The sequence below is a fragment of the Ramlibacter ginsenosidimutans genome (assembly GCF_016654015.1).
GTDB classification, from domain to species: domain Bacteria; phylum Pseudomonadota; class Gammaproteobacteria; order Burkholderiales; family Burkholderiaceae_C; genus Ramlibacter; species Ramlibacter ginsenosidimutans.
Genome location: NZ_JAEPWM010000007.1, coordinates 1 through 56536, shown reverse-complemented (window position 1 = coordinate 56536; position 56536 = coordinate 1). Strand labels below are relative to the sequence as shown.

General features: G+C 68.9%; 52 protein-coding genes (1 of these 52 cut by a window edge). 23 read left to right on the top strand and 29 right to left on the bottom strand.

Annotation, left to right across the window (positions count from 1 at the left end):
- From JJB11_RS16560 to JJB11_RS16535, 6 genes are all read right to left on the bottom strand, one after another.
- Window positions 1–427: the start of a response regulator gene (locus tag JJB11_RS16560; protein ID WP_201173744.1), read on the bottom strand. 1643 nt of this gene lie to the left of the window's left edge; the window shows 427 of its 2070 coding nt (coding positions 1–427); its start codon is at window positions 425–427; its stop codon lies beyond the left edge, outside the window.
- Between the two features lie 61 nt (window positions 428–488).
- The gene (locus JJB11_RS16555) at window positions 489–6815 is read right to left on the bottom strand and encodes a HAMP domain-containing protein (RefSeq protein ID WP_201174300.1); all 6327 of its coding nucleotides are present in this window, start codon (window positions 6813–6815) and stop codon (window positions 489–491) included.
- Between the two features lie 559 nt (window positions 6816–7374).
- Window positions 7375–8502, bottom strand: coding sequence for a branched-chain amino acid ABC transporter substrate-binding protein (locus tag JJB11_RS16550; RefSeq protein WP_201173740.1), 1128 nt, complete (start codon window positions 8500–8502; stop codon window positions 7375–7377).
- A 158-nt stretch (window positions 8503–8660) separates the two neighbouring features.
- The gene (locus JJB11_RS16545) at window positions 8661–8972 is read right to left on the bottom strand and encodes a hypothetical protein (protein WP_201173737.1); all 312 of its coding nucleotides are present in this window, start codon (window positions 8970–8972) and stop codon (window positions 8661–8663) included.
- Window positions 8972–9406 (bottom strand): DNA polymerase III subunit chi, encoded by a 435-nt coding sequence (locus JJB11_RS16540; protein WP_201173735.1) that lies wholly within the window; start codon window positions 9404–9406, stop codon window positions 8972–8974. Before JJB11_RS16540 ends, JJB11_RS16545 begins: the two co-directional genes overlap by 1 nt.
- Before the next feature lie 9 nt (window positions 9407–9415).
- Window positions 9416–10939, bottom strand: coding sequence for a leucyl aminopeptidase (locus JJB11_RS16535; protein WP_201173732.1), 1524 nt, complete (start codon window positions 10937–10939; stop codon window positions 9416–9418).
- 42 nt (window positions 10940–10981) lie between these two features.
- On the opposite strand from JJB11_RS16535, the gene lptF reads away from it, so the two are divergent.
- Genes lptF through JJB11_RS16510 form a run of 5 tightly spaced genes read left to right on the top strand, consistent with a single transcriptional unit; the run spans window position 10982 to window position 15690 of the window.
- A complete protein-coding gene (gene lptF / locus JJB11_RS16530) occupies window positions 10982–12082 on the top strand; it encodes an LPS export ABC transporter permease LptF (protein WP_201173729.1) in 1101 nt (366 codons plus the stop codon).
- Window positions 12079–13176 (top strand): LPS export ABC transporter permease LptG, encoded by a 1098-nt coding sequence (gene lptG, locus JJB11_RS16525; protein ID WP_201173726.1) that lies wholly within the window; start codon window positions 12079–12081, stop codon window positions 13174–13176. The genes lptF and lptG overlap by 4 nt, the downstream gene beginning before the upstream one ends.
- Window positions 13173–13538, top strand: a complete 366-nt coding sequence (locus JJB11_RS16520; RefSeq protein WP_201173723.1) for a sirohydrochlorin chelatase — start codon at window positions 13173–13175, stop codon at window positions 13536–13538. Before lptG ends, JJB11_RS16520 begins: the two co-directional genes overlap by 4 nt.
- A gap of 41 nt (window positions 13539–13579) precedes the next feature.
- Complete coding sequence (locus tag JJB11_RS16515; RefSeq protein WP_201173721.1) at window positions 13580–14530, top strand: CysB family HTH-type transcriptional regulator; 951 nt, start codon at window positions 13580–13582, stop codon at window positions 14528–14530.
- Window positions 14527–15690, top strand: a complete 1164-nt coding sequence (locus tag JJB11_RS16510) for a pyridoxal phosphate-dependent aminotransferase (RefSeq protein ID WP_201173719.1) — start codon at window positions 14527–14529, stop codon at window positions 15688–15690. Before JJB11_RS16515 ends, JJB11_RS16510 begins: the two co-directional genes overlap by 4 nt.
- A 66-nt stretch (window positions 15691–15756) precedes the next feature.
- Here JJB11_RS16510 and JJB11_RS16505 read toward each other — a convergent pair whose 3' ends face one another.
- From JJB11_RS16505 to JJB11_RS16490, 4 genes are all read right to left on the bottom strand, one after another.
- Window positions 15757–16467, bottom strand: coding sequence for a Rieske (2Fe-2S) protein (locus tag JJB11_RS16505; protein ID WP_201173717.1), 711 nt, complete (start codon window positions 16465–16467; stop codon window positions 15757–15759).
- 117 nt (window positions 16468–16584) lie between these two features.
- Entirely contained in the window at window positions 16585–20529 is a 3945-nt protein-coding gene (hrpA, locus tag JJB11_RS16500) for an ATP-dependent RNA helicase HrpA (protein ID WP_377371979.1), read from the bottom strand.
- Between the two features lie 70 nt (window positions 20530–20599).
- On the bottom strand, window positions 20600–21835 hold the full coding sequence (locus JJB11_RS16495) for a diguanylate cyclase domain-containing protein (protein WP_201173715.1): 1236 nt from the start codon (window positions 21833–21835) through the stop codon (window positions 20600–20602).
- A gap of 61 nt (window positions 21836–21896) precedes the next feature.
- Window positions 21897–23123, bottom strand: coding sequence for a GGDEF domain-containing protein (locus JJB11_RS16490; RefSeq protein ID WP_201173707.1), 1227 nt, complete (start codon window positions 23121–23123; stop codon window positions 21897–21899).
- An 87-nt stretch (window positions 23124–23210) separates the two neighbouring features.
- Between JJB11_RS16490 and argA the strand changes: the two genes are divergently transcribed.
- The 3 genes from argA (at window position 23211) to JJB11_RS16475 (ending at window position 26811) form a co-directional block, all read left to right on the top strand.
- Complete coding sequence (gene argA / locus JJB11_RS16485; RefSeq protein WP_201173704.1) at window positions 23211–24560, top strand: amino-acid N-acetyltransferase; 1350 nt, start codon at window positions 23211–23213, stop codon at window positions 24558–24560.
- A gap of 182 nt (window positions 24561–24742) precedes the next feature.
- On the top strand, window positions 24743–25441 hold the full coding sequence (locus JJB11_RS16480) for a dienelactone hydrolase family protein (RefSeq protein WP_201173702.1): 699 nt from the start codon (window positions 24743–24745) through the stop codon (window positions 25439–25441).
- Window positions 25442–25461: 20 nt separating this feature from the next.
- Window positions 25462–26811: an erythromycin esterase family protein gene (locus JJB11_RS16475; RefSeq protein WP_201173700.1), complete on the top strand. Its 1350-nt coding sequence runs from the start codon at window positions 25462–25464 to the stop codon at window positions 26809–26811.
- A gap of 33 nt (window positions 26812–26844) precedes the next feature.
- Here JJB11_RS16475 and JJB11_RS16470 read toward each other — a convergent pair whose 3' ends face one another.
- The 7 genes from JJB11_RS16470 to JJB11_RS16440 form a co-directional block, all read right to left on the bottom strand.
- Complete coding sequence (locus JJB11_RS16470) at window positions 26845–27384, bottom strand: disulfide bond formation protein B (protein WP_201174283.1); 540 nt, start codon at window positions 27382–27384, stop codon at window positions 26845–26847.
- A gap of 40 nt (window positions 27385–27424) precedes the next feature.
- Window positions 27425–28525 (bottom strand): sulfate/molybdate ABC transporter ATP-binding protein, encoded by a 1101-nt coding sequence (locus JJB11_RS16465; RefSeq protein ID WP_201173698.1) that lies wholly within the window; start codon window positions 28523–28525, stop codon window positions 27425–27427.
- On the bottom strand, window positions 28522–29418 hold the full coding sequence (cysW, locus tag JJB11_RS16460) for a sulfate ABC transporter permease subunit CysW (protein WP_201173696.1): 897 nt from the start codon (window positions 29416–29418) through the stop codon (window positions 28522–28524). The genes JJB11_RS16465 and cysW overlap by 4 nt, the downstream gene beginning before the upstream one ends.
- 64 nt (window positions 29419–29482) lie before the next feature.
- Window positions 29483–30367, bottom strand: coding sequence for a sulfate ABC transporter permease subunit CysT (gene cysT / locus JJB11_RS16455; protein WP_201173694.1), 885 nt, complete (start codon window positions 30365–30367; stop codon window positions 29483–29485).
- A 7-nt stretch (window positions 30368–30374) separates the two neighbouring features.
- Window positions 30375–31379: a sulfate ABC transporter substrate-binding protein gene (locus JJB11_RS16450; RefSeq protein WP_201174281.1), complete on the bottom strand. Its 1005-nt coding sequence runs from the start codon at window positions 31377–31379 to the stop codon at window positions 30375–30377.
- Between the two features lie 68 nt (window positions 31380–31447).
- The gene (locus tag JJB11_RS16445) at window positions 31448–32086 is read right to left on the bottom strand and encodes a peroxiredoxin (protein ID WP_201173692.1); all 639 of its coding nucleotides are present in this window, start codon (window positions 32084–32086) and stop codon (window positions 31448–31450) included.
- Window positions 32087–32180: 94 nt separating this feature from the next.
- On the bottom strand, window positions 32181–32936 hold the full coding sequence (locus tag JJB11_RS16440) for an IclR family transcriptional regulator domain-containing protein (protein ID WP_201173691.1): 756 nt from the start codon (window positions 32934–32936) through the stop codon (window positions 32181–32183).
- A 118-nt stretch (window positions 32937–33054) separates the two neighbouring features.
- Here JJB11_RS16440 and pobA point away from each other — a divergent pair, with 118 nt between their 5' ends.
- Both pobA and JJB11_RS16430 read left to right on the top strand, forming a co-directional pair.
- Window positions 33055–34230: a 4-hydroxybenzoate 3-monooxygenase gene (gene pobA, locus JJB11_RS16435; protein WP_201174279.1), complete on the top strand. Its 1176-nt coding sequence runs from the start codon at window positions 33055–33057 to the stop codon at window positions 34228–34230.
- A gap of 81 nt (window positions 34231–34311) precedes the next feature.
- On the top strand, window positions 34312–35208 hold the full coding sequence (locus tag JJB11_RS16430; protein ID WP_201173688.1) for a CoA transferase: 897 nt from the start codon (window positions 34312–34314) through the stop codon (window positions 35206–35208).
- A 3-nt stretch (window positions 35209–35211) separates the two neighbouring features.
- Here JJB11_RS16430 and JJB11_RS16425 read toward each other — a convergent pair whose 3' ends face one another.
- The 5 genes from JJB11_RS16425 to JJB11_RS16405 all read right to left on the bottom strand — a co-directional run bounded on the left by JJB11_RS16425 (window position 35212) and on the right by JJB11_RS16405 (window position 40115).
- Complete coding sequence (locus tag JJB11_RS16425) at window positions 35212–37431, bottom strand: YgiQ family radical SAM protein (RefSeq protein ID WP_201173686.1); 2220 nt, start codon at window positions 37429–37431, stop codon at window positions 35212–35214.
- Between the two features lie 82 nt (window positions 37432–37513).
- On the bottom strand, window positions 37514–37960 hold the full coding sequence (locus tag JJB11_RS16420) for a MarR family transcriptional regulator (protein WP_201173685.1): 447 nt from the start codon (window positions 37958–37960) through the stop codon (window positions 37514–37516).
- A gap of 3 nt (window positions 37961–37963) precedes the next feature.
- Window positions 37964–38146, bottom strand: coding sequence for a hypothetical protein (locus JJB11_RS16415; RefSeq protein WP_201173683.1), 183 nt, complete (start codon window positions 38144–38146; stop codon window positions 37964–37966).
- On the bottom strand, window positions 38143–39726 hold the full coding sequence (locus JJB11_RS16410; RefSeq protein WP_201173682.1) for an FAD-dependent monooxygenase: 1584 nt from the start codon (window positions 39724–39726) through the stop codon (window positions 38143–38145). The genes JJB11_RS16415 and JJB11_RS16410 overlap by 4 nt, the downstream gene beginning before the upstream one ends.
- A gap of 83 nt (window positions 39727–39809) precedes the next feature.
- Complete coding sequence (locus tag JJB11_RS16405; RefSeq protein WP_201173680.1) at window positions 39810–40115, bottom strand: hypothetical protein; 306 nt, start codon at window positions 40113–40115, stop codon at window positions 39810–39812.
- 129 nt (window positions 40116–40244) lie between these two features.
- On the opposite strand from JJB11_RS16405, the gene JJB11_RS16400 reads away from it, so the two are divergent.
- Entirely contained in the window at window positions 40245–40790 is a 546-nt protein-coding gene (locus tag JJB11_RS16400; protein ID WP_201173679.1) for a DUF924 family protein, read from the top strand.
- 12 nt (window positions 40791–40802) lie between these two features.
- On the opposite strand, the gene JJB11_RS16395 is transcribed toward JJB11_RS16400, so the two are convergent.
- Both JJB11_RS16395 and xth read right to left on the bottom strand, forming a co-directional pair.
- Window positions 40803–41429: an adenylate/guanylate cyclase domain-containing protein gene (locus tag JJB11_RS16395; protein WP_201173677.1), complete on the bottom strand. Its 627-nt coding sequence runs from the start codon at window positions 41427–41429 to the stop codon at window positions 40803–40805.
- A gap of 85 nt (window positions 41430–41514) precedes the next feature.
- The gene (gene xth / locus JJB11_RS16390; RefSeq protein WP_201173676.1) at window positions 41515–42324 is read right to left on the bottom strand and encodes an exodeoxyribonuclease III; all 810 of its coding nucleotides are present in this window, start codon (window positions 42322–42324) and stop codon (window positions 41515–41517) included.
- A gap of 74 nt (window positions 42325–42398) precedes the next feature.
- Between xth and JJB11_RS16385 the strand changes: the two genes are divergently transcribed.
- Window positions 42399–42632 (top strand): hypothetical protein, encoded by a 234-nt coding sequence (locus JJB11_RS16385; RefSeq protein ID WP_201173674.1) that lies wholly within the window; start codon window positions 42399–42401, stop codon window positions 42630–42632.
- Here the strand turns inward: JJB11_RS16385 and JJB11_RS16380 are convergent, their stop codons facing one another.
- Window positions 42633–42851, bottom strand: a complete 219-nt coding sequence (locus tag JJB11_RS16380) for a hypothetical protein (protein ID WP_201173671.1) — start codon at window positions 42849–42851, stop codon at window positions 42633–42635.
- A 51-nt stretch (window positions 42852–42902) separates the two neighbouring features.
- Here JJB11_RS16380 and JJB11_RS16375 point away from each other — a divergent pair, with 51 nt between their 5' ends.
- The 3 genes from JJB11_RS16375 to JJB11_RS16365 all read left to right on the top strand — a co-directional run bounded on the left by JJB11_RS16375 (window position 42903) and on the right by JJB11_RS16365 (window position 45151).
- The gene (locus JJB11_RS16375; RefSeq protein ID WP_201173669.1) at window positions 42903–43370 is read left to right on the top strand and encodes a hypothetical protein; all 468 of its coding nucleotides are present in this window, start codon (window positions 42903–42905) and stop codon (window positions 43368–43370) included.
- 109 nt (window positions 43371–43479) lie between these two features.
- Complete coding sequence (gene ku, locus JJB11_RS16370) at window positions 43480–44436, top strand: non-homologous end joining protein Ku (RefSeq protein ID WP_201173667.1); 957 nt, start codon at window positions 43480–43482, stop codon at window positions 44434–44436.
- Between the two features lie 16 nt (window positions 44437–44452).
- Window positions 44453–45151 (top strand): hypothetical protein, encoded by a 699-nt coding sequence (locus tag JJB11_RS16365; RefSeq protein WP_201173660.1) that lies wholly within the window; start codon window positions 44453–44455, stop codon window positions 45149–45151.
- Here JJB11_RS16365 and JJB11_RS16360 read toward each other — a convergent pair.
- Together JJB11_RS16360 and JJB11_RS16355 are read right to left on the bottom strand one after the other, a co-directional pair.
- The gene (locus JJB11_RS16360; RefSeq protein ID WP_201173657.1) at window positions 45084–45488 is read right to left on the bottom strand and encodes an SRPBCC family protein; all 405 of its coding nucleotides are present in this window, start codon (window positions 45486–45488) and stop codon (window positions 45084–45086) included. The two genes, JJB11_RS16365 and JJB11_RS16360, sit on opposite strands and share 68 nt — an antisense overlap.
- Window positions 45488–46432, bottom strand: coding sequence for a LysR substrate-binding domain-containing protein (locus JJB11_RS16355; protein WP_201173654.1), 945 nt, complete (start codon window positions 46430–46432; stop codon window positions 45488–45490). Before JJB11_RS16355 ends, JJB11_RS16360 begins: the two co-directional genes overlap by 1 nt.
- An 82-nt stretch (window positions 46433–46514) precedes the next feature.
- On the opposite strand from JJB11_RS16355, the gene JJB11_RS16350 reads away from it, so the two are divergent.
- Window positions 46515–46835, top strand: a complete 321-nt coding sequence (locus tag JJB11_RS16350) for a DUF2917 domain-containing protein (RefSeq protein ID WP_201173650.1) — start codon at window positions 46515–46517, stop codon at window positions 46833–46835.
- Here the strand turns inward: JJB11_RS16350 and JJB11_RS16345 are convergent.
- On the bottom strand, window positions 46739–47482 hold the full coding sequence (locus JJB11_RS16345) for an aldolase (protein WP_201173647.1): 744 nt from the start codon (window positions 47480–47482) through the stop codon (window positions 46739–46741). The genes JJB11_RS16350 and JJB11_RS16345 overlap by 97 nt on opposite strands.
- 252 nt (window positions 47483–47734) lie before the next feature.
- Between JJB11_RS16345 and JJB11_RS16340 the strand changes: the two genes are divergently transcribed.
- The 7 genes from JJB11_RS16340 (at window position 47735) to JJB11_RS26585 (ending at window position 56384) form a co-directional block, all read left to right on the top strand.
- Complete coding sequence (locus tag JJB11_RS16340; protein WP_207190046.1) at window positions 47735–48298, top strand: biliverdin-producing heme oxygenase; 564 nt, start codon at window positions 47735–47737, stop codon at window positions 48296–48298.
- Complete coding sequence (locus tag JJB11_RS16335; protein WP_201173643.1) at window positions 48276–50498, top strand: ATP-binding protein; 2223 nt, start codon at window positions 48276–48278, stop codon at window positions 50496–50498. The genes JJB11_RS16340 and JJB11_RS16335 overlap by 23 nt, the downstream gene beginning before the upstream one ends.
- Window positions 50498–50959 carry a response regulator gene (locus JJB11_RS16330; protein ID WP_201173633.1) on the top strand — a complete coding sequence of 154 codons (462 nt, stop codon included), beginning with the start codon at window positions 50498–50500 and terminating at the stop codon, window positions 50957–50959. The genes JJB11_RS16335 and JJB11_RS16330 overlap by 1 nt, the downstream gene beginning before the upstream one ends.
- Complete coding sequence (locus JJB11_RS16325; RefSeq protein ID WP_201173630.1) at window positions 50956–52911, top strand: response regulator; 1956 nt, start codon at window positions 50956–50958, stop codon at window positions 52909–52911. The genes JJB11_RS16330 and JJB11_RS16325 overlap by 4 nt, the downstream gene beginning before the upstream one ends.
- 119 nt (window positions 52912–53030) lie before the next feature.
- A complete protein-coding gene (locus JJB11_RS16320; RefSeq protein ID WP_201173627.1) occupies window positions 53031–53330 on the top strand; it encodes a hypothetical protein in 300 nt (99 codons plus the stop codon).
- 70 nt (window positions 53331–53400) lie between these two features.
- Window positions 53401–54096, top strand: coding sequence for an SOS response-associated peptidase (locus tag JJB11_RS16315; RefSeq protein WP_201173624.1), 696 nt, complete (start codon window positions 53401–53403; stop codon window positions 54094–54096).
- A gap of 317 nt (window positions 54097–54413) precedes the next feature.
- A complete protein-coding gene (locus JJB11_RS26585) occupies window positions 54414–56384 on the top strand; it encodes a response regulator (protein ID WP_340643158.1) in 1971 nt (656 codons plus the stop codon).
- Between the two features lie 29 nt (window positions 56385–56413).
- Here the strand turns inward: JJB11_RS26585 and JJB11_RS16305 are convergent.
- Window positions 56414–56536, bottom strand: a 123-nt coding sequence (locus tag JJB11_RS16305) for an integrase core domain-containing protein (protein ID WP_201173619.1), incomplete at its 5' end; no start/stop codon positions are given.

The following is a 56536-nucleotide window of genomic DNA, read 5'->3' as shown; positions in this document are numbered from 1 at the left end:
GCTTCTGCAGCTGGCGGTTCATGCGGAACAGCTCGACGAACACCCGCACCTTGGAGCGCAGCACCTCCGGCACCACCGGCGACGGGATGTAGTCGACGGCGCCCAGCGCGTAGCCGCGGCGCGCCTGCAACTCGTCGACATAGGCGGTGATGAAGACGATCGGCGTCTGCGCCGATTTCTTGTAGTTCCGGATCAGGCTCGCGGTCTCCAGCCCGTCGATGTCGGGCATGTTGACGTCCAGCAGGATCACCGCGAACTCCATCTCGAGGATGTACTTCAGCGCCTCCTGCCCGGACCGGGCACTGACGATGTTCTGCCCAAGCTCGTCGAGGATGGTCCGGAACACGACGTGCTTTTCCGGCAAGTCGTCCACCACCAGGATGTTGACCTTGTCTCCCGATTCCTGCGGAGCCGCAGTACTGGTCACCAGATATCCTTGCTCAGTCGGGGACGGTGCAGGCTGCCCCGCGATCCGTCCCCAGGTCCAACTATTGCTGCAGCCAGGCCCGCAGCACTGCGAGGAGGTCCGGCGTGTTCACCGGCTTGGCCAGGTAGTCCCAGGCGCCGGCCTCGATGCACTTCTCGCGGTCCCCCTTCATGGCCTTGGCCGTGACGGCGATCATAGGCAGATTCCTGCCCTGCGGCAGCTTGCGGATCTCCTTCATGGTGGCCATGCCGTCCATCTCCGGCATCATGATGTCCATCAGGACCACCTGGATGCCGGGGTCGTTCGCCACGCGGTTGATCGCCTCGCGCCCGTTGTCGGCCCAGACGATGTCCATGCCGTGCTCTTCCAAAACGGTCGCCAGCGCGAAGATGTTGCGCATGTCGTCGTCCACGATCAGCACGCGCTTGCCTGCAAGCGGCTTGGCCGATTCGTAGACCATGTCGATCACGTCGCGCTTGGCTTCCGGCAGGCGCGCCAGGCTCTTGTGCAGGGCCAGCAGCGCGGCATCGAACAGCCGGGCGCCCCCGTGCACTTCCTGCACTGTGACGCTTTCGTCCGAATGCCAGGCATGGCGGGCGCCGTGCTCGCCGCGGTAGAGGATCAGCGGGACCGGCCCGATGCTCGCCTGCCCGGCCAGCGCACGCCGGTACTGGCGCGGATCGATTCCGCCGAAGCCGTCCTCCAGCACGATCGCGTCGAAGCGGCCGTCGTCGAGCGCCTGCTGCAGCTGGGCTGCCGAGGCGACCACCGTCACGTCCACCTGTTCGCCCTCGATCTGCGCCAGCAGCTCGTTGCGCACCACCTGGTCGTCCAGCGCAACCAGCAGGCTCTTCTCGCTGCGCGTCACGTAGTTGTGCAGCTTCTCGAGCATGCCGTCCAGCACTTCCTTCGAGCGGATGGGTTTCTCCAGGAAGGCCAGCGCGCCCGACTTGAACGCGCGGTCCTTGCTGTCGTCCGTCGAGATGACGCACACCGGCACATGGCGCAGCGCCAGGTCGTGCTTGATGCGGTCCAGGATGCGCCAGCCCGCCATGTCGGGCAGGTGCATGTCGAGCGTCACGGCCGAAGGCTTGTGCTGGCTCGCGAGCGTCAGCGCGCCGGCGCCGACCGTGGTGACCAGGCCCTTGAAGCCCTTGGCGCGCGCGGCATCGAGCAGGAAGCGGGCGAACGCCAGGTCGTTCTCCACGATCAGCAGCACCGCATCTCCCTGGTGGATGCTGTCGCGGTCGTCGTTCGCCACGTTGTCCGCGGCCAGCACATCTTCGGTGTCTTCGCTGGTGGCCAGCGCGGTCTGCGCCGGCCGCTCGGCCACCTGGGTCTCGGCCGACGCGGGTTGCGGCGGCGCCATCCGCTTGGGCACCGGCGCGATGGTCGTGTCGGAGCGGAAGTCGCTGGTGATGCGGCGCGCATTGCGTGTCGCCATGTAGACCAGCGGCAGGTACAGGGTGAAGGTCGAGCCCTGCCCCGGCGCGGACACCAGGCGGATCTCACCCCCCAGCAGCTTGGACAGCTCGCGGCTGATCGCGAGGCCCAGGCCCGTGCCGCCGTACTTGCGGCTGGTGGAGCCGTCGGCCTGCTGGAAGGCCTCGAAGATGATCTGCTGCTTGTCCGGCGAGATGCCGATGCCGGTGTCCGACACCGAGAACGCGATCACCTGCTGCGCCCGGTTGAGGTCCTCGTTGTCGGCGCTCCAGCCGGCGAAGACCTCCTCGATCTGCAAGGTGACGTGGCCCTGGTGCGTGAACTTGAACGCGTTCGACAACAGGTTCTTGAGGATCTGCTGCAGGCGCTTGGCGTCCGTGACCATGGAGGCCGGCAGGTTGAGGCCGCTGCGCACGCCGAAGTCCACGTTCTTCGCTTCGGCCACGTGCCGGAACGTGCGTTCCACATACAGCTGCAGGTCCGACAGCCGCAGCTCGTTGACGTCGACGACCACCGTGCCGGACTCGATCTTGGACAGGTCCAGGATGTCGTTGATCAGCATCAGCAGGTCGTTTCCGGACGAGTGGATCGTCTTGGCGAACTCCACCTGCTTGGGCGTGAGGTTGCCTTCCGGGTTCTTGCACAGCTGGTCGGACAGGATCAGCAGCGAGTTCAGCGGCGTGCGCAGCTCGTGCGACATGTTGGCCAGGAACTCCGACTTGTACTTGGAGGTCAGCGCGAGCTGCTTGGCCTTTTCCTCCAGGGCCTGGCGCGCCTGCTCCACTTCCTGGTTCTTGCGCTCCACTTCCTGGTTCTGGTGGGCCAGCAGCCGCGCCTTTTCCTGCAGTTCCTCGTTGGTCTGCTGCAGTTCTTCCTGGCGGGACTGCAGCTCCTGCGCCAGCGACTGCGACTGCGCCAGCAGGTCTTCCGTCCGCATGTTGGCCTCGATCGTGTTGATCACGATGCCGATGGATTCCGTCAGCTGGTCGAGGAAGGCCTGGTGGGTCGGGTTGAAGCGTTCGACCGAGGCGAGCTCGATCACGCCCCGCACCTGGCCTTCGAAGATGATGGGCAGCACCAGCACGTTCAGCGGTGCCGTCTCCGTCAGGCCGGAGACGATGCGCAACGTCTCCGGGAAGGACGACGTGAGCATGATCTTCTTCTTGTCGAACGCCGCCTGCCCGACCAGGCCCTGGCCCAGGTCGACCTCCTTGCCGTAGGCGCCATGGCCGTCCGAGGCATACGAGGCCATCAGGCGCAGCTTGGGCTGCTCCTGGGTGTAGCGCAGCACGTAGAACTCGGCCTGCTGCGCTCCCACCACCGGCGCGAGCTCGGACAGGATCAGGTGGCCCACGGCGACCAGGTCGCGCTGGCCTTGCAGCATCCGCGAGAACTTGGCGAGGTTGGTCTTCAGCCAGTCCTGCTCGGTGTTCACCTGCGTCGTGTCGCGCAGGTTGCGGATCATCTCGTTGATGGTGTCCTTCAGTGCGGCCACTTCGCCCTGCGCTTCCACCGTGATGGAGCGCGTCAGGTCACCCTGGGTCACGGCCGTTGCCACTTCGGCGATCGCTCGCACCTGCGTGGTGAGGTTGGCGGCGAGCTGGTTCACGTTTTCCGTGAGGCCCTTCCACGTTCCCGCCGCGCCCGGCACCTTGGCCTGGCCGCCCAGCTTGCCTTCGACCCCCACCTCCCGCGCCACGGTGGTCACCTGGTCGGCGAAGGTCGCGAGCGTGTCGGTCATGGAGTTGATCGTGTCCGCCAGCGAGGCGATCTCGCCCTTGGCTTCCACGGTCAGCTTCTGTTCGAGGTCGCCGTTGGCCACCGCGGTCACCACCTTGGCGATACCGCGCACCTGCGAGGTGAGGTTGCCGGCCATGAAGTTCACGTTGTCCGTGAGGTCCTTCCAGGTGCCGGCCACGCCCTGCACGTAGGCCTGGCCGCCCAGCTTGCCCTCGGTACCCACTTCCCGCGCCACCCGCGTCACTTCCGAAGCGAACGAGGAGAGCTGGTCCACCATCGTGTTGATGGTGTTCTTCAGCTCCAGGATCTCGCCCTTCACGTCCACGGTGATCTTCTTCGAGAGGTCACCCGCGGCCACGGCCTTGGTCACGTCGGCAATGTTCCGCACCTGGGAGGTGAGGTTGCCGGCCATGAAGTTCACGTTGTCGGTGAGGTCCTTCCAGGTGCCGGCCACGCCCTGCACGTAGGCCTGGCCGCCCAGCTTGCCCTCGGTACCCACTTCGCGCGCCACGCGAGTCACTTCGGAAGCAAAGGATCGGAGCTGGTCCACCATCGTGTTGATGGTGTTCTTCAGCTCCAGGATTTCGCCCTTCACGTCCACGGTGATCTTCTTGGACAGGTCACCGGCCGCCACGGCGGTCGTCACTTCCGCGATGTTCCGCACCTGCGCCGTGAGGTTGCCGGCCATCGAGTTCACGGAGTCGGTCAGGTCCTTCCAGGTACCTGCCACGCCCTGCACGTCGGCCTGGCCGCCCAGCTTGCCTTCGGTACCCACTTCGCGCGCCACCCGCGTCACTTCGGAGGCGAACGAACGCAGCTGGTCCACCATCGTGTTGATGGTGTTCTTCAGCTCCAGGATCTCACCCTTCACGTCCACGGTGATCTTCTTGGACAGGTCACCCGCCGCCACGGCCTTGGTCACGTCGGCGATGTTCCGCACCTGAGAGGTCAGGTTGCCGGCCATGAAGTTCACGTTGTCCGTGAGGTCCTTCCAGGTGCCGGCCACGCCCTGCACGTCGGCCTGGCCACCCAGCTTGCCCTCGGTACCCACTTCACGCGCCACCCGCGTCACTTCCGAGGCGAAGGAGCGCAACTGGTCCACCATCGTGTTGATGGTGTTCTTCAGTTCGAGAATCTCGCCCTTCACGTCCACGGTGATCTTCTTGGACAGGTCACCGGCCGCCACGGCCTTGGTCACGTCGGCGATGTTCCGTACCTGCGCCGTGAGGTTGCCGGCCATGGAGTTCACTGAGTCGGTCAGGTCCTTCCAGGTACCGGCCACGCCCTGCACGTCGGCCTGGCCACCCAGCTTGCCCTCGGTGCCCACTTCCCGGGCCACCCGCGTCACTTCCGAAGCGAACGAGGAGAGCTGGTCCACCATCGTGTTGATGGTGTTCTTCAGCTCCAGGATTTCGCCCTTCACGTCCACGGTGATCTTCTTGGACAGGTCACCGGCCGCCACGGCCTTCGTCACATCGGCGATGTTTCGCACCTGCGACGTCAGGTTGCCGGCCATGAAGTTCACCGACTCGGTCAGGTCCTTCCAGGTACCCGCCACGCCCTGCACGTCCGCCTGTCCGCCCAGCTTGCCCTCGGTACCCACTTCACGGGCCACGCGCGTCACTTCCGAAGCGAACGAGGAGAGCTGGTCCACCATCGTGTTGATGGTGTTCTTCAGCTCCAGGATCTCGCCCTTCACGTCCACGGTGATCTTCTTGGAGAGGTCACCGGCCGCCACGGCGGTCGTCACTTCGGCGATGTTCCGCACCTGCGCCGTGAGGTTGCCGGCCATCGAGTTCACGGAGTCGGTCAGGTCCTTCCACGTGCCGGCTACGCCCTGCACGTCGGCCTGGCCGCCCAGCTTGCCTTCGGTACCCACTTCACGGGCCACCCGCGTCACTTCCGAGGCGAAGGAACGCAGCTGGTCCACCATCGTGTTGATGGTGTTCTTCAGCTCCAGGATCTCGCCCTTCACGTCCACGGTGATCTTCTTGGACAGGTCACCGGCCGCCACGGCCTTCGTCACGTCGGCGATGTTCCGCACCTGCGCCGTGAGGTTGCCGGCCATCGAGTTCACCGAGTCCGTCAGGTCCTTCCACGTGCCGGCCACGCCTTGCACGTCGGCTTGGCCGCCCAGCTTGCCTTCGGTACCCACTTCCCGGGCCACCCGCGTCACTTCCGAAGCGAAGGACCGCAGCTGGTCCACCATCGTGTTGATGGTGTTCTTCAGTTCGAGAATCTCACCCTTCACGTCCACGGTGATCTTCTTGGAGAGGTCACCGGCGGCCACGGCCTTCGTCACGTCGGCGATGTTCCGCACCTGCGAGGTGAGGTTGCCGGCCATGAAGTTCACCGACTCGGTCAGGTCCTTCCAGGTACCTGCCACGCCCTGCACGTCGGCCTGGCCGCCCAGCTTGCCTTCGGTACCCACTTCCCGGGCCACCCGCGTCACTTCGGAGGCGAACGAACGCAGCTGGTCCACCATCGTGTTGATGGTGTTCTTCAGCTCCAGGATCTCACCCTTCACGTCCACGGTGATCTTCTTGGACAGGTCACCGGCCGCCACGGCCTTGGTCACTTCCGCGATGTTCCGCACCTGCGCCGTGAGGTTGCCGGCCATGGAGTTCACGGAGTCGGTCAGGTCCTTCCAGGTACCCGCCACGCCCTGCACTTCCGCCTGGCCACCCAGCTTGCCCTCGGTGCCCACCTCGCGCGCCACCCGCGTCACTTCGGCGGAGAAGGTGCCCAGCTGCTGCACCATCTTGTTGATGGTCATGGCCGTGCGCAGGAATTCGCCCTCCAGCGCGCGACCGTCCGCCTCCAGTGCCATCGACTTGGAGAGGTCGCCCTGTGCAACCGCGCCGATCACCCGTGCCACTTCGGAGGTCGGGTGCACGAGGTCGGAGATGAGGGAGTTGATCGACTCTGCCGAGTCGCGCCAGAAGCCGTCGCTGCTCGGCATCGAGGCCCGCTCCTTGAGCTTGCCCTCCTTGCCGACCACGCGCGACAGCCGCGCGAGTTCCTGCGACATGCGCACGTTTTGCGCGACAACGTCGTTGAAGGCATCCGCTACCTTGCCGAACGGGCCGTTCCAGTCATGGGGAAGCTCCGCGCGCACATTGCCCTTCTTGAGGTCCGTCAGCGCGCCCAGCAGCGTCTTGGTGCGTTCGTGCGCGAATTCCACCTCGTCGAGTGCCAGGTTCATGGCGGCGACGTTGTCCTGCCAGAAGCCCGTGAGCTTGTCGTCCGACACCCGCCGCCCTGCGCGGGCGCCGTTCTGCGGGGCCGCGATGACGGCCTTGAGCTTGTTGGTCGTGCGCGCGGCCTGCGACGAGAGTTCGTTGAACTCGGTCGCGATCTTTCCGTACAGCCCATCCCATTCGGTGGGCAGCGTCACCCCTTGCTCGCCGCGACGGAAGGCCGACAAGGCCTTCAGCACCAACTTCAAATCCCCGTCTCGATGCTCAGCGGCAGGCAGCTTCGCCAGAACTTCCATGTGATCCCCCATAGGTAAGCATCTGTTGGCACGCCAACAGCGCCTTGGAGGGTACTGAGTTCCCAACAAGCTTTCAACGCGACAGGAAACTCAATCGCGCGGAAAGCCAGTGCTGGCGCGGGTTGTAGGACCGCGCCGACAAGAAAACGTCCAGCGAGACTACAGGCCCGAGGCGCGCATGCGACGCACGCGCATCAATAACGCGGAAACGAAAAGGCCGCCCGGGGGCGGCCTTCGCGAAACAGGGAGTTACCCCGGATCAGCTGCTTCAGAGCGGCGTCTTCTTGCCGTCGACGTAGTGGTAGAGCGTCGTCGCTGCGTTCTTCAGTTCGCCGTTCGGCTCGAACTGGATGACGGAGGTCACGCCCTTGTAGTTGGTCTTCTTCAGGAAGGGGATGTACTTCTTCGGGTCGGTCGAACCGGCGCGCTTCATCGCGTCCACCAGCACGAAGGTCGCGTCATAGGTGTACGGGCTGTACACCTGGAACTGGCCGGGGTACTTGGCGTCGTACTTGGCCTTCCACGCGGTGCCGCCAGGCATCTTCGCGATGGCCGCGCCGCCTTCGGCGCAGATCACGTTCGACAGCGTCTTGGCGCCGGCGGACAGCTTCGCGATTTCAGCCGTGCAGATGCCGTCGCCGCCGAAGTACTTCACCTTGTCCATGCCCAGCTGCTCCATCTGGCGCAGCATCGGGCCGGCTTGCGGGTCCATGCCGCCGTAGAAGATGGCGTCGGGATTCTTGGCCTTGATGGCGGTCAGGATCGCCATGAAGTCCGTTGCCTTGTCGTTCGTGAACTGCTCGTCGACGACCTGCATGCCCTTCGACTTGGCCGTCTTCGCGAACACCTCGGCGACGCCCTGCCCGTAGGCGGTGCGGTCGTCGATGATGGCGACCTTCTTCAGGTGCAGCTGGTCGGCGGCGTACAGCGCCAGGGCGGAGCCGAGCGCGTTGTCGTTGGCGATGATCCGGTACGTGGTGTCGTAGGCGGGCTTGGTCAGCGCGGGGTTGGTGGCCGCGCCGGTGACGTGCGGGATGCCGCAGTCGTGGTAGACCTTGGAGGCGGGGATCGTGGTCCCGGAGTTCAGGTGGCCCACCACGCCGGCGACCTTGGCGTCGCACAGTTTCTGGGCAGCGGCCGTGCCCTGCTTCGGATCGGCGGCGTCGTCTTCGGCCTCGATCTCGAACTTGGCCTTCTTGCCGCCGATGGTGACGCCCTGCGCGTTGAGGTCCTCGATGGCCATGCGGACGCCGTTCTCGTTGTCCTTGCCGTAGTGGGCCTGCGGGCCCGAGAGCGGGGCGACGTGTCCGATCTTGACGACCATGTCCTGGGCAGCGGACAGGCCGCACACCGCGGCGATCGCCATGGCGGCCGTCAATTTCAGTTTGAATTGCATAGGGGAAACCTCCGGGTTGGATGGGGTTGAGGTCCGTTTACTTACTCAACGGGCGCGAGGCTATCGCAATTTCCGGGCCCGATCCATAGGGAAAGGTCTAGGTCGCGAGCGAATCGCGGAGCCGCGCAACGACTCGCAATCACGCGCGCCGTTGCTGCTCAAACGCCGCCGGCGCCGGCGCGTTGACGCGCCTGGATCTCCTCGGCGACAGCCTCGGCGACGACTTCCCGCACCACGGTCTCGATGCGCTCCCGCAGCAAGGGGACGATCGCGCTGGTCTGCTCCAGGACGACGGTGGCGATCTCTTCGCGCACCCTGCGATCGAGCACCAGGTCCACGCGCTGCAAGACGCGCTGCGCGAGTTGCTCCTGGGACAGGCTGGCGGCCGTGCTGCCCGTGAGCGGCGCCGGTCCGGAGTGCACCACTTCGGTCAGCGTGGGCACGAAGCGTGGCGGCGGTCGATTGGCCATCAGGCGGCCTCCCCTGCGAGGTCGTGGCGGCGGATCGCGTAGCCGCGGTCGGCGTAATGCTTCCAGCGCGCGCGTGCCTGCTGCCGGTCACCGTCGTCCACCGAGACGAGTTCGATCAGCCGCTCGAAGCGCTCGAATCCGTCGGGCACCGGGCCGCCCACGTTCACCAGCACCTCATGGTGCGGCGTTCCGCGCGGGGAGTCGGCAAGGATGACCGGCGACGCGGCGAGCACCGGCGCCTCCGCCGATGCCGCGTGGCAATGCGGGATGAACTCCAGGGGCGAAAAGCTCCACAGCTCCACGTCCAGGCTGCGCAGCAGCGCGGCGTCCCCGGTCACAACGACCCGCGCCCCCGAGCCCGTCGCCTTGCGCAGCAGGCGGCATGCGTATCCCAGCTTGTCCGGGACGTTGAAGTGGAACGCGACCTCCGTCATCGCGAGCGGTCAGGCGGCGGCGCGCGACCGGCCCTTGGCGGATTTCGGCTTGGTCTTGCCGGCGGGCGCGGCCTTCGCTGCAGCGCCGGACCCGGCGCCTTCCTGTGCCATCAGGTATTCGAGCAGCAGGCCCACGGGCCGGCCGGTCGAGCCCTTCGCTGCCCCGCCCTTCCAGGCAGTGCCGGCGATGTCCAGGTGGGCCCAGGGATAGTTCTGGGTGAAGCGATGGAGGAACTTGGCCGCGACCACGGCACCGGCCGCGCGCCCGGCGACGTTCGCCACGTCCGCGAAATTGGTCTTCAGGCCCTCGGCGTACTCGTCGTCCAGCGGCAGGCGCCAGCAGGGATCCAGCGCGGCGTCGCCGGCGGCCATCAGTTGCTGCGCGAGTTCGTCGTCGGTCGCGAAGAGCCCGCTGCGTACGCCGCCCAGGGCGACGACACAGGCGCCCGTCAGCGTCGCGATGTCGATCACGGCGCGGGGCTTGAAGCGTTCCGCGTACGTGAGGGCGTCGCACAGGATCAGGCGGCCCTCGGCGTCGGTGTTCAGCACCTCGATGGTCTGCCCACTCAGGCTGGTGAGGATGTCGCCGGGCTTGTACGAGGCGCCATCGGGCATGTTCTCGCAGCTGGGGATCAGCCCGATCACGTTGATCCGGGGCTTGAGTTCCGCCAGGGCGCGGAAGGTCCCCAGCACGCTGGCGGCGCCTCCCATGTCGTATTTCATCTCGTCCATCTCCGCCGAAGGCTTGATGGAGATGCCGCCGGTGTCGAAGGTGATGCCCTTGCCCACCAGCACGACCGGTGCCTGGCCCTTGCCGGCGCCTTCGTAGCGCAGCGTGATGAAGCGCAGCGGCTCCGCCGAACCCTTGGCGACGCCCAGGAACGCGCCCATGCCGATGCGCGCGACCTCCTTGGGGCCGAACACCTCGACCTGCAGGCCGTGCGACTTGGCGAGCTTGGTCGCCTCTTCGCCGAGCCGCGTGGGCGTGGCGTAGTTCGGCGGCAGGTTGCCCAGTTCGCGGGCGAATTCGATCCCGATCGCCGCGGCCTTGGCCCGCGCGAAGGCCTGCTTGCGCGCGCCCGCGTCGGCCACTCCGACGACGACCTTCTTCAGCTCGCGTGCCTCGGGCTTGGACTTCGTGGCCACATAGACATAGCTGCTCTCGGCCGTCCCGCAGACCGCAGCGCGCACGGCGTCGTCACCACTCTCCGGCGGCAGGACGATGGTGAGCTTCTTCGCCGTCGACGAGCGCAGCGCGCTGGTCGCGGCCTGCACCGCGGCATGGACGCGGCGGCCCGATCCGTCGCCGGCGCCCGCGAAGATCACGCGCGACGCAGCAATGCCCTCGGGCCGGTAGGCGTGCAGCAGCTTGCCCGGTTTCGGTTCGAGATCCTTGGCTTGCAGGGCCGCGGCAGCCAGGCGCGAGACCGGGTCCTTGCCCGCCTGGAAGCCCTCGGGAACCAGGACCAGCAGCACGTCGGTCTTCTCGCTGGACGCACCTGCCAGGTCGAGGGTCTTGAGTTCGAAGTCCATAATCCTTGTTGTTCACGCCGCGGCACGCGCCGCAAGCCGCAGATGTTATTCCATTCAACCGTTCGCAAGGAGCTGGCCCGCAGTTTCGGCGCGTCGCTCGTGGTGCTGGTCACCATCATCGTGACCATGACCCTGATCCGCACGTTGAGCCTGGCCTCGCGCGGCAGCGTCAATCCCGAGGAAGTGATGATGGTCATGGGCTACACGGTCCTGGGCTACCTGCCCACCGTGCTCACGCTGTCGCTCTTCATCGCCATCGTGGGCACGCTCTCGCGCATGTACCGGGACAGCGAGATGGTGATCTGGTTCAGCGCCGGCCGCGGCCTGGCCTCGCTCGTGCGCCCCCTCTTCAGTTTTGCGTGGCCCATCCTGATGGTCACCGCGCTGCTCGGGCTGGTGATCTGGCCTTGGGCGAACCAGCAGACGCAGGAACTGAAGGACCGCTATGGCCGCCGCGGCGACCTGGAGCGCGTCGCTCCCGGCCAGTTCCAGGAGTCCGCCAATGGCCGTCGGGTGTTCTTCCTGGACAAGGACACGCCGGACAACAAGTCGGGCAAGAACATCTTCATCTCGTCGGTCGAGCGGGACAAGGAGACCGTCACGTCGGCGCGCAGCGGGCACGTGGAGACCATCGGCGACGACCAGTTCCTGCTGCTTTCCGACGGCCAGCGGCTGGAGAACTCGCTCAAGGGCGAGGGCCTGCGCATCAGCGAGTTCGAGGTGCATGGCACCCGCGTGACCAACAACAGCCTGATCCCCGGTGAGAACACGCCCGCGAAGGCGCGCACCACCGTGTCGCTCATGACGAACCCCACCCCCGTGAACCTCGGCGAGCTCGCGTGGCGCCTGGGCGTGGCGCTCGCCGGCGTGAACTTCGTGCTGCTGGCGGTGACGGTCTCCAGCGTGAACCCGCGCGTGGGCCGCAGCGGCAACCTGGTGTTCGCGCTGTTCGCGTTCGTCGTGTACTACAACCTGCTGAACCTGGGACAGAACTGGATCAGCAACCAGCGCATCCCCTTCCTCAGCTTCCTGCTCGCGGTCCACGGAGGCACCTTCTGCCTCACGTCCCTGTGGCTCGCGAAGCAGCACAACAACTGGGGCTTCAGGCCGCTGCTGCTGCGCCTGCGCAGGGAGCGCGCGTGAAGACGATCCGGCGCCTGATCTACGTCGAGGTCGTGCAGGCCGTGGCCTTCGTCTGCCTCGGCTTCCTCGCCCTCTTCTTCTTCTTCGATTTCGTCGACGAGCTGGGCAGCGTGGGCCGCGGGGTGCAGCCCTACCAGCTCACGCAGGCGCTGGTGTACGTCACGCTGGGCATGCCGGCGCACCTGTACGAACTGCTGCCGATCGCGGTGCTGATCGGCACCATCTTCGTGATGGCGCGCTTCGCCCAGAGCTCCGAGTACACCATTCTTCGTACCAGCGGGCTGGGGCCGTGGCGCGCCTTGCGCACGCTGCTGCTGCTCGGTCTGGCCTTCACCGTGCTGACGTTCGCGACGGGCGACTACCTGGCGCCCCTCAGTGACCGCACGGCGCAGCTGCTCAAGGCCCGCATGAACGGCGGGGTGTCCGTCGGCACCACCGGAGCCTGGCTGAAGGAGCGCCAGCGCTACTCCTCGTACAACGTGAACGTGTACCGGCTCACGCCGGAGGGGGAGATGGAACGCGTGCGCATCTTCGAGGCCGATTCGCGCGGCTTCCTCGTGTCCATCACCCAGGCGCCCAAGGCCAGCTTCACCGACGGCGCCTGGATCCTGCGCGACGTGCAGCGCACCGAATTCCAGGACGACAAGGGTGCCACCCACGTGGAGCGGCAGCGCATGCCGACGCTGCGCTGGCCCACTGACATCACCCAGGAAATGGTTTCGGTGGCCCTGCTCAAACCGGACCGCATGAGCACCATCGCGCTGTTCCAGTACATCCAGCATCTCGCCGCCAACGCCCAGACCTCGCAGCGCTACGAGATCGAGTTCTGGCGCAAGGTGTTCTATCCGCTGTCCTGCCTGGTGATGGTGGTGCTGGCCCTGCCCTTCGCGTACCTGCACTTCCGCTCCGGCGGCATCACCAGCTACGTGTTCGGCGGCGTGCTGATCGGGATCAGCTTCTTCCTCCTGAACAACGTGTTCGGCTACATCGGCAACCTGCAGAACTGGCGGCCCTGGGTGGCCGCCGGCGCGCCGGGCTTCCTGTACACCGTGCTCTCGCTGGGCGCGTTCGGCTGGCTCGTGCTGCGGCGATGACGAGCGCGCGTGCCATCGTCCTGTTCGGCCACGGCTCGCGCGACCCGCTCTGGCGGCTGCCGATGGAAACCGTCGCCGCGCGCCTGCGCACGCTGCGTCCGGGCACGCCCGTGCGCTGCGCCTACCTGGAGCTCGAATCCCCGGGCCTGCCCGAAGCGACCGCGGACGTGGTCGGCGGCGGGGCCACCCAGGTCACGATCGTCCCGATGTTCCTCGGCACCGGCCGGCACGCGCGCGAGGACCTGCCCGCGATCGTCGACAGCCTGCGCGCCGCGCATCCGGCCGTGGAGTTCGTTTTGCAGAAGCCCGTCGGGGAGGATGCACGGGTGCTGGACCTCATTGCGCACATCGCGCTGGAGTAAAGCGCAGGCATAATGAATTTCTCCCTTAGAAGAAATTCGGTATGAATCTGCATCAGTTTCGCTTCGTCCAGGAAGCGGTGCGGCGCAACCTCAACCTCACGGAAGCAGCCAAGGCGCTGCACACGTCGCAACCCGGCGTCTCCAAGGCCATCATCGAGCTCGAGGAGGAGCTGGGCGTCGAGATCTTCGCCCGGCATGGCAAGCGGCTGAAGCGGGTGACGGAGCCGGGACAACACGTCCTCAAGAGCATCGAGCTGATCATGCGCGAGGTGGGCAACCTCAAGCGCATCGGCGAACAGTTCAGCGCGCAGGACAGCGGCACCCTCTCCATCGCCACCACGCATACGCAGGCGCGCTACGTGCTGCCCATTCCGGTGGCGAAACTGCGCGAGGCGTATCCGAAGGTCAGCGTGAGCCTGCACCAGGGATCGCCCGACCAGGTCGCCCGCATGGTGCTGGACGAAGTGGCCGAGATCGGCATCGCCACCGAGTCGCTCTCGGATTACCCCGAGCTGGTCACGCTGCCGTGCTACGAATGGCAGCATGTGCTGGTGATGCCCCTGGCCCACCCGCTGGCCACCAAGGACCGCATCACCCTGGAGGACATCGCCGGCGAGTCCCTCGTCACCTATCACCCCTCGTTCACGGGCCGCACGCGCATCGACGCCGCCTTCGCGCAGAAGAAGCTGAAGCCGCGAATCGCGCTGGAGGCCATCGATTCCGACGTGATCAAGACCTACGTGCGCCTGGGCCTCGGCATCGGCATCGTCGCGGAGATGGCCGTGCGCGACGACGCAGGCAACGGCAACTCGGACCTGGCCGTGCGTCCGCTCGGCCACCTGTTCGGCCAGAACCTGGCGCGCGTGGCGTTCAAGCGGGGCGCTTACCTGCGCAACTTCGTCTATCGTTTTGCCGAACTGCTGTCCGACCGCCTCGACCGCAACCTGATCGCGAAGGCGATGGCCGGGCAAGGAACCGACTACGAACTATGACGACCGCCGCCCGCACGCCGCCAATCATCAGCAAGTTCCCCGCGATGGGGACGAACATCTTCACCGTCATGTCGTCGCTGGCGGCCGAGACCGGCGCTGTCAACCTGGGACAGGGCTTCCCGGACTTCGACTGCGACCCGAAGCTGGTGGACGCGGTCACCGAAGCCATGCGCAAGGGCTTCAACCAGTACCCGCCCATGACCGGCGTCGCACCGCTGCGCGAGGCCATCTCCGCCAAGGTGGAAGCCCTCTACGGCCGCAGGTACGACCCGGCCGCGGAGGTCACCGTCACGGCGGGTGCGACGCAGGCCATCATCACCGCCGTGCTCGCACTGGTGAAGCCGGGCGACGAGGCGATCGTGCTGGAGCCGTGCTACGACAGCTACGTCCCGAACATCGAGCTCGCCGGCGGCACGGTGGTGCGCGTCCCGCTCACGCCGGGCAGCTTCCGCCCGGACTTCGCGCGCATCGCCGCGGCACTGACGCCCCGCACGCGGGCGATCATCATCAATTCACCGCACAACCCGAGCGGCACGGTCTGGACGCGCGACGAGATGCTGCAACTGCAGGACCTGCTCGCGCCCACCGACGTGTTCGTCGTCAGCGACGAGGTCTACGAGCACATGGTGTTCGACGGGCAGAGGCACCAGAGCGCTGCTTCGTTTCCCGGCCTGGCCGCGCGCGCACTGATCGTCTCGAGCTTCGGCAAGACCTGCCACGTGACGGGCTGGAAGGTCGGCTACGTCGCCGCGCCGGCGGCGCTCACGGCGGAATTCCGCAAGGTGCACCAGTTCAACGTGTTCACCGTGAACACGCCCATGCAGTACGGACTCGCGAGCTACATGGCCTCGCCCCGGCCCTACCTGGAGCTGCCGGCCTTCTACCAGCGCAAGCGCGACCTCTTCCGGGCCGGACTCGCGCAAACGCGCTTCAAGCTGCTGCCCAGCGAAGGCACCTACTTCCAGTGCGTGGACATCTCGCAGGTCAGCGACCTGCAGGAAGCCGAGTTCTGCCAGTGGCTCACCCGGGAGATCGGGGTTGCGGCGATTCCGCTGTCCGCGTTCTACGGCAGCGGCTTCGACCAGCGCGTCGTGCGCTTCTGCTTCGCCAAGAAGGACGAGACGCTGCGCAGCGCGCTCGATCGCCTCGCGAAGCTCTGAGTCGCCCGCTGCTCGCTCCGCATCAGGCGACGACTCCGCGCGCTGACGCGCGGGCCGGGTGAACCACTAGCACTGGATCGGGTTCCTGGAGTACCGCTCCAGTGTCCGGACCACGGCCTGTCTGGCCACCGGCCGGTGCGCGTTGGGACCGACGTCGAGGCTCAGTTTCAGGGCGTACTTCTCGAAGAAGCGGTCGAAGAGCTCGCCCCCGAGCGTGCCGTGCGCGGCGAGCCCGTCGGTCGCGGGGTCGTACTCCAGCAGCACCGCGCACAAGGGCTGGCGGGCCGGCCCGGCGAGCACTTCGGCGCCGCGGGCCGGGTCGTACTGGCTGTGTTCCGCGCAGCAGTGGATCAGGCCGTCCTGTACTCCGCGTTGTGCGCGCGTCTTGCGGAAGCTGATGAAGCTCACCTCGCGCGTCGGATACACCAGTTCGTGCGCGCAGATCGCGCAGTACGCGACGATGCTGCGCCGGCTCCCGACCCCGCCCGGCCACACGTAGGCCTGCCGGTCCTCCGTCGTCAACGTGTTCGGCGCCACCGGCTTGCCCAGGTCCAGCAGGAACACGGGCGTGGCCTCGAAGGGATAGTTGAAGACGTAGTTCGCCTGCGGCTGGAGCGCCGCGGCCTTCAGCGGGTCGCCGCGCTCGTCCACCAGGACGGCGCGCGCGTACTCCTTGGGACGTGCATTGGACGCCCAGGAGGCGCCTGACACGGCGACGGCGGCGGAGAGACACGCCGCACTGGCGCTGCAGGACTCGAGGAAGCTGCGTCTGTCCATGGCATCCCTCCGCAATTGCAAGCTAACGTAACAGAGCGCCAGCCGGATGCAAGGGGGCTTCTACCGCGAACGCAGGTTCCCGGTGAACTGGGTGAATTCTCCACGGGCTGTGGCGCCTCAGCTGTTGATCTGGCCCCACAGCTTCTCCAGCCGCTTGAGGCTGACCGGCTGGGGCGTGCGCAATTCCTGCGCGAAGAAGCTCACGCGCAGCTCCTCGAGCAGCCAGCGGAAGTCTTCCATTCGCTCATCGACCACGCCCTTGCGCTCGGCCAGGAGACGCCAGTACCGCTGCTCCTGCGGTTTCAGCTCCGCCGTCCTCGCCGCATCCCGGGCGGGGTCGGCGCGCAGCTTGTCCAGGCGCAGCACGATCGCTTTCAGGTAGCGAGGCAGGTGCTGCAGCCGCGCCCAGGGCGTGGCCGCCAGGAAGCGCCGGGGCACGAGCCGCTGCAGTTGCTGCGCGGCATCGGCGGTTGCCTCCGGCTGGATCCGGGTCTCCTTGATCTTCCGGGCGGCCGCCGCGTAGTCGCCCAGGATGGTCGCGGCGAGTCGCGCCACCTCGTTGGCGATGAGGGTCAGGCGGCCGCGGCCTTCGTCCAGGCGGCGCTGGAAGTCGGCGGCGGTGGCCGGCAGCGGGTCCATCAGGAAGGCGCGATCCAGCGCGACCTCCACGATCTGGTCGCGCAGTTCTTCGTGCGTCCCGAGCGGCATGTAGGCCACGGCCATTTTCTGCAGGTCGGGAATGTTCTTCTCGAGGTACTTCAGCGCATCGCGCAACTGCAGCGCGAACAGCCGCCGCAGGCCGGCGCGGTGGCGCGCTGCCGCGACCTCGGGCTCGTCGAACACCTCGATGCTCACCGCATCCTTCTGGTCGATCAACGCGGGGAAGCCGACGAGGCTGGTCCCGCCCTTGCGGATCTCCATCAGCTCGGGCAACTCCCCGAAGGTCCAGGCCGTGTAGCGTTGCTCCGCGGGCGTGGCTCCTCCCTGCTTGGCGGAAACGCCGGCCGCAGGGCTCGCGGCGCCTGCCGGCATCGCGCTCCGGCCGGCAGCAGCGTTCCCGCCCTGCCCTTGCGCGGAGGGCGCGGGAGCGGCAGACACCTTCAGGCCTGCCAGCGCCTGGAACGCACCGCGTGCCTTCGCGCCCAGTTCCGCCTTCAGCGCGCCGAGATTGCGCCCCATGCCCAGCTGGCGTCCGTGCTCGTCGATCACGCGGATGTTCATGAACAGGTGCTGCGGCACCATGTCCGGCTTGAAGTCCGTGCGCTTCACGTCGAGGCTGGTCTCGTCGCGCACCAGCTTGAGCAGGACGTCCGTCAGGCTGCCGTGCCCGAAGCGCTCCGGCGCCGTGAGCAGGCCCGCGACGCGCGCGGCCGACTCCGGCAGCGGGACGAACCGGGAGCGCGGTTTCTGCGGCAGGCTTTTCAGCAAGGCCTGCACCTTGTCCTTCAGCATGCCGGGCACCAGCCACTCGACCCGGTCCTCGTTCACCTGGTTGAGGACGAACAGCGGCAGGCTCACGGTCAGCCCGTCGCGCGGGTCCCCCGGTTCGTGCAGGTAGCTCGCCGCGCAATCCACGCCCCCGAGCTTCACCGTCTTCGGGAACGCGCTGCTGGTGATGCCGGCCGCCTCGTGGCGCATCAGCTCGTCGCGCGTGAGCTTCAGCAGGTCGGGCCGGCCGCGGCTCGCCTCCCGGTACCAGCTCTCGAAGGTCGTGCCGCTGTACACGTCCTTGGGCAGCTGCTGGTCGTAGAACGCGTAGATCAGCTCCTCGTCCACGAGCACGTCCTGGCGCCGCGACTTGTGTTCGAGCTCCTCCACTTGCCGGACCAGCTTCTGGTTGGCGGCAAGGAAAGGCAGGCGCGTCTCCCACTCGCCCGTGACCAGGCCCTCGCGGATGAAGATCTCGCGCGCGCCCTGCAGGTCCGCGCGCGCGAACGGCACGCGCCGGCCGCTGTAGATCACGAGTCCGTACAGCGTGGCGCGCTCGAGCGCCACGACCTCGGCCGCCTTCTTTTCCCAGTGCGGGTCCAGCAGTTGCTTCTTCAGCAGGTGGCCGGCGACCTCCTCCACCCACTGCGGCTCGATGTTGGCCATGCCGCGGCCGAACAGGCGCGTCGTTTCGACCAGTTCCGCGCAAACGACCCAGCGCCCCGGCCGCTTCTTCAGGTGCGCACCCGGATGGCGGTAGAACTTGATGCCCCTCGCGCCGAGATACGCCTCGTCGTCTTCCAGCTTGAAGCCGATGTTGCCCAGCAGGCCCGACAGCATGGCCTTGTGCAGTTGCTCGTAGCTCGCGGGCTGCTCGTTCATGCGCCACTTGTGCTCGGTGACGACCGTGAGCAACTGGCTGTGGACGTCGCGCCATTCGCGCACGCGCCGCACGTTGATGAAGTTCTGCCGCAGGAGTTGTTCGTACTGGCGGTTCGAGAGCCGGTGGTGAGGGCCTTCGGCCCCCACCACGGGTGGAGCATCAGGAGAACTCCCGCGCAAGGCGCGGGAGTGTGTGCCGTGCCCGCCGCGCGATTCGTCCAGCCACTGCCACAGCCGCAGGTAGCCGGAGAACTCGCTCTTCTCGTCGTCGAACTTGGCGTGCTGCTGGTCCGCCTGGGCCTGCAGCTCCATCGGCCGGTCGCGCACGTCCTGCAGCGACAGGGCCGACGCGATCACGAGCACCTCGTGCAGGGCGCCGCGCTGGCGCGCCTCCAGGATCATGCGGCCCACCCGCGGGTCCAGCGGCAGGCGCGCCAGCTCCGCGCCCATCGTCGTGAGGGCGTTGTCGTCGTCCACCGCGCCGAGCTCGTTGAGCAGCTGGTAGCCGTCGGCGATGGCGCGCCGCGAAGGCGGGTCGATGAAGGGGAAGTCCTCCACCACACCGAGGTGCAGCGACTTCATGCGCAGGATCACGCCGGCCAGGGACGAGCGCAGGATCTCCGGGTCGGTGAAGCGGGGCCGGCCGGCGAAATCCTGCTGGTCGTACAGGCGGATGCAGATGCCGTTCGCCACCCGCCCGCAGCGGCCGGCGCGCTGGTTGGCCGCGGCCTGGCTGATGGGCTCGACCAGCAGCTGTTCCACCTTGCTGCGGAAGCTGTAGCGCTTCACGCGCGCCGTGCCGGTGTCGATCACGTAGCGGATGCCGGGAACCGTGAGCGAGGTCTCGGCCACGTTGGTCGCGAGCACGATGCGCCGGCCCGCGTGCGCGTCGAAGATGCGGTCCTGCTCCGCCTGCGACAGCCGCGCGAACAGCGGCAGCACTTCGGCGTTGCGCGTGAGTGCATCGTGCGCCAGGTGCTTGCGCAGGTGGTCGGCAGCCTCGCGGATCTCGCGCTCTCCGGGCAGGAACACGAGAATGTCGCCCGCGTCGGGGCGGCCTCGCCAAAGTTCGTCCACCGCGTCAGCGATGGCGTCGTTCAGGTCGTGGTCGCGCGACTCCTCGAAGGGCTGCCAGCGCTGTTCGACCGGGAAGGTGCGGCCGGACACGTAGATCACCGGCGCCGGTCCCTGCGCCGACGCAAAGTGCTCGGCGAAGCGCTCCGCGTCGATGGTCGCGGAGGTCACCACCACCTTCAGGTCCGGGCGGCGCGGCAACAGCTGCCGCAGGTACCCGAGCAGGAAGTCGATGTTGAGGCTGCGCTCGTGCGCCTCGTCGATGATGATGGTGTCGTAGGCCGACAGCATCGGGTCGGACTGCGTCTCCGCAAGCAGGATGCCGTCGGTCATCAGCTTGACCGACGCATCGCGCGCGAGGCGGTCCTGGAACCGCACCTTGAACCCGACGACCTCCCCGAGCGGCGTGTCCAGCTCCTGCGCGATGCGCTTGGCGACGCTGGACGCCGCGATGCGCCGCGGCTGGGTGTGGCCGATCAGCTTGCCCTTGCCGGGCGGCGCCCCGAGCTTGCCGCGGCCCATCGCCAGCGCGATCTTGGGCAATTGCGTGGTCTTGCCCGAACCGGTTTCGCCGCAGACGATCACCACCTGGTGCGCGGCGATCGCGGCCGTGATCTCCTCGCGCTTGGCGGAGACCGGCAGGTTGTCGGGAAAGGTGATGTTCAGCGAGGCGGGCAAGACGGCACGGGGGAAAGCCCGTGATTATCCGATGCGGGCGCGCCGCGCGCAGGCCGGCGCCGTGCTGCCCTCAGGCCGCGACGGGGTCGGACCCGTCCGGCGTATCGCGGCCGAGCTCCGCGATCTGCCCGAGCTGCTGGTCGAAGAAGGCCATGCGGGTGCGGTAGCTCCAGGCCGTGCGGGCCATGGCGCGCGCGGTGGAAATCGCGTGCGAAGGACGCAGCTTGGTGCTGGTGGCGAGCACGCCGATGCCCACCTCGGCCAGCCACGCCGTCTCTGGATGCACCAGCGCGTCCGGGTCCCGGGTGGTGCTGAGCGAAACGGGGCGCACCAGCCGGTCGCGGATCTGCCGGGCGAGCTGGGCGAGCGTCTCCACGTCGCCCATGTTGGGGAGCAGCAGCAGGAAGCCGTCCTCTCCCAGCCGGCCCATCTCCACGTTCTGCGGCACGCAGCGCCGCAGGCGCGCGGCGCAGACGAACAGCGCATGATTGGACGCCGCGCGCCCGTGCAAATTCTCCAGCGCGTAGAGATTGGCGAGACAGATCGCCAGCACGCCGATCGGCCTGGCCTCGGCGTCGCGATGGAAGAACACGTCGCCCACCATCTGCCCGGTCTCGACGTGCGAGCGCATGCGCGTGACGGGGTCGTAGCTGGGACCGTGCGCCAGCACGTGCGACAGCTCCAGCAGGTAGGAGTAGCGCGCCCACAGGACGGACCCGATCACGCACAGGAAAGCCACGCCCGCGAAGGCGCTCAGCGCGTGCACCGGCCACGCCGTCGTGCGGGTCAGCGCGATCCAGCCGAGGCCCGCGACCGCCACCAGCATGCAGGCGATGGCCGCCACCGCGGCCCAGCCCTGGTTGTCGCCTCGCAGCGCCCCGCGCGCCGCGATCACGAGCATGGCCGCACCGACACCGAACGCGCACAGCGAGCCGAGCGCCAGGGCCTGCGGCGGCTCCAGCAGCCAGCTGGCGGCTAGCACCGCGGCGCCCAGGCCCACGAGCAGGGCCACCGGCTTGCGGCCGCCGACGTCCTGGCGCAGCACGCCCAGTGTCGACAGCAGCATCAGCGCCATGGTGACAGCGACGATCACCGCGACGTGCGACAGGACACGCGCCTCGGCCGCGCCCTGCACGGGCAGCCAGCCGAGGAACGCGGCCACGAACAGGGCGGAAAACAGCGCGGTGAGGCCCGCCATCAGCGCGACCCGCCGGTGCGAACGGCGGAACGCGGCCAGCGAGACCACCAGCATCAGCGTCGCCGTGCAGAAGAAAGCGCCCCAGGCACCGGCGGCGACGTTGTCCATGCGGACCACGATAGCAAAGCGCGGCAACGTCCGCCAGACGCCGCTTGCCTAAGAGCAGACTTTAGGCGGCGGCGACGGCGGCCGGGTGCACAGACATTTCGGCGATCTGCCCGGCCTGCGGGTCGAACACCGCGATGCGCGTGCCGTAGCTCCAGGCCGTGCGCGCCATCGCCCGCGCGGTCGCGACCGCTTGCGCCGGCCGGACCTTGGTGCTGGTCGACAACACGCCGATGCCGACGTCCGCCGCCCAGCTCGTGCCGCGCGCGTCGATCAGTCCGGGTTCGCGGCTGATGCTCAGGGACACCGGTCGGCTCAGGCGGTCGCGCAACTGGCGCGCGAGCCGCTCCAGCGCGCGCAGGTCCTCCATGCTGCGGGTGAGCAGCAGGAATCCATCCTCGCCCAGGCGCCCCATCTCGATCGTCTGCGGCACGCAACGGCGAAGGCGGCCCGCGCAGATGAACAGCGCGTGATTGAACGCGGCGCGCCCGTGCAGGTTCTCCAGCGCGTACAGGTTGGCGATGCACACGGCCAGCACGCCGACGGGCCGCGCCTCGGCATCGCGCTGGAAGAACAGGTCGCCGACCATCTGGCCGGTCTCGTTGTGCGAGCGCATGCGGGTGACCGGGTCGTAGCTGGGGCCGTGCGCCATCACCTCGGAGAGCTCCAGCAGGTACGAGTAGCGCGCCCAGAGCGCCGCCGCCATCACCGACAGGTAGGCCATCCCCGCCAGGGCGCTGACGGCGTGCACGGCCCAGCCGGCGTCGCGGTCGAGGGCGATCCAGCCCAGGCCGCCGAGGGCCGGCAACAGGAAGGCCATCGCGGCCACCGTGCTCCATGCGAGGCGGTCACCCCGCCGGGCGCGGCGCATCGCGATCGCGAGCATGCAGCAGGCCATGAGGAAGGCGGCGGCGACGCTCAGGAACAGCGCGCGCTCCGCCGGCATCGCCCAGCCGGTGCCCAGCACCAGGACGTCGACGATGGCCAGCGTCGCGACGGCGCGCCTGGCCGCGCCCTGCTGGCGCAGCAGTCCGAGCAGGGCCAGCAGCATGAGCGCCAGCGTGCTCGCGACCGCCATCCCGAGGTGCGCGAGCACGCGCGCTTCGGCGGCGCCAGCCAGCGGCATGGCGCCGAGATAGGCCGCGGCGAACAGCGCCGAGACGAGCGCAGACAGGCCCGCCGTCAGGGCCACGCGCCGGTGCAGCCGCACCCAGGCCACCAGCGCGATGCCGGCCATGAGGGCGGCGGTCCCGAAGAACGCGCCCCAGCACCCGGCAGAGACAGGATCCATCGCGCGACGATAGCGCAAACGGGCGACGTCGCTAAGGTCGTTCCCTTACACTGTCGCGCCAAGTCCTCACCGCGCCAGCCGCCGTCGATGTCCGCGATCTTCAATTTCACCTTCGTGCCCTGGTTCCGCTCGGTGGCGCCCTACATCCACATGCACCGCGGCAAGACCTTCGTGGTCGCCATGGCAGGCGAGGCGATCGCCGCGGGCAAGCTGGCCACCATCGTCCAGGACATCGCGCTGATCCAGAGCATGGGCGTGAAGATCGTGCTGGTGCACGGCTTCCGCCCGCAGGTCAACGAGCAGCTCAAGGCCAAGGGCCATGCGGCCCGCTACTCGCACGGGATGCGCATCACCGACGAAGTGGCGCTCGATTGCGCGCAGGAGGCCGCGGGCCAGCTGCGCTACGAGATCGAGGCGGCCTTCAGCCAGGGGCTGCCCAACACCCCCATGGCGGGTGCCACGGTGCGGGTGATCTCGGGCAACTTCATCACGGCGCGTCCGGTCGGCATCCTGGATGGCATCGACTTCCAGCATTCCGGCCTGGTCCGCAAGCTGGACGTCGCCGGCATCAAGCGCACCATCGACCTCGGCGCGCTGGTGCTGCTGTCGCCCTTCGGCTTCTCGCCGACCGGCGAGGCGTTCAACCTCACCATGGAAGAAGTCGCGACCAGCGTGGCCATCGCGCTGCAGGCGGACAAGCTGATCTTCCTCACCGAGGTGCCGGGCGTGCGCGTGAAGCCGCTGGAAGCCGATGGCGAAGACAACCCCATCGACACGGAACTGCCGCTCGCGGCGGCCGAACGGCTGCTGCAGCAACTGCCCCCGGCCAGCCAGCCGACGGACACCTCGTTCTACCTGCAGCACTGCGTCAAGGCCTGCAAGGCCGGCGTGGAACGCAGCCACATCATTCCGTTCGCGGTGGACGGCTCGCTGCTGCTGGAGATCTACGTGCACGACGGCATCGGCACGATGGTGGTGGACGAAAAGCTCGAGGAGTTGCGCGAGGCCACCGCCGACGACGTGGGCGGCATCCTGCAGCTGATCGAACCCTTCGAGAAGGACGGCACGCTGGTGAAGCGGGACCGCACCGAGATCGAGCGGGACATCGCCAACTACACCATCCTGGACCACGACGGCGTGATCTTCGCCTGCGCCGCGCTGTATCCGTATCCGGAGGCCCGCACCGGCGAGATGGCGGCCCTCACGGTGTCACCGCAGAGCCAGGGCCAGGGCGACGGCGAGAAGATCCTGCGGCGCGTGGAGCAACGCGCGCGCGCCATGGGGCTGGAGAGCATCTTCGTGCTCACCACCCGCACCATGCACTGGTTCCTCAAGCGCGGCTTCGTGCAGGTGGACCCGGACTGGCTGCCCGAGGCGCGCAAGCGCAAGTACAGCTGGGACCGCAAGAGCATGGTGTTCGTGAAGAAGCTCACCTAGGAGTTTGCGCTGGCAGCCTGCGCAGTCTGTTTCACCAGGCGCAGGCGCCCAGGCGTGACAAAGCCGCGCGCGAGGCCTATCGTGGGCCCCTCGCGCGGCGCAGGACGCCCGTCCTACCGTGCCGGCGCCCAGCGCCGACACCCGGGATCCCGCAGCCGCTCTACCTTCGGCAGGAGCTTGCGATGAACAGCGTGTCCACGACCCCCGTTCTCCAGGAAGTCCGGATTCCCCTCGCCGCCGGCTCGCTCGCCGGCGACCTCGGCCTGCCCCAGCACCCGCGCGGCCTCGTGCTGTTCGCGCACGGCAGCGGCAGTGGCAGGCACAGCGCGCGCAACCGGCAGGTCGCCGCGCGGCTGCAGCAGGCGGGCGTCGCGACCCTGCTGTTCGACCTGCTCACGCCGCAGGAGGAACAGGTGGACCTGCGCACCCGCGAACACCGTTTCGACATCGCACTGCTCACGCGGCGGCTGGAATCGGCCGCGGAATGGACGCGCAGCGACCCGCGCCTGCACGAGCTGCCGCTGGGCTTCTTCGGCGCGAGCACCGGCAGCGCAGCGGCCCTGATCGCCGCGGCGCAGCTGGGTCGGCGGGTGTCTGCAGTCGTCTCGCGCGGCGGCCGGCCCGGGCTGGCCGGACCCGCGGCGCTGGCCGCGGTCACCGCGCCGACGCTGCTGATCGTCGGCGGTGCCGACCAGGGCGTGCTGGAAGAAAACGAAGAAGCGCTGCGCCACCTGCGCTGCGCCAGCGACCTGGAGATCGTGCCCGGCGCCTCCCACCTGTTCGAGGAAGCCGGCGCGCTGGAAAGAGTGGCGGAGCTCGCCAGCGACTGGTTCACACGCCACCTCGCGAGCGTGGCGCACTCCGCCCGGGATCCCGCCTGAGTCGTCCGCAGGAGATCGCCATGGCCCCCTCGTCTCCTACCCGCGACCACCAGCTCGTCGAGCGCCTGCGGCCGCACCTGCGCGCCCTGCCCTCCGCAGCCGCCGAAGACGAAGAGCTGGTCGCCCGCCTCGCACGCGCGAAGCTGGCCTTGCTGGGCGAAGCCACCCACGGGACCCACGAGTTCTACGCCGAGCGCGCGTGGCTCACGCAGAGGCTGATCCGGGACCACGGCTTCAACGCCGTCGTGGTCGAGGCCGACTGGCCTGACGCCTGGCGCGTGAACCGCTACATCCGCGGCGTTTCCGACGACACCAGCGCCGAAGCGGCGCTCTCCGGATTCCAGCGCTTCCCCACCTGGATGTGGTGCAACACGGTCGTGCGCGACTTCGTCGAGTGGCTGCGGGAGCACAACCACGGCCGGCCGCCCTCGCAGCAGGTCGGCTTCTACGGAATGGACCTGTACAGCCTCTACAGCTCCGTGCGCGCCGTGCTCGACTACCTGGACCGCGCGGACCCCGAAGCAGCGCAGCGCGCGCGCAGCCGGTACGCCTGCTTCGAGCACTACGGCGAGGACAGCCAGGCCTACGGCTACGCCGCGAGCTTCGGCATGAAGCCCAGTTGCGAAGACGAGGTGATCCAGCAGCTGCGCGATATGAACCGGCGGGCCGCGGACCTGATGACCGCCGCCAGCGTGGACCGCGCCGACCTGTTCTACGCGCAGCAGAACGCCCGCCTGGTCCGCAACGCGGAGGAGTACTACCGGACGATGTTCCACGGCCGCGTCTCGTCGTGGAACCTGCGGGACAGCCACATGGTGGAGACGCTGCAGGCGCTGGAGAAGCATCTCGACGGCCTGACCGGCCGGGTGCGCATCGCGGTCTGGGCGCACAACTCGCACCTGGGCGACGCCAGCGCCACGCAGATGGGCGAGCTGGGCGAGTGGAACGTCGGCCAGCTGGCGCGTGACCGCTGGAGCGACCAGGCCGTGCTGGTGGGCTTCACCACCCACAACGGCACGGTGACCGCCGCTTCCGAATGGGACGCGGTTGCCGAACGCAAGCGCGTGCGCCCCGGCCTGCCGGGCAGCTTCGAGGACCTGTTCCGCCAGCTTGGCGTGGAGCGCTTCTGGTTGCCGCTGCAGGGCAACCCGGCGCTCGCCGAGGTGCTGCGCGAGCAAAGGCTGGAGCGCGCGATCGGGGTCATCTACCAGCCGCGCAGCGAGCGGACCAGCCACTACTTCCACGCGCACCTGCCGACTCAGTTCGACGAGTTGATCCACATCGACCACACGCGCGCACTCGAACCGCTGGTGAAGGAACCGATCTGGCACGCCGGCGAACCCGCCGAGACCTATCCGTCAGGCCTCTGACCCGGGCCCGCTTTCGCCTTCGCGTGACAGGCGCTAAGCCGCCATCGGCGCGCTGACGCTGCGCCGGACCGGGCGCCGCAGCTGCCGCGCGAACAGCACCAGGCCGATCACGAGCAAGGCGGCGAAGCACAGGAACGACCAGTTCGCGATGGAGCCGCCCAGGAAAGTCCAGTCGACCTTCGTGCAGTCGCCGCTGCCGCGGAAGATCATCGGGATGGCACGCCGCAGCGGAAAGGTCTCGATCATCCCGTAGAAGTCGCGTCCGCAGGACGCCGTCTCGGGCGGAAACCACTGCAGCCAGCTCTGGCGCGCCGCGACGAAGCCGCCGAAGCCGGAGAACAGGACCATGAGGCCCGCGCCGGCCAGGTGGGCGCCACGCGGCTTCAGCGCCGCGGCGACACCCGCGGCAATGGCGACCAGCACCAGCGCGTAACGCTGCACGATGCACATCGGGCAGGGCTCGAGGCCGACTACATGCTGCAGGTACAGGCCGAAGGCCAGCATGGCCACGCAGGCCAGCGCCACCAGGCCGAGGATGCGCCGGGGCGCCTTGTCGAACCAATCCAGGATCATGCCGCTCATTCTGCCCTCTTCTCGTCCCGGCGCCCGGCGGTCAGATGCCGGCGCCGGTCTCCAGGAACACGCGGGCCTGGCGCGCTGTCGCCACCAGCGTCTCGCCTTCGCGCAAGCCCATCTCCCTGAACTGCTGCGCCGGGATCTGCGCCTCGATCACGGGGTCGGAGCCGGCATTCTCTGCCGTCTTGGACCCGTCCACCGGCAGAAGTTCCAGCCGCGCCACCGGCCCGACGACGATCGCACGCGCCAGCTTCACGACGATGCCGCTCGCCCCCGGTGTGTAGCGCTGCACGTCCAGGTCGTGCGGACGCACGTACGCGGAAGCCGCCGCGTCCTGCGCGTCGGCCAGCTCGGGAGAGTCGATCTGCCCACCGTGGAAGTGAAGCTCGCCCTGGTGCGCGCGCCCGCGGAACAGGTTCACGTCGCCCAGGAAGCCGTACACGAACGGGCTCGCCGGATGGTCCCACACCTGCTGCGGCGTGCCCACCTGCTCGACCTGGCCGGCGTTCATCAGCACGACGCGGTCCGCGACCTCCAGCGCCTCCTCCTGGTCGTGCGTGACGAAGATGGAAGTGACGTGCAGGTCGTCGTGCAGCCGGCGCAGCCAGCGGCGCAGCTCCTTGCGCACCTTCGCGTCCAGCGCACCGAAGGGTTCGTCGAGCAGCAGGACCTTGGGCTCCACCGCGAGCGCGCGGGCGAGCGCGATCCGCTGGCGCTGCCCGCCCGAGAGCTGCGAGGGGAAGCGTTCGGCCAGCCAATCCAGCTGCACCAGCCCGAGCAGCTCGTGCACCTTCTGGCGGATCTGCGCTTCGCTCGGACGCTGCGAGCGCGGCTTCACCCGCAGGCCGAAAGCCACGTTCTCGAACACGGTCATGTGGCGAAACAGCGCGTAGTGCTGGAACACGAAGCCGACCTGGCGCTCACGCACATGCACGTCGGTGGTGTCTTCGCCCGCGAACAGGATGCTGCCGGCGTCGGCCGTCTCCAGGCCCGCGATGATGCGCAGCAACGTGGTCTTGCCGCAGCCGGACGGTCCCAGCAGCGCCACCAGTTCGCCGGACGCGATGTCCAGGGAGACGTCGCGCAGCGCCTGGAAGGCGCCGAAGTTCTTGCTGACCTGGCGGATCTCGATGCTCATGGATTCTTTCCTTGCAGCGCCAGGGGGCGCTCGGGCGGCAGGGCGGCCGCGCCGCGTTCGCGTTGCTGTCGCCACTCGGCGATCGACTTGATCACCAGGGTGACCAGGGCCAGCAGTGCCAGCAGCGATGCGACGGAGAAGGCTGCGACCGACTGGTATTCGTTGTAGAGGATCTCGACGTGCAGCGGGATGGTGTTGGTCTGCCCGCGGATATGGCCCGAGACCACGGACACGGCGCCGAACTCGCCCATGGCCCGCGCATTGCACAGGATCACCCCGTAGATGAGGCCCCACTTGATGTTCGGCAGCGTCACGCGGCGAAAGGTCTGCCAGCCCGTGGCGCCCAGCACGATGGCGGCCTGCTCCTCGTCGGTGCCCTGGGCCTGCATCAGCGGGATCAGCTCCCGCGCGATGAAGGGAAAGGTGACGAACACGGTGGCCAGCACGATGCCCGGCACGGCGAAGATGATCTTGATGTCGTGCGCGGCGAGCCACGGGCCGAACCAGCCCTGCGCACCGAACACCAGCACGTACATCAGGCCGGCGACGACGGGCGACACGGAGAACGGCAGGTCCACCAGCGTCGTGAGGATGGCCTTGCCGCGGAACTCGAACTTGGCGATGGCCCACGCGGCGGCGACGCCGAACACCAGGTTCAGCGGCACGGCGATCGCCGCGGTGACCAGCGTCAGGCGGATGGCAGACCAGGCGTCCGGCTCCTTCAGCGCGTCGAGGTAGCCCTGCACGCCCTTGCGCAGCGCCTCGGTGAACACGGCCGCCAGCGGCAGCAGCAGGAACAGCACCAGGAACAGCAGGGCCACGCCGATCAGCGTGAAGCGCACCCAGGGCGCTTCCGTGGTGGAGATGCGCTTGCGCGCGAGGTCGGTGGCCATCACGCCCTCACCCCGGCCCTCTCCCGCAGGCGGGAGAGGGTGAGAACAGGCTTCGCACGCATCATCATTGTCCTCCCGAGCGCCGGCGCTGCCAGCCTTGCAAGCCATTGATCACCAGCAGCAGCACGAACGAGAACAGCAGCATGACCGTCGCGACCGCCGTGGCGCCGGCGTAGTCGTACTGTTCGAGCTTGCCGATGATCACCAGCGGCGTGATCTCGGAGACCATGGGCACGTTGCCGGCGATGAAGATGACGGACCCGTATTCGCCGATGGCGCGCGCGAAGGCCATGGCGAAGCCGGTGAGCAGCGCCGGAGCGATCGCGGGGAAGATCACCTTGGTGAAGGTCTGCCAGCGGGTGGCGCCCAGGCACATCGCGGCTTCTTCCAGCTCCTTCTCGGACTCCTCCAGCACGGGCTGCACCGTCCGGACCACGAATGGCAGCCCGATGAAGATCAGCGCGATCACCACGCCTTGCGGCTGGAACGCGAGCTTGATGCCGAGCGGCTCCAGGAACTGGCCGATCCAGCCGTTGCCTGCGAGCAGCGCCGTGAGCGAGATGCCCGCCACGGCGGTGGGCAAGGCGAAGGGCAGGTCCACCAGTGCGTCGACGATGCGCTTGCCGGGGAAGGAATAGCGCACCAGCACCCACGCCACCAGCAGCCCGAACACCACGTTGACCAGCGCCGCGATCAACGAGGCGCCAAAGGTGAGCCGGTAGGAGGCCAGGACGCGCGGGGAACTGACCGCGGCCCAGAACTGGTCCCAGCTGAGCGAAAAGCTCTTGAGCACCAGCGCAGCCAGCGGGATCAGCACGATCAGGCACAGGTACAGCAAGGCGTAACCCAGGCTCAGGTGGAAGCCGGGCAGGACCTTGCGGCTGCCGCCGCGCGACGAAGAAGGCGCCGCCGCCCCTGCGGGCAGCGGCGCCACGAGGGCGCCACTCATGGGGTGCTTACCGGACCGTGTAGATCTTGTCGAACTCGCCGCCGTCCTGGAAGTGCACCTTCTGCGCTTGCGCCAGCGACCCGAACAGCTCCTGCACGGTGAACAGCTTGATCGGCTTGAAGGTGCTGGCGTACTTCTTCAGCACCGCCTGGCTGCGCGGCCGGATGTGGTGCTTCGCGGCGATCTCCTGCCCCTCTTCCGAGTAGAGGAAGTTCAGGTAGGTGCGGGCGAGCTCCGCGGTGCCCTTCTTGGCCACGGTGCGTTCGACCACCGCCACCGGGTTCTCCGCGATGATGCTGATGGACGGGTAGACCACGTCCACCTTGTTGGCGCCGAACTCCTGGTTGACGGACTCCACCTCCGACTCGAAGGTCACCAGCACGTCGCCGATGTTCCGCTGCAGGAAGGCCGTGGTCGCGTCGCGGCCGCCGCGCGCGAGCACGGGCACGTTCTTGTACAACTTGGAGACGAAGTCGGCGGCCTGCGCATCGGTGCCGCCCTTCTTCTTCACGTAGCCCCAGGCCGCCAGGTACGAGTAGCGGCCGTTGCCGCCGGTCTTGGGGTTCACCACCACGACCTGCACGCCCGGCTTGGTGAGGTCGTCCCAGTCCTTGATGCCCTTGGGATTGCCCTTGCGCACCAGGAACAGCATGGTGGACGTGGTGGGCGCGGCGTTGTCGGGGAAGCGCTTCTGCCAGTCCTTTGCAACGACGCCCCGGTCCGCCAGGAACTCGATGTCCGTGGTGGTGTTCATCGTGACGACGTCGGCGTCCAGGCCTTCGGCCACGGCCCGCGCCTGTGCGCTGGAGCCGCCATGGGACTGCTCGATCTTCACGTCCTTGCCGGTGGACTTCTTGTACCAGGGCACGAAGGCGGCGTCGATGTCCTTGTAGAACTCCCGCGCGACGTCGTACGAGGCGTTCAGCAGGGTCTGGGCCGGCTGCGCCGATGCGATGCCGCTGGCAGCGAGGGCGAACGAGGCGAGGAGGAGCTTGATCTTGGAGGTGTTCATCGGGAATCGACGGGAAGCCGCCGGCCAGCCTGCGCCGAGGCGCAGGTTGCGCGGCATGCGTTCCGTCCTTATTTGTTAGGTTGCGGCGTGAGGCGCAGGTACGACTTCACGGTCTTGAAGCCCTTGGGGAAGCGCTCGGCCAGCTCCTTGGGGTCCGTGACGCTCGGGGCGATCACCACGTCGTCACCCTGCTTCCAGTTTGCGGGCGTCGCCACCTTGTGGCTGTCGGTGAGCTGCAGGGAATCGATGACGCGCAGGATCTCGTCGAAGTTGCGGCCGGTGGATGCCGGGTACGTCAGCGTCGTGCGGATCACCTTCTTCGGGTCGATGATGAACACGCTGCGGACCGTGGCGTTCGCCAGCGAGTTCGGGTGGATCATGTCGTACAGCGTGGCGACCTTCCTGTCCGCGTCCGCGAGGATGGGAAAGTCCACCGAGCAGTTCTGCGTCTCGTTGATGTCGTTGACCCAGGCGCGGTGCTGGTCCACCGGATCGACGCTGACCGCGATCGGCTTCACGTTGCGCTTGCGGAACTCGCCGCCCAGGGCGGCGGTCTTGCCCAGCTCGGTGGTGCACACGGGCGTGAAGTCCGCGGGATGCGAGAACAGGACCACCCAGGAGTTGCCGGCCCATTCGTGGAAATGGATCGTGCCTTCGGTGGAGTCCTGGACGAAATCGGGCGCGGTGTCGCCGAGTCGCAGAGTCATGGCGGTCCCTTTTCTAGCGAGGAGGAAAGGATTGTGCGGACCGCGCGTTCGATAAACAACGAATATCTTCTTGTTTGTTTATGGCCGGGCAGGTCTAAAGAAGTGCACGTGCCTCGCGCGCGGCCTCCAGCAGCAGAGGCAGCATCTGCTTCTGCAGGGCACCCGGATCCAGCCCTTGCGCGGTCGACACCACGTTCAAGGCCGCCACCGTTCGGCCTTCCATGTCGCGCAGCGGCACCGCAAGCGCGTGCACGCCCAGCTCGTGTTCCTCGCCTGCGGCGCAGAAGTCCTGCTGGCGAACGGCGGCTATGAGCGCGCGGAACGCCTTGGCATCGCAGGTCGTGTGCGCGGTCAGCCGGGGAAGTTCGCGGCCCCTCATCCATGCGTCGAAGTCGCTGCGGCTCTTGGCCGCCAGCAGCACGCGGCCCGTCGAGGTGGCGTGCGCGGGAAGCCGGGCCCCCAGGTGCAGGCCATAGGCCAGCAGCGCCGAGCCGCTGCGCGCCACGATCACCACCTGGTCGCCGTCGAGCACCACGGCCGAAAAGGAGTAGCCGGTCAGGCCGGCAAGCCGGTTCAGCGTCGGCTGGATGGCGCGCGGCAGCCGGGCACTGGCCAGGTAGCTGCCAGAGAAACGCAGCACCTTGGGCGCGAGCCAGAACCAGCTGCCGTCGGTTTCCAGGTAGCCGAGGTGAGCCAGGGTGAGCAGGTGCCGGCGCGCGGCGGCGCGCGTGAGGCCGGCGCGCTCCGCCGCCAGCGTCGCGTTCAGGCGCTGGCGCTGCGTGTCGAAGCTCTCCAGCACGGCCAGTCCCTTGGCCATGCCTGCGATGTAGTCCGCGTGGGCGATGGGCATGTGCGATGCTGCGCGATCATCGCGCAGGTTGCGCAATGATCGCACAAGACGTGGCAACTCCCCTGTTCGCCCGTCACGGCAACGCCTAAGCTGGCGGCACAGGAGACACACCATGACCATCCGCACCCAGGTCGCCATCGTCGGCGCCGGCCCCTCGGGGCTGCTGCTTGGCCAGCTGCTGCACAAGGCCGGCATTTCCAACGTCATCGTGGAGCGGCAGAGCGCCGACTACGTGCTGGGCCGCATCCGCGCCGGCGTGCTGGAGCAGATCGCCGTGGACCTGATGGACGAATGCGGCGTCGGCGAACGCATGCACACGGAGGGCCTGGTGCACGCGGGCATCGAGCTGCTGTTCAAGGGCGCCCGCCACCGGGTCGACTTCCCGGGCCTCACCGGCGGCAAGACGGTGATGGTGTACGGACAGACCGAAGTGACGCGCGACCTGATGCACGCCCGCGCGGCCGCTGCGCTTCCCACCTACTACGAGGTCGGCGACACCGTGCGCCTGCATGGCTTCGACGGCACCAGCCCGCGCGTGACCTTCCGCAAGGACGGTCGCGAAGAAGAGATCGTGTGCGACTTCATCGCCGGCTGCGACGGCTACCACGGCGTGAGCCGCGCCAGCGTCCCGCGCGACGCGATCCGCGAATACGAGAAGGTGTACCCGTTCGGGTGGCTGGGACTGCTGGCCGACGTGCCGCCGGTGTTCCACGAGCTGATCTACGCGAACACCGACCGCGGCTTCGCCCTGTGCTCCATGCGCAGCCCGACGCGCAGCCGCTATTACGTGCAGGTGCCGCTCACCGACAAGGTGGAGGAATGGTCGGACGACGCCTTCTGGCAGGAACTGCGCTTGCGCCTGGACCCGGAGGCGCGCGAGCGGCTGGTGACCGGCGCTTCGATCGAGAAGAGCATCGCGCCGCTGCGCAGCTTCGTCGCGGAGCCGATGCGCTTCGGCCGGCTGTTCCTCGCCGGCGACGCGGCGCACATCGTGCCGCCCACCGGCGCCAAGGGGCTGAACCTGGCCGCTTCGGACGTGAAGTACCTGTCGGACGGCCTCGTCGAGCACTACAAGGAGCGCAGCAGCGCGGGCCTGGACCACTATTCGGACCGCGCGCTGCGCCGCGTGTGGAAGGCGGAGCGCTTCTCCTGGTGGTTCACCTCGCTCATGCACAAGTTCCCGGGTGAAGGCCCGATCGCGCAGAAGCTGCAGGAAGCGGAACTGGACTACCTCGTGCACTCGCAGGCGGCATCCGCCTCGCTGGCGGAGAACTACGTCGGGCTGCCCCTCTGAGCCCTGGCCCGCCTGGAAGCTTGCGATCGGCGAGCCGGCCTCCCGCGGGAACGCTCCGCGGCCTCTGCTAGCCTTGGCGGGATGAGCACACGCGCCGCATCGTCCCTGCACGGCATCCGCATCCTGAGCCTCGCGCTCAACCTGCCCGGGCCGGCGGCGCTCATGCGCTGCCGCCGCATGGGCGCGAGCTGCACGAAGCTGGAGCCGCCCGCGGGCGATCCCATGCGCCACTACAACGCCGCCGCGTACACGCAGCTGCACGAAGGCGTGAAGGTCGTGCAGGCGGACCTGAAAACGCCGCAAGGCCAGGAGCTGCTCGAGCGCGAGTTGCAGCGCACGGACATCCTGCTCACGTCCTTCCGTCCCTCGGCGCTCGAGAAACTCGGGCTCGGGTGGAAGGCCCTGCACTCGCGGCATCCGTCATTGAGCCACGTCGCGATCGTCGGCGCGCCTGGTGCGCGGGCCGAGGAGCCGGGGCACGACCTCACCTACCTCGCCGACAACGGACTCGTGCCCGGCCTGGAGCTGCCGGCCACGCTCTATGCCGACATGGGCGGCTCGCTCATGGCCGCCGAGGCCGTGCTGCAGGCGGCACTGCGCAAGCACGAGCGCTACGCGGGCGGCGGCGATCCGCACCCCGAAGGCTTGTACCAGGAAGTGGCACTCTCCGATGCGGCGGCCTGGCTCGGCTTGCCGCGCCGCTGGGGACTGACGCAGCCCTCGGGTGCCGTGGGCGGCGCGCACGCGGGCTACCGGGTCTATGCGTGTGCCGATGGCCGGGTGGCCGTGGCCGCGCTGGAGCCGCACTTCGCGGCCCGCCTGTGCGCCGCCGCCGGCGTGGCGGCGAGCGACATGGAAACGATGCTGGCGCCCGGCACGCGCGAGGCGATCTCGCGCTTCTTCGCGCAGCGCACGCGCGCCGAGCTGGACCGACTGGCGTCGGAGCAGGACCTGCCCCTGCACACCATGGCCGGCTGAGGCCTACTTCGTCTTGCGGGGCGGCAGGCCCGTGTGCTGCGTGAGGATGCGGCCCTTCGAGGGCTTCGCGGAACCCGTCGAATTCTTGCGGCGCGGGCTCGCGTAGCTGCCGTCCGTGAGCGGCTGGAACGTCGGCACCAGGTGGTGCTTGCCGTTGCCGATCAGGTCGGCGCGGCCCATGGCCTTGAGTGCGTCGCGCAGCAGGGGCCAGTTGTTCGGGTCGTGATAGCGCAGGAAGGCCTTGTGCAGCCGGCGCCGGCGTTCGCCGCGCACGATATCGACCGTTTCGCTGTCGCGCGTCACCTTGCGCAGCGTGTTCTTGCCCGAGTGGTACATCGCCGTGGCCGTGGCCATCGGGCTGGGATAGAAAGCCTGCACCTGGTCCGCGCGGAAGCCGTTGCGCTTGAGCCAGAGCGCCAGGTTCATCATGTCCTCGTCGCTGGTGCCGGGGTGCGCGGCGATGAAATACGGGATGAGGTACTGCTCCTTGCCCGCTTCCTTCGAGAACTTGTCGAACATCTGCTTGAAGCGGTCGTAGCTGCCCACGCCCGGCTTCATCATCTTCGACAGCGGACCCTGCTCCGTGTGCTCGGGAGCGATTTTCAGGTAGCCGCCCACGTGGTGCTGCACCAGCTCCTTCACGTACTCGGGCGACTGGACGGCGAGGTCGTAGCGCAGGCCGGAGCCGATCAGGATCTTCTTGATGCCTTTGAGCGCCCGCGCACGCCGGTAGATCTTCACCAGCGGCCCGTGGTCCGTGTTGAGGTTCTGGCAGATGCCGGGATACACGCAGCTCGGCTTGCGGCACGCCGCCTCGATCTCGGGCGACTTGCAGCCGATGCGGTACATGTTGGCCGTGGGGCCGCCGAGGTCGGAGATCACCCCGGTGAAGCCCTTCACCTTGTCGCGGATCTCTTCCACCTCGTGGATGATCGAGTCCTCGCTGCGGCTCTGGATGATGCGGCCCTCGTGCTCGGTGATCGAGCAGAAGGTGCAGCCGCCGAAGCAGCCGCGCATGATGTTCACGCTGAAGCGGATCATCTCCCACGCGGGAATCTTCGCGTCGCCGTACACGGGATGCGGAGCGCGCGCGTACGGCAGGCCGAACACATGGTCCATCTCCGCGGTCGTGAGCGGAATGGGCGGCGGCGTGAGCCACACGTCGCGCTCGCCATGCGCCTGCACCAGCGCCCGCGCGTTGCCGGGATTCGTCTCCAGGTGCAGCACGCGGTTGGCGTGGGCGTAGAGCACCGGGTCCGACTTGACGGCCTCGTAGGACGGCAGGCGGATGACCGTGCGGTCGCGGTTCAGCTTGATCCGCGGGTTGGCCACGAACTGGAGCGGCTGCGCCGCGCCCTCACCCCTGCCCTCCGCAAGAGGAAGGGAAGACCCCTCTTCCTTCGCGCAGGTTTCGCCCTGGGCCTTCGCCTGGTCGGAGATGGTCAGGTAGGGGTTGACGTGGTCCTCGACGCGGCCGGGCGCATCGACGCTGGTCGAGTCGATCTCGAACCAGCCCTCGGGCGTGGACCGGCGCACGAAGGCAGTGCCGCGCACGTCCGTGATGTTCTCGACCGGCTCGCGGGCGGCGAGGCGGTGGGCCACTTCGACCAGCGCGCGTTCGGCATTGCCGTACAGCAGCAGGTCGCACTTGGCGTCCAGCACGATGCTGTGGCGCACCTTCTCCGACCAGTAGTCGTAGTGAGCGATGCGCCGCAAACTGCCTTCGATCCCGCCCAGGATGATGGGAACGTCCTTGTACGCCTCGCGGCAGCGCTGGCTGTAGACGATGGCTGCGCGGTCAGGCCGCTTGCCGCCGACGTCGCCCGGCGTGTACGCGTCGTCGCTGCGCAGCTTCCGGTCGGCCGTGTAGCGGTTGATCATGGAATCCATGTTCCCCGCGGTCACGCCCCAGAAGAGGTTCGGCTTGCCCAGCGCCTTGAAGGCCTCGGCGCTGTGCCAGTCCGGCTGGGCGATGATGCCGACACGGAAGCCCTGCGCTTCCAGCGTGCGGCCGATCACGGCCATGCCGAAGCTGGGATGGTCGACGTACGCGTCGCCGGTCACGAGGATGACGTCGCAGCTGTCCCAGCCGAGCGCCTCCATTTCCTTCCGGCTCATGGGCAGGAAGGGCGCCGGGCCGAAGCGATGCGCCCAGTACTTGCGAGAGCTGGTGAGCGGCTTCGCAGCGCGCGCGAAGAAGGAGACGTCGACGGGGGCGTTCATGGGGGGACCGGGCATTCTAGGGAGTTCCCGGCCTTGCCACGCGGGCAGGGGTATTCCGCCGGGCCCCAGCGGGCGCCGCGCCTCAGCCGCGCGCGTGCTGCACGACGCGATCGAGCAAGGCCGCCAGCGCCTCCTGCTCGCTGCGGTCGAGGCAGCCGAAGATCTCCTCGTTGCGTCGTGCGATCAGCCGCATCACCTTCTGCCACCAGCGGCGGCCTTCGGGCGTGAGGCTCAGGACCACGCCGCGCGCATCGGCGTCGCTCGCCTCCTTGCGCACCCAGCCGCGCTCGACCAGCGACTGCGCCGCCCGGCTCGCATGGGCCTTGTCCAGGTTGGCGCGCGCGGCGAGCTGGTTCACCGACAGCGGCGCGAAGTTGCCGATCGCCGCCAGGCAGCGCGCTTCGCCGACGCCCAGCCCGAGTTCGCCGGCATAGGCATCGGTGCTCGCCTTGTCGGTGATCTTGTTGACCTGGTGCAGCCGGTAGGTCAGGAACTCGTCCAGCGGCACGCCGCCGCTTCGCGCCGCCACCGCTCAATCCTCCAGGCAGCGATCGCGCGAGCGGGCGATGAGGGCCAGCACCTCGTCGGCATCGGGCGCCCGCGCCATGAGCGCCAGGACGACCATGCCGAGCAGCAACTCGCTGCGATCCTGGCCGACGTCGCCGAGCGCGTGGCACAGGGCGCTGTAGCTGCGATCGAGATCGGATTCGTTCATGGACGGATTCCCTTTTCGCGCAAGCAGGCCAGCAGCGGCGCGGGATCCAGCCCGCGCCAGCGGCCCATCACATAGCCGTCCGGGCGCACCAGCACCAGGCCCGTGGCCGCGGCATCGGGCAAGCCATAGCGCGAGCGCGCCTGGCCCTGGGCATCCGCCTCCGGCGCGATGTCCAGCACGCCGACGCCGTGGGTCGCGAGCTCGGCGACAGCATGGGGCATGGCGCCGTCGCCGAAGACGAGGCAGACGAAGTCCGTGCCGAAGCACTGGGTGAGGTGGAAGTCGCCCTGCGGCCCCTGCAGCAGCGCCTCGGGCGCTGGCTGGCCCGGCGCCGCCTGGCCATCGCGCCAGGCGCCCTCTTCGGTTCCGTTCAGCACCGACCCGGTGTACGCGATCGGCGCCGATTGCCGCGGGTTGATCAGGGAGCGCACGCCCGGTTCATCCAGCGCGAGCCGCAGCGTGGCTTCGCGCATGAGGCGGAAAGCGAAATCCGGTGGCGCCATGAACTCCGTGCTCTTGGCGCCGTACGCCAGGTTCTCGCGCGTCGCGTGCACGCGCTCCTGCGAGTACGAGTCCAGCAGCGCCTCCGGTGCCCCGCCCTGCAGCACCAGCGCGAGCTTCCATGCGAGATTGGCAGCGTCGTCCAGCCCCGAATTCAGGCCCCGCACACCGAAGATCGGCACCAGGTGCGCGGCGTCTCCCGCGAACAGCACGCGGCCATGGCGGTACGAGCCCAGCGTCAGGCACTTCGCGTTGTACATCGACGCCCACAGCATTTCCCAGGGCGCATCCTCGCCGATCATGGTGAGATGGCTCTGCACCCGCGGCATGATGTTCTGCGGCGCGAGCGCCTCCTGCGCATCGTCGCCGTCGCGCAGCTGGTAATCGATGCGCCACACGTCGTCGGGTTGCCGGTGCATCAGCAGGGTCGATCCGGGGTTGGATGGCGGGTCGAACCACGCGAGGCGTTCGACCGGCCGCTTCGACTTCTGCACGATGTCGACGATCACGTAGCGGCCCTCGTACTGCGTGCCCTCCAGCGCGAGCCCGAGCTGGTCGCGCACGGTGCTGCGGCCGCCGTCGCACGCCACGAGCCAGCCGGCGCGGATGCGCTGCGGCCCGTCCGGCCCCTCGACCTCGACCTCGACCCCCTCCGCCGCGGGAAGGACGCGCGTGACGCGCGTGCTCCATGCGACCTGCGTGAGCTCCGGCACGCGCTGCAGCGCGTCGTGCACGAAGGCCTCGACGTGGTACTGCTGGATGTTGACCATGGGCGCGAAGCGCTCGGTCGGCTCGCTGGGCATGCGGAAGTGGAGCACCTCGCGGTCCCGCCAGTAGCTGCGCCCGCCGGTCCAGGGCAAGGCCTTGCGCGCCAGCGCCTCGCCGGCGCCCGCGGTCCAGAGAATCTCCTGGGAGCGCCGCGAGATGCAGATCGCGCGGCTGCCGGTGCAATAGCCCTCGTCCGCCTCGACGACCAGGCTGCGCACGCCGTGGCGCGCCAGCAGCGCCGCGACCGACAGGCCCACCGGCCCGCCGCCGGCCACGAGCACCGGAATTTCCTGCGGCAAGGATGTCGCCACGCCTGCTCCTTTTGGTTGCGGGCGCAACTATAGCGCCGGATCGTTGCGCGCGCAACCAACCGGCGGAGGCGGGTACCGGCCCGTCAGCGGTTCGGGTCTTTCGGCAGGTGACCGCGTGCGGCCTCGAGCTCCCACGGGCTGTCCTCGACGTTCGGGCCGTCGGGGTAGGAGGCGGGTCCCTTAGCGATGCCCGGACGCGGCCGGGCCCCGGGGACGCCGGCGGGCACCTGCGCACCCGCGTCGTCCAGCACGCCGCCGGCGCCGGCCGCCGGCTCGCGCGCTTGCTGGACCTTGTCGCCCAGCGTCTTGTTGCCGCAGCCGTCGGCGTTGCCGTGGTTCTCGTTGCCGCCGAGGTCGTCTTCCGGGCCGATGCTGGTTTCAGTGCTCATGCAACCAATCTAGGCGCGGGCCGGCGACGGTTCTGCAAGCAGGGTGGCCGGGGGCCTGTAGGAGGCGGCTGCTGCGGCGGACCGCCACCTGCAGCGCTCGCGTGAACGCCGCTGCCGTATGCTTGCTCCATGCTGCGCGACGCTACGCCCGCCGCAGTCGTCCAGTTCTGGCGCGAGGCCGGGCCCCGCCGCTGGTTCCGGCAGGACACTGCGTTCGACGCCCTCTTCCGCTCGCGCTTCCTCGATGCACACGAGGAAGCCGCCGCCGGCCGGCTTCCGTCCTGGGCGGATTCGCCCGAAGGAGCACTCGCGCTGGTCCTGCTGCTGGACCAGTTTCCGCGCAACGCCTTCCGCGGCACGCCCCGGATGTATGCGACCGACGCACTGGCCCGCGCCGCGGCCGGCACGGCGATCGCGGCGGGACACGACCTGCGCGTGGAGGCGCAGCTGCGGCAGTTCTTCTACCTGCCGTTCATGCACTCGGAGGACCTGGCCGACCTGGATCGCTGCTGCGCGCTGATGGAGCCGCTGGGAGGCGAGAACCTGCGCTACGCGCGCCACCATCGCGACATCGTGGCGCGCTTCGGCCGTTTCCCGCACCGCAACGCGGTGCTGGGGCGCGAGAGCACGCCGGAGGAAGAGCGCTTTCTCGCCGAAGGCGGTTTTCGCGCCTGAGCGCAGCCGCGGTCAGCAGGGGATGTCGATGGCGTCCGGCTCGGATTCCAGGGCGAGCGTGGAGAGATCCAGCTCCGAATCCTCGAAGTCGGGCGCATCGCTGTCGACGTGCAGCCGCACCCGGCCGGCGTCGGGCCCGTAAGCCTCGGGCGAGATCACGATGCCACCCACGGATGCGCCGGCGGCGACGTAGGCCGCGCGTTCCGTCTGCCGGCCCAGCGGCGTGCACCACAGCCGGCCCTGCGCCCGGAAATAGGCCAGCGTGCAGACTCCGCTCACCACACCGATGCGCAGCGCCAGGCCCTCCGCGGCCCGCTGCAGCTCGATGGTCATGCGCACCGCGGCGCCCGGGTTCTCGAAGGTGGCCAGCGCCGCGTCCTGCTGGTACGGATCCAGGCGGCCGTGGTGGCGCGCATTGAGCTCCTGCAACTGGGTGTGGAAACGCGCCATGGCGTCGCTCGCCTCGGCGGAGCCCGCGCTCAGGTCTGCGTGGACCAGCGTCAGGTGGCGCTGCTCGAAGCGGATGGTGTCCCGCTCGGGCCCGAGGAAGAGGTTCTTCCACACCACGGCGGGCAGCTGGTGCAGCACCTTGTCGGACAGCGCTTCCAGCCACAGCGCGCGCTCCTCGTTCGATTCCATCTCGCTCCATCTCCGGTAACGAGATGAAACCACGTACTCAGCCGCGCGGCAGTAAGAAAAACTGCCGAGGTTCTAGGAAATTTACTTAGCTTCCGCCCGCGGAACGGCGGGCCGGCTTGGCAGCAAGCTCCAGTTCCACCCAGGCCGGCGCGTGGTCGCTGGCCTTCTCCTCGCCACGCACCCAGCGGTCCACGCCCGCCGCGCGCAACGCGGGAGCGAGCTTGCGATTGAGCAGCAGGTGGTCGATGCGCAGTCCCGAGTTGTGCTGCCAGTGCTGCCGGAAGTAGTCCCAGAACGTGTAGATCGGCTCCTCCGGATGCAGGTGCCGGATCGCATCGGTCCAGCCCTGGGCCAGCAGGCGCTCCCAGCACGCACGGCTCTCGGGCTGCAGCAGCGCGTCCTTGCGCCAGGAGCGCGGGTTGTAGATGTCGAAGTCGGTGGGTACGACGTTGAAATCGCCGCAGAGGATCACGGGATGCGCAGCGTCGACCAGCGAACGCGCATGCACGATCAGCCGCTCGAACCACGCGAGCTTGTAGTCGAACTTGGGGCCCGGCTGCGGATTGCCATTGGGCAGGTACAGGCAGGCGACGATCACGCCGTTGACCGCGGCTTCGAGATAGCGGCTCTGGTCGTCCGATGCATCGCCTGGGAGTTCCCGGCGGACCTCCACCGGCTGCACGCCGCGCGCGAGGATCGCCACGCCATTCCACGAACGCTGCCCCTTCCACAAGGGGTGATAGCCGGCGTCGAGGATCTCGCGTTCCGGAAAGCCTTCCTGCAGTGCCTTCAGTTCCTGCAGGCACGCGACGTCGGGCTGTTCGCGCTCGAGCCACCGCAGCAGGTGCGGCAGCCGCGTCTTGACGCCGTTGACATTGAAGGTCGCGATTTTCATGGGCGACCCGATCCTACAGAACACCGCCGCGCGCGGGCTTAGATTGCCCGCAGCAACACCCCAGGAGCACACCCATGCCGAACGCCAAGGACAACGCGAAAGCCAGCGGAGACGTCCATTTGCCCGAAATCGAGGACGAGGTCGGAAGCCCGGCCGGAAAGCCGGTCGCCGAAGGCGCCGAAGGAGGCCCGCCGGACGCCGAGTTCAGCCGCGACGTGCACGGCCAGGGCCGCGTCGGCAAGCGCGTCGAGGAAGCCGGCATCCTCAAGGACAAGGATGCGCCCGGCCTCGGCAGCGACAAGCCCTGATCACGGCTTGGCCCGGCTGCGGCGGAACGCTTCCGCGCCGCCGCTGCCGCCGCCGTCGGGAAAATCGTGCGCGTCCAGTTTCTTCTTCGTCCTGGCGCCCTGCGGCGCTTCGACGATGGTGCTGGCCGAGTTCTCGCCGTGGTCCGGCTTCGCGGGGGTCGAGGAGGTCGGCCGCTCGCCCAGGCGGGCACGGCTCGTTCGGGTATCGCGGGACTTCATGGCGCAAACTTAAATCCCCGGCGCGTTGCGGCGCTGTCGGACAAGCCCGCGATGCATGCCGTCCCTCTCCTCTTCGCTTCGCTGCTGCTCGCAGCGACAGCGCACGCGCGCGCACAGCCAGCCGACCCGCTCAAGTCGCCGGCGTGCGGCGCCGCGCTCGCGCAGCTGCAGGCCGCCCGCGACAAACATGCCGCCCCGGCGCACGTCGAAGCGCTGCGCAGCGCCGCGGCCACCACCTGCCTGGGCCAACCCGACCCGCCCGCGCGTCCGGCGCGGTCCGTGCAGGCACCGGTCGCGGTGCCGCCGCCGCGGATCGCGCCGCCGTCGCAACCGGTGCCGATCGCCGCACCGACCCCGCCGCCTCCGCCGGTTGCCATCGACCGGCCCGCCTCGCCTGCGGTGTGCGACGGGGGCGGATGCTGGGTCGACGACGGCACGCACCTGCGCCGGGTGCCGCCGGACCTGCGCGGGCCGGGCGGGCTGTGTTCGAATCTCGGCGGCCAGCTGTACTGCCCCTGAGCTCGCCGGCGGAGCCTCCCGCGCCGCGCCCTGCACGCATCACCTGCGGTGTCCTACAGGTGCGCCGCGACGCATTGCCTAACGTGGATGGGCTGCCAAAGGATCACGCATGCCCGCACCCACCAGTTCCCGCACGCTCTGGAAGGGCGCCATCAGCTTCGGCCTGGTGCACATTCCGGTGACGCTGCATTCCGCCACGGCCGAGAGCCGCATGAAGTTCAACCTGCTGGACAAGTCCAGCATGACGCCCGTCGGCAACCGCCAGGTCAACAAGTCCACCGGCGAGGCCATGCAGCGCGAGGAGATCGTCAAGGGCTTCGAGGTGGAGAAGGACCAGTTCGTGGTCCTCACGCCCGACGAGATCAAGGCGGCCATGCCGCACTCCACCCAGACGATCGACATCGAAGCCTTCGTGGACCGCGAGCAGATCCCGAGCGTCTACTTCAACAAGCCGTACTACGTGAGTCCCGGCGGCAAGGGCGGACAGAAGCCGTTCGCGCTGCTGCGCGAGACGCTGGAGCGCACGGGCAAGGTCGGCATCGCGAAGGTCGTCATCTCGACCAAGCAGCACCTGGCCATGCTGGTGCCGCAGGGCAAGGGACTGGTGTTGAACCTGCTGCGCTGGGCCGACGAGGTCCGCGACACTGCGGGCCTGGCCTGGCCCGGCGACGACGTCAAGGTGAGCGCCGCCGAACTGAAGATGGCGGAGCAACTCGTGGCCGCCATGGCGGGCGACTGGCAGCCCGACCTGTTCCACGACGAGTTCCGCGAGAAGCTCATGGCGCTGGTGGAACAGAAGGCCGAGGAAGGCGGCCTGCGCAGCGTCGCACCGCTGCCGGGAGAGGAAGAGCCGGCGAGCGCCGAAGTCATCGACCTCACCGAACTGCTGCGCCGCAGCCTCAAGGGCAACGGCGCCGCGGCAGCGCCCGCTGCGAAGAAGTCGCCGCCAGCGCGAGAGACCGCGGCCAACGACGAAGCGGCACCTGTGCGCAAGGCGGCCGCGCGCAAGAGCAGCAGCACGGCGCGCGCGACCGCGAAGCCGGCCACGCGCCGCAAGAGCGGTTGATCCCGGCCGGATTCCCATGAGGCAGGCCACGTGGGTCGCGGCCCTGGTGCTGCTGGGCGCAGCGCTGGGGGGCTGCCGCGACGCCAGCCTCGATCACGACAATACTGCCGTGCTCGGTGGCACCGGCCAGGCGGACGCCGCACCCCCCGGCGCCACGCTCACCGACGCACGAGGCGAACCCATTCCGGCACCCCCCGCACCGGCCGGTGCGCGGGCCCGGATGGTGCGCACAGCGGGCGACGCCGCGCTCGCGGTGTGGATCGCCGGGATGCATGTGATGGCGTCCACCTGGACCCGTGCGGCGGGCTGGACGCTGCCGCAGCCGCTGGAACGCATCTACGGCGAATCGAGCGACGTGCAGCTCGCCAGCAATGGGCAGGGGCAGGCCATGGCGGTCTGGCAGCACCGCGTGGGCAACATCCATAGCCTGCGCTTCAGCCGCTATGGCCCTGACGGCTGGAGCCTGCCCGACGTCGTTCCCGGTGCCCTGCCGCGTCCCGACGTGGCCGGCACGCCGCCGGACCAGGGCGCGCCGCAGCTGCAGATGGACACGCAAGGCCAGGTCGTCGCGCGGTGGGCCAGCGGCTTCCAGGCCAATGCGATGCAGTCCGCGCGCTACACGCCCGGTGCAGGCTGGACGCGCGCCACTACCGAGGCGGTGGCGTCAGCGCCGAGCGCATCGCCTGCGCCCCAAGGTCCATCATCTGCGCCATAGCGGGCGCCAGCGCGTCGGGCAGGAAGTCGGTCGTCCAGACGAAGCGGCAACTGTCGGCAGCCAGCGGCAGCACCACGACGCTGGCGTTGTGGTGGGTCGTGCGTCCGCCGGATGCGGTGTAGACGATCCGCCGCGCCGCTTCGTCAAGAGTCACGAGACGCTCACGCACCTGCAGCCCGTTGAAGAAGCTCACCACACGGACGGTGCCCGACTCCTCGAGCGAACAGCCGGTCACGAAACCGGGGGCCAGCGCCTGCACCGCGCCGAAGTCGCGCAGCGCGGCCCAGACCGCGTCGGCCGCGGCCGGAACGTCGAACTCTCTCTGGATCGTCGCCATCACGGGTTCCTCCTGGTCGATGCGCGCGCCTCGGCCTGCAGCCATTGGGCAAAGGCCAGCGCGCTCGGGTTGTGCGCTGCCTGCGGCGCCAGCGTCACGAAGTAGCCGCGGCGGGATGCCGCCGGGCTGCGGAAAGGCGCGACGAGCTTCTTCTGCCGCACGAGCTCCGCCAGCAGGGGCAGCCGCCCGATCACGATCCCCTGCCCCGCGACCGCCGCGGCCACCGCGTCCGCATACTGGGTGAAGCGCAGCGTGTGCGCCATGTGCACGTGCTCCAGCTGCATCAGCCGCAGCCAGGGATCCCAGTCGGCCATGACCGTGGCGTCGCGCGTCTCCACGGTGAGCAGAGTGTGTTGCTCGAGGTCGGTGGCCCGCTTGAGCGGGCGGGCGGCATCGCGCAGCAGTTGCGGCGCGCACATCGGCTGCACCTCCTCCTCGAACAGCAGCGGTCCTTCGCCCTCCGCGCTCGGAACGAAGCGCACTGCGAGGTCCACGCCGGCGCGCTCGAGGTCCACGAGGTCCAGCGTCGCAGAGATCCGCACGTCCACCTCGGGGTGCGCTGCCGTGAAGCCCGCCAGCCGCGGGATCAGCCAGAACGACGCGAACCCGGGGGTGCAGGTGATGGTCGCATGCCGGCGCGCAGCGGCGCTGCGCACGCGGGCGGCGGCATCGCGCAGGCGCTCGAGGCTGTCCTCGACGGCCCGGCGCATGATGCGGCCCGGCTCGGTCAGCACGAGCGAGCGGTGGCGACGCTCGAACAGGGCCGCGCCGAGACTGTCCTCCAGCTGCTGCACCTGGCGGCTCACCGCAGACTGGGTGAGGAACAGTTCCTCGGCCGCGCGCGTGAAGCTCAGGTGGCGCGCGGCGGCGTCGAACGTGTGCAGCAGGTCCAGGCGCAGCTGGCGGGACCGCGGTTCAGCGGTTTTCGCATTCCCTGGCTGCATGGGACGCATGCCGATATGTCGTTTTTCTGGAGGGGACGCGGCCACTATAGTCATTCGCATCGTGCATGCCAAGGAGCCATCGATGGAAACCGGACCGACCGTCTGCCTGCCGGCGCGCCAGCTGTTCGAACTGTCCGACGCATCCTCGGCGCGCATCCTGTGCACGCGCGGCAGCCTGTGGCTCACGCTGGACGACGACCCGCGCGACGTCGTGCTCGAGCCCGGCGACAGCTTCGAGACCGACCAGCCACGGCGCGCCCTGCTCTACGCGCTGCAGGGCGCGGCCTTCGTGCTCGACCCGCGGCCTCAGCCGACCATGCGGCGCAAGCTGGCGAAGAACAGGTCCGACTGCAGCCGTTCGCCCATCGTCTGGGCCGCCACGCGCGCCGCCAGTTCGGGCTGAACCGGCTGCAGGGGGCGCCCGGTGGACTGCGCCAGCACCTGGTGCATGCAGGCGCGCTCCAGGTAGTACAGGTCGTCGTAGGCCCAGGCGATGCGCTCGCCGCAGACGATCACCCCATGGTTGCCCAGGAAGACGACGTCCGCGCCCTGCATGGCGCGTGCGATGCGTTCCCCTTCCGCGCCGTCCAGCGCCAGCCCGTTGTACTGGGCATCGACCGCGACCCGCCCGTGGAAGCGCATCGCGTTCTGCGACAAGGTCGTGTCGAGTGCCCGCAGGTCGGTGAGCGTCAGCGCCGTCGCATACGGCATGTGCGTGTGCAGGACGCAGGACTTGCCCGCGATGCGATGCACGGCCGCGTGGATGAACAGCGCCGTCGGCTCGACCGGATGCGCGCCGGCGAGGCGCTGGCCCTGCGCATCCACCAGCACGATGTCGTGGCCCTGCACCTCGCTCCAGTGCAGCCCGCGCGGATTGAGCAGGAACCATTCGGGGTGCTGCGGCATCGCGATGCTGAAATGATTGCAGACGCCTTCGCCCAGGCCGTGGTGCGCCGCTGCGCGCAGGGCGAGTGCGAGATCGCTGCGCAGTGCGCGCACCGCCGGGTCGTGGAATAGTTCCTGCGCCTGCAGGGGAAGCTCGTTCTTCATGGGCCCGCTCCTTGGCCGCATGGTAGCGCGCCGCGCGCGGGCGCCCGGCATGTCCGACCCGCATCTCCCATTGCACGCGGATGCACATGTGGTTTGCACTTTTGTGTCGCCCTGCGGTGTTGTCCTACATACCCGGGAGTCGAACGATGACAGCATCCCCGCGTCCTGCCCCCAAGTGGGTTTCTCGACTGTGTACCTGCCGACTTGAATTCCGCCGTACCCCCGTTTTCCCCGCCTGAAGCCACCGATCCGGTGGCGGCACTGCGCACCGCGACGCACGACCACCACCAACGCGTCGACGCCCTCATGGACCTCTCCCGCCTGCATGAGCGCAGCCACTACGTGCGCGTGCTGCGGGTGCTCGATGCCTTCCTGGCCGGCTGGGAGCCCGCCGTCTTCGCCGTGCTGCCCGCGCGCTGGCAGCCCTGGCTGCGCGCGCGCTCGCGACGCGCCTTCCTGCGCCACGACCTGCACCAGCTGGGCGTCGTCCCGGCCCCGCCCGCGCAGTTCGGGCCCTTGCGCGGCGCCGCCGCGGGCTGGGGCTCCGTCTACGTGATGGAGGGGAGCGCCCTCGGCGGCCAGCTGATCGCGCGCAGGCTCGCGCAGGCCGGCCTCGATGCATCGCACGGCGCCGCCTATTTCCACGGCTGGGGCGACGCCACCGGCGCCATGTGGCGCGAGGTGCGCCAGCTGCTCGCGTCCGAGTTGCAGGCGCCCGCGGCGCTGGCCGAAGCGTGCGGCGCCGCGCGCCAGACCTTCGACGGCCTTTCCCTGCTCCTGGAAACCTGCCCGCATGAGCGCACTTCCACTGCCTGACCTGTCGCAGTGCGCCAGTGAGCCCATCCGGGTTCCTGGCGCCATCCAGCCGCACGGACGCGTGGTGGTCCTCGCGCCCCACACCGGCCGCCTGCTTGCGTACAGCGCGAACTGGGAGTCGGAACAGCAGGCGCAGGAGGCGCTCGCCATCCTGCCGGTGGACAGTGGCCGGCTGCGGACCGGCAACGGCCCGGCGTGGATCGGCAGCCTGCCCTTTGCCGGCCGCACCTGGGACGCGGCGGCGCACTGGCAAGGCGAGCGCGTGATCGTGGAGTACGAGCCCGCCGGTCCCGCGGCGAGCATGGTCGCGCCGATCTACGCGGTCGCCCGCGACCTGCTGCCGATGCTGCAGCTCGCCGACTCGGTGCCCGCGTTGTGCGAGACCGTGGCGCGCGAGATGAAGCGGCTCACCGGCTTCGGCCGCTGCCTGATCTACCGCTTCGACTCGGACGGACATGGCGAGGTGCTGGCCGAGCGCCTGGACCGCGGCTATCACTCGTATCTCGGGCACCGGTTTCCGGCCAGCGACATCCCGGCGCAGGCGCGCGAGCTCTATCGCGTCAACCATATCCGGCTGATCCCGGACGCCAACTACGACCCGGTGCCGCTGCTGGCGGCCCAGGGCGCACCCGATCCCGCCGGCACCGACCTGAGTTTCACCGCGCTGCGCAGCGTCTCGCCCGTGCACCTGGAATACATGCGGAACATGGGGACCCTGGCGTCCATGTCCGTGTCGCTCGTGGTGGGCGGGCGGCTCTGGGGCCTGATCTCCTGCCATGACCATGCACCGCGGCACCTGCCGTTCCAGACGCGGGTCGCGTGCGAGCACGTGGGGCGGCTGCTGTCGCTGCAGATCCAGGCGCAGGAAGACAACGCGGAAGTGGCGCAGCGGCTCGCGTTGCACCAGCGCGTGCTGACGATGGTGGCGCTCATGGCCGAATCCGATGGCACGCTGCAGCGCCTGGTCGAACCGGAACTCGGCTTGCCACAGCTTGCCGCCGCCAGCGGCGCCGCCGTCGTCCTGAACGACAGTTGCTGGACGATCGGCGAAGTGCCGCCCGTGGATGCGATTCGCCAGCTGGCGCACTGGATCGTGGGACGCAACGAGGACCTGTTCAGCACCGACCGGCTGCCGGAAGTGTGGGCGCCCGGCGAGGCGCTGCTGCCCGGATGCGCGGGCGTGCTCGCCGTCTCGATCTCGCAGGTGCACCGGCACGTGGTCCTGTGGTTCCGGCCCGAGATCGTGCAGACGATCCGGTGGGCGGGCGACCCGCGCAAGACCCTGCCGTCGGCCGGCCGCATCCATCCGCGCCAGAGCTTCGACAGCTGGCAGGAACACGTGCGTGGCCGCTCGGCGCCCTGGGCTGCCGCGCAGCACGCCGCCGTCGCGGAGTTGCGCCTCGCCCTGCTGGCCCTGGTGCTGCGGCGCGCCGAGGAAATGGCCGGTCACGCCGTGGAGCTCGGACGCGTCAACAAGGAGCTGGAAGCCTTCAGCTATACGGTTTCGCACGACCTGCGCGCGCCGATGCGCCACATCGCAGGCTACGTCGACCTGGTGATGGAGGACAACGCGAGCAAGCTGGATGCGCGCTCGCAGCGTTACCTGCAGCACGTCAAGGACGCAGCGTCGTATGCCGGCCAGCTCGTGGATGCGCTGCTCGACTTCTCGCGCCTGGGCCGATCGGGCCTGAAGCCTTCCCTGGTGGACACGCAGGTCCTCGTGGAGGACCTGGTCGAGGAACTGCGCCAGCAGGAGCGCGGCCGCACGATCGAGTGGGACGTGGCGCCGAGGCTGCCGCGCCTGTGGGCCGACCCGTTGCTGCTGCAGGTGGCCGTACGCAACCTGCTCGCCAACGCCGTGAAGTACACGCGCGGGCGAACCCCTGCGCGGGTGGCGATCGCAGCCATCTCCTTGCCCGAGGGATCCGGCCTGGAGATCAGCGACAACGGCGTCGGCTTTCCCATGAAATACGTCAACAAGCTGTTCGGCGTGTTCCAGCGACTGCACCGCACCGAGGATTTCGACGGCACCGGCATCGGGCTGGCGAACGTCAAGCGCATCGTCGAACGGCACGAAGGCAGGGTGTGGGCGCGCGGTGAACCCGACCGCGGCGCGACCTTCGGCTTCGTGCTCCCACCGCGCCCCAACAACAACGAAGCCGCCCCCGGCGGCCCCACCCGCACCGAGGAGCCTTCCTGATGCTCAAGCCCATCCTGCTGGTCGAGGATGACCCGCGCGACCTCGAACTGACGCTGGTCGCGCTCGAACGAAGCCAGCTCGCCAACGAAGTGATCATCGTGCGCGACGGCGAAGCCGCGCTCGATTACCTCACGCGCGCCGGCGCCTACTCGGACCGGGCGGAAGGCAATCCGGCGGTCGTCCTGCTGGACCTGAAGCTGCCGAAGGTCAACGGCCTGGAAGTGCTGCAGACCGTGCGCACCACCGACCCGCTGCGCAGCGTTCCGGTGGTGATGCTGACGTCCTCCCACGAGGAGTCCGACGTGCTGCGCAGCTACCAGCTGGGCGTGAACGCCTACGTGGTGAAGCCGGTCGAGTTCAAGCAGTTCGTCGAGGCGATCGCCGACCTGGGCATCTTCTGGGCCGTGCTCAACGAGCCGCCGCCGGGATCCCTGCGTTCGACGAGGCGCAGGCACGAGTGAACGTCGCCGAAGTCCAGGAAGCCTCGCAGCGGGCCTTGCGCGCCCTGCTCGTGGAAGACTCGCGCCTCGACGTGGAACTGCTGCGCGTGCAGCTGGGACGCGCCTGGCCGAATGTGCGGCTGGAAGTGCTGCGCGACGAGGCCGGCTTCGTCGAGGCGCTGGGCGCCGGAGGCTGGGACGTCGTGCTGTCCGACTACGAGCTGCCCGGCTTCACCGGCGCCGACCTGCTGGAGCACCGCAACCGCATCGCACCGCAGGTGCCCTTCATCTTCGTCTCCGGCGTGATCGGCGACGACAACGCCGTGGAACTGCTCAAGCGCGGCGCCACGGACTACGTGAGCAAGTCGCGGCTGGCGCGGCTCGGCCCGGTCCTGCAACGCGCCTTGCGCGAGGTGGACCAGCAGCGCGCGCGCGAGCAGGCCGAGCGACAGCTGCGGCACGCCGACATCATCTTCGCGCGCGTCGTGGATGGCTTGCGCGACTACGCGGTGATCCTGCTGGACGAGGTGGGCCGCATCCAGTTCTGGAGCCAGGCGGCGCGCACGATCTTCGGCTACAGCGCCGAGGAGGTGCTCGGGCAGTCCGCGGCGCTGCTGTTTCCGCCGGACGCCAGGCCGCAGGCCGCGCTCGCGGCCGAACTCGAGCAGGCGCGCGTGCGCGGCAAGGCCACCGACAACGGCTGGCTGGTCGCGCGCGACGGCCGCCGGCTGTGGGCCGACGGCGTGGTGACCGTGCTGGACACCGAAGAAGGCCGGGCCGGCGGCTTCTGCAAGCTGGTGCACGACTCGACCGAGCGGCATCTCGCAGCGGAAGCCCTGCACGCCGCGAAGGACGAGGCCGACCGCGCGAACCGGGCCAAGGACCGCTTCCTCGCCGTCCTGTCGCACGAGTTGCGCACACCGCTCGCGCCGATCACCACGGCCGTGCACATCCTCGAGCGCGTCGCGCAGCTGGACGAGCGTCACCGCGACCTGCTGCCCATGATCCGCCGCAACGTCGCCCTGGAGGCGCGGCTAATCGACGACCTGCTGGACCTCACCGCGATCGGCGCGGGCAAGGTCAGCCTGCGCCGCGAACGCGTGGACATGCACCAGCTCGCGCGCGCGGTGATCGCGATGGTGCAGGAGCCGCTGGACGAGAAGCAGATCACGCTGGACCTGCACCTCGACGCGCAGCATCCGTGGGTCGAAGCGGACCAGGCGCGCATGCAGCAGGTCCTGTGGAACATCGTGCGCAATGCAGCGAAGTTCACACCGCCCGGCGGCCGCGTGACCGTGCGCACGGCCAACGTGGACGGCGCGTTCCACTTGTCCTGCTCGGACTCCGGGATCGGCATCGCGCAGGAGGCGCTGCCGCGCATCTTCCGGCCGTTCGAGCAGGCGGACGCGGAAGTGTCCCGCAGCTACGGCGGCCTCGGCCTGGGCCTCGCCATCGCGCAAGGGCTCATGCACCAGCACGGCGGCCAGATCGCCGCCAGCAGCTCCGGCCGCGGCGGTGGCGCGACCTTCACCATCACCCTGCCCTGCGCGCACGGCATGGCTCCGAAGCTGGCGCAGGCGGATGCTGCCGAGACGGCGGGCGGCGGCCGCAGGCGCGTGCTGCTGGTCGAAGACAACCAGGATGCGGCGGTCGCGCTCGCGATGTGCCTGGAGGAGTACGGGTACGTGGTGCACCACGTCGCCACCTGCGCTGACGCCTTGCGGACCGCGCGCTCGCAGCCCTTCGATGCGGTCCTCACCGACCTGGGCCTGCCCGACGGCAGCGGCATCGAGGTCGGCCGCGCGCTGGCCGGCGAGCTGCCGGTGCTCGCGCTCAGCGGCTACGGGCGCGAGCAGGACCGCCAGCGCTCGGCCGAGGCCGGCTTCGCTGCCCACCTCGTGAAACCCGCGGATCCGGCGGAAGTGCACGCGAAGCTGAGCCAGGTGCTCGGTCGCGCGGATACGTCCCCGTAGGCGGGCGCGAAGCCCAGCCGGGACGGCCGTCGCACGGAGCTTGCCGTCCGGGTCTTACAGCCGGGCTTGCTGGCGGGCTCCCACAATCCGTGTACCTAATCATCAAAGGGAGTCTAGCCATGCGCAAAACCGTTTTCGTCCTCGCCGGCCTGGTGTCCGCCGCCTCCATCGCCCTGGTGGGCTGCGACGTGCAGAAGACGCAGGAAGGGCACGTCCAGATGCCCAAGTACGACGTTTCCAAGACGCAGGACGGCGACGTGAAGCTGCCCAAGTACGACGTGACTGCGCCGAAGGTGGACGTGTCGTCCACGCAAAAGGAAGTGACCGTGCCCAAGGTGGACGTCACGTCCAAGAAGGAAACGGTGACCTTGCCGAAGGTGGAAGTCACCCCGGCCAAGGATCGCGAAGACAAGAAGTAAGGCACACGCCCGCACGGGTTCCCGCGGCCGGCCCTGCCGGCCTTTTTCGTGCCTGCGGGACAATGGCGGCATGTGCAATCGCTACCGTGCCGTCAGCGTGACCGTCGTGCGCGACGTGTTCGGCTTCACGCTGCTGGAGGAGCCGCAACCGCTCTATGCCACGCATGGAACCGGTCCGTGGCAGCCCGGCCCCTTCATTCGCGCGGGTTCGGCCGCGGTCGGCCAGTGGGGCCTGATCCCCTGGTTCAGCACGACGCGCCGGCCCACCGGGCGCGGCGGACGGCCGATCAGCACGAACAACTGCCGGATCGAGACGGCGGCCACCGCGCCGAGCTTCAAGGCGCCGTGGGCGCGCGCGCAGCGCTGCCTGATTCCCGCGCTCGATTACGACGAGCCGTACTGGGGGACCGGACGCAACGTGTGGTGGCGCTTCGCCCGCAGCGACGGCCTGCCGTGGGCGCTGGCAGGCCTATGGACGGAGTGGACGGACCCGGCGACCGGCGAAGTCGTCCCGAGCTACACGATGCTCACGCAGAACTGCGACGCCCATCCGCTGCTCTCGCGCATGCACAAGCCCGATCCGGCCTTGCCCCCGCACGCCCAGGACAAGCGCAGCGTGGTGCCGATCGAGCGCGAGCACTGGGACCAGTGGCTTCATGGCAGCAGCCAGCAGGCGCTGGAACTCGTGCGGCTGCCGCCCCCGGAGCTGTTCTCGCATGGCCCGGCCGATCCGGCGCAGCAGGTCGCGCTGGAACTCTCCTGGTGAGCCGCAGGCTGGGGTGGGTCGTAGGCTGGCCGGAGCCGTAGGCAGGCGGTGAGCGACAGCGAACCCCAGCGCTTTCGCGCAGCGCCGGGGTTCCTGCGTCACCCCAGCCTACGGGACCCGCCGTCGCGCGAGTGTCAATGGCGGGGGCGATGAAGGGATCCCGCCACGGCCGGCGTGTAGGAGGCTGTCGTGCGCCGCGCGAGCCGTCGTCTGGCAGGCGCGCAGGACAAAGCCGGCAACTGATCAAGGCGCCGCCTGAGGCACGTGAAGGCGCTTAGACTCTTGCCCCACCGGACACCGTTCCGGAACGCCTTGCCGTGCCACACAACACCATCCCTGCCCACGTCCTTCTCGTCGACGACCAACCTGCAAACCTGTTGGCCCTCGAAGCCGCGCTCCACTCGCTGGGCGTGAACATGGTGCGCGCGATGTCGGGCGAGCAGGCCCTCGCCGCGCTGCTGAAGCAGGACTTCGCGGCAGTGCTCCTGGACGTGCGCATGCCCGGCATGGACGGCTTCGAAGTGGCGCGGGAGATCCGTTCGCGCGCCCGTTCGCGCTTCACGCCGATCCTGTTCGTCACCGCGGGCGACGATCCCGACGAAGCGATGCTCTCCGCGTATGCGCTGGGAGCCGTCGACTTCCTCGCGAAGCCGCTGCGCAGCGAGGTGCTGAAGGCCAAGGTCGGGGTGTTCGTCGAGCTCTATCGCAGCAAGGAAGAACTGCGCCTGCGCGAGCGGCGCGACTTCGAGCAGCGCCTGGAGGCGAAGGAAGAGCGCTATCGGGCGCTGTTCGAGTCCATCGACGAAGGCTTCTGCGTGCTCAAGCTGCTGCGCGGCCCGGACGGCCAGGTGCGCGACTTCCGCTACGAGGAGGCCAACGAGGCCTTCACCATGCACACCGGCGTGCGCGACCCGGTGGGCAAGACGGCGCGCGAGCTGTCGCCCGCCTTCCAGAACGAGGGCTTCGCGGTCTTCGACCGCGTGGTCCGCACCGGCGAGGCGACGCGCTTCGTGCAGGAACAGAAGACGATCAACCGCTGGTTCGACATCTACGCCTCGCGGCTGGGCGGCCCCGGCAGCGACCTCGTCGCGGTGCTGTTCGCGGACATCACGCAGCGCCTGCTCGCCGAGCAGGACATGCGCCGGCTGAACGAGGAGCTCGCGCAGGCCAACCGCCGCAAGACCGAGTTCCTCGCCACCCTCGCGCACGAACTGCGCAACCCGCTCGCGCCCCTGTCCAACGGCCTGCACCTGATGCGGATGGCCAGCACCAAGCCGGAGCTGCTGGAGAAGACCCGCCAGATGATGGAGCGCCAGATCCAGCACATGGTGCACCTGGTCGACGACCTGCTGGACGTGGCCCGCATCAGCACCGGAAAGGTGGAACTGCGGCGGCGCCACGTCGACCTGCGCGAGGTGATCGCGACCGCGGTGGAGACGAGCGCATCGCTCATCGAGGCCGCCGGCCACAAGCTGGACGTGGACGTCCCGCAGCAGCCCTTGCCGCTCGACGCGGACCCCACGCGGATCGCGCAGGTGGTCAGCAACCTGTTGAACAACGCCGCCAAGTACACGCCCGAGGGCGGTCGCATCGGGCTGAAGGTCCGCGTCGAAGCCGGGCAGGCCGTGCTGTCGGTCAGCGACACGGGCATCGGCATCGCACCGGACGCGATCGACAAGGTCTTCGAGATGTTCGCGCAGGTTCCCAGCAGTGCCGGCAAGCCGCAGGGCGGCCTCGGCATCGGGCTGTCGCTCGTGCAGAGCCTCGTGGCGCTGCACGGCGGCAGCGTCTCGGCCGCCAGTCCCGGCAGCGGTCAGGGCAGCACGTTCACCGTGCGCCTGCCGCTGCTCCCATCCACTTCGGAGGCAAGCTCACGCATGGACACCTCACCCGGCTCCTCCCATCCCGGCCAGCTGCAGGTGCTGGTCGTCGATGACAACACCGACGCCGCCGAAAGCCTCGGCGTACTGCTCGACATCGAAGGCCATGCGGCGCACATCGCCCACACCGGCGCCGAGGCGCTGCAGCTCGCGCAGTCGCAGCCGCTCGACGTCGTGTTCCTGGACATCGGGCTGCCCGACATGACCGGCTACGACGTGGCCCGCCGAATGCGACTGCTGCCCAGCATGCAGAAGACCCTGCTGGTGGCGCTCACCGGCTGGGGCACGCAGGACGACCGCGAGCGCACGCGGGAGGCCGGCTTCGACCGGCACCTCACCAAGCCGGCGGAATTGCCGGCGGTCGAAGAACTGCTGCGCGCAGCGGCGCAGGCGAAGAGCACCGCCTGAGGGCCTGCCCCCGGCCGCTTCCCGCCGCCCTAGCTGTCGAATCTCAGGAGGTTGTTCACAGCGCGGATCCGAGACATGGGCGGCCTGTGATTAAGAGCGGAGTGTGGTCGCAGCCAGTTGTAGCGGTCAATGAAGGGCTGCAAAGCGGCTTC

Bases quoted from the DNA above. Each gene is read 5' to 3' on its own strand.
- JJB11_RS16555 (WP_201174300.1), bottom strand. From the start codon at position 6,815: ATGAACCTGGCACTCGACGAGGTGGAATTCGCGCACGAACGCACCAAG.
- JJB11_RS16360 (WP_201173657.1), bottom strand. From the start codon at position 45,488: ATGGCGACGATCCAGAGAGAGTTCGACGTTCCGGCCGCGGCCGACGCG.
- JJB11_RS16495 (WP_201173715.1), bottom strand. From the start codon at position 21,835: ATGGACAACGTCGCCGCCGGTGCCTGGGGCGCTTTCTTCTGCACGGCG.
- JJB11_RS16465 (WP_201173698.1), bottom strand. From the start codon at position 28,525: ATGAGCATCGAGATCCGCCAGGTCAGCAAGAACTTCGGCGCCTTCCAG.
- JJB11_RS16540 (WP_201173735.1), bottom strand. From the start codon at position 9,406: ATGACGGAGGTCGCGTTCCACTTCAACGTCCCGGACAAGCTGGGATAC.
- JJB11_RS16520 (WP_201173723.1), top strand. From the start codon at position 13,173: ATGACGAGCGCGCGTGCCATCGTCCTGTTCGGCCACGGCTCGCGCGAC.
- argA (WP_201173704.1), top strand. From the start codon at position 23,211: ATGTCCGCGATCTTCAATTTCACCTTCGTGCCCTGGTTCCGCTCGGTG.
- JJB11_RS16550 (WP_201173740.1), bottom strand. From the start codon at position 8,502: ATGCAATTCAAACTGAAATTGACGGCCGCCATGGCGATCGCCGCGGTG.
- JJB11_RS16365 (WP_201173660.1), top strand. From the start codon at position 44,453: ATGAGGCAGGCCACGTGGGTCGCGGCCCTGGTGCTGCTGGGCGCAGCG.
- ku (WP_201173667.1), top strand. From the start codon at position 43,480: ATGCCCGCACCCACCAGTTCCCGCACGCTCTGGAAGGGCGCCATCAGC.
- JJB11_RS16385 (WP_201173674.1), top strand. From the start codon at position 42,399: ATGCCGAACGCCAAGGACAACGCGAAAGCCAGCGGAGACGTCCATTTG.
- JJB11_RS16515 (WP_201173721.1), top strand. From the start codon at position 13,580: ATGAATCTGCATCAGTTTCGCTTCGTCCAGGAAGCGGTGCGGCGCAAC.
- cysW (WP_201173696.1), bottom strand. From the start codon at position 29,418: ATGGCCACCGACCTCGCGCGCAAGCGCATCTCCACCACGGAAGCGCCC.
- JJB11_RS16535 (WP_201173732.1), bottom strand. From the start codon at position 10,939: ATGGACTTCGAACTCAAGACCCTCGACCTGGCAGGTGCGTCCAGCGAG.
- cysT (WP_201173694.1), bottom strand. From the start codon at position 30,367: ATGAGTGGCGCCCTCGTGGCGCCGCTGCCCGCAGGGGCGGCGGCGCCT.
- JJB11_RS16425 (WP_201173686.1), bottom strand. From the start codon at position 37,431: ATGAACGCCCCCGTCGACGTCTCCTTCTTCGCGCGCGCTGCGAAGCCG.
- JJB11_RS16475 (WP_201173700.1), top strand. From the start codon at position 25,462: ATGGCCCCCTCGTCTCCTACCCGCGACCACCAGCTCGTCGAGCGCCTG.
- JJB11_RS16380 (WP_201173671.1), bottom strand. From the start codon at position 42,851: ATGAAGTCCCGCGATACCCGAACGAGCCGTGCCCGCCTGGGCGAGCGG.
- JJB11_RS16320 (WP_201173627.1), top strand. From the start codon at position 53,031: ATGCGCAAAACCGTTTTCGTCCTCGCCGGCCTGGTGTCCGCCGCCTCC.
- JJB11_RS16490 (WP_201173707.1), bottom strand. From the start codon at position 23,123: ATGGATCCTGTCTCTGCCGGGTGCTGGGGCGCGTTCTTCGGGACCGCC.
- JJB11_RS16510 (WP_201173719.1), top strand. From the start codon at position 14,527: ATGACGACCGCCGCCCGCACGCCGCCAATCATCAGCAAGTTCCCCGCG.
- JJB11_RS16345 (WP_201173647.1), bottom strand. From the start codon at position 47,482: ATGAAGAACGAGCTTCCCCTGCAGGCGCAGGAACTATTCCACGACCCG.
- xth (WP_201173676.1), bottom strand. From the start codon at position 42,324: ATGAAAATCGCGACCTTCAATGTCAACGGCGTCAAGACGCGGCTGCCG.
- JJB11_RS16395 (WP_201173677.1), bottom strand. From the start codon at position 41,429: ATGGAATCGAACGAGGAGCGCGCGCTGTGGCTGGAAGCGCTGTCCGAC.
- JJB11_RS16505 (WP_201173717.1), bottom strand. From the start codon at position 16,467: ATGGACAGACGCAGCTTCCTCGAGTCCTGCAGCGCCAGTGCGGCGTGT.
- JJB11_RS16355 (WP_201173654.1), bottom strand. From the start codon at position 46,432: ATGCAGCCAGGGAATGCGAAAACCGCTGAACCGCGGTCCCGCCAGCTG.
- JJB11_RS16545 (WP_201173737.1), bottom strand. From the start codon at position 8,972: ATGGCCAATCGACCGCCGCCACGCTTCGTGCCCACGCTGACCGAAGTG.
- JJB11_RS16450 (WP_201174281.1), bottom strand. From the start codon at position 31,379: ATGAACACCTCCAAGATCAAGCTCCTCCTCGCCTCGTTCGCCCTCGCT.
- JJB11_RS16405 (WP_201173680.1), bottom strand. From the start codon at position 40,115: ATGAGCACTGAAACCAGCATCGGCCCGGAAGACGACCTCGGCGGCAAC.
- JJB11_RS16330 (WP_201173633.1), top strand. From the start codon at position 50,498: ATGCTCAAGCCCATCCTGCTGGTCGAGGATGACCCGCGCGACCTCGAA.
- JJB11_RS16470 (WP_201174283.1), bottom strand. From the start codon at position 27,384: ATGATCCTGGATTGGTTCGACAAGGCGCCCCGGCGCATCCTCGGCCTG.
- JJB11_RS16335 (WP_201173643.1), top strand. From the start codon at position 48,276: ATGAGCGCACTTCCACTGCCTGACCTGTCGCAGTGCGCCAGTGAGCCC.
- JJB11_RS16480 (WP_201173702.1), top strand. From the start codon at position 24,743: ATGAACAGCGTGTCCACGACCCCCGTTCTCCAGGAAGTCCGGATTCCC.
- JJB11_RS16315 (WP_201173624.1), top strand. From the start codon at position 53,401: ATGTGCAATCGCTACCGTGCCGTCAGCGTGACCGTCGTGCGCGACGTG.
- JJB11_RS16375 (WP_201173669.1), top strand. From the start codon at position 42,903: ATGCATGCCGTCCCTCTCCTCTTCGCTTCGCTGCTGCTCGCAGCGACA.
- JJB11_RS16430 (WP_201173688.1), top strand. From the start codon at position 34,312: ATGAGCACACGCGCCGCATCGTCCCTGCACGGCATCCGCATCCTGAGC.
- JJB11_RS16440 (WP_201173691.1), bottom strand. From the start codon at position 32,936: ATGCCCATCGCCCACGCGGACTACATCGCAGGCATGGCCAAGGGACTG.
- lptF (WP_201173729.1), top strand. From the start codon at position 10,982: ATGTTATTCCATTCAACCGTTCGCAAGGAGCTGGCCCGCAGTTTCGGC.
- JJB11_RS16400 (WP_201173679.1), top strand. From the start codon at position 40,245: ATGCTGCGCGACGCTACGCCCGCCGCAGTCGTCCAGTTCTGGCGCGAG.
- JJB11_RS16415 (WP_201173683.1), bottom strand. From the start codon at position 38,146: ATGAACGAATCCGATCTCGATCGCAGCTACAGCGCCCTGTGCCACGCG.
- JJB11_RS16350 (WP_201173650.1), top strand. From the start codon at position 46,515: ATGGAAACCGGACCGACCGTCTGCCTGCCGGCGCGCCAGCTGTTCGAA.
- JJB11_RS16445 (WP_201173692.1), bottom strand. From the start codon at position 32,086: ATGACTCTGCGACTCGGCGACACCGCGCCCGATTTCGTCCAGGACTCC.